We start from the raw sequence: 56,528 nt of genomic DNA on the forward strand, positions 1-56,528 counted from the left end.
TGGCAGGGACGTTGTAACCGGATTTACCCGGTGCACCCGCCATGACTTTTTCGATATTGCTGGCAATTTCGACGTCACGACCCGGGGTCTTCAGATTGAAACGTGTGATGGCGAAACGGAAGATCACGTAGTACACCGCGAACCAGATCGCCGCCACAACAGGGACCAGATACCACTTGGTTGAGAGCCCGTGCAGGATGCCGAACACCACAAAGTCAATCAGGTTACCGTCCGTGTTACCGATGGTGACGCCAAGCACCGCCATCACGGTGAAACCAAGACCGGTCAGCAGGGCGTGGATCACATACAGAACTGGGGCAACGAACAGGAATAAGAACTCAAGGGGTTCTGTTGTACCGCCGATCACGCAGGCAATGAGGCCAGAAATTAATAACCCTTTAATTTTATGACGATTTTCAGGGCGAGCACAGTGGTACATCGCGAGCGCTGCCCCCGGCAAACCACCGAGGAACGCTGGCATTTTACCCTGCGACAGGAAGCGGGTTGCGCTTTCAGAGAAACCTTGTGTTGTCGGGCAGCTCAGTTGAGCCTGGAAAATAGTCAGTGCGCCGCTTACGCTGTGACCGCAGACTTCCTGCGTGCCGCCAGCTTCGGTGAAGCGAATGAGCGCCACCAGAATATGATGCAGACCAAACGGCAGCAGCAGACGTTCACCGGTACCAAACAGCATTGGACCAAATTCACCCGCGCTGTTGATGATGTGGCCGAGCCCGTTAATGCCCATGGCGAAAACCGGCCAAACCAGGGGAATGACCAGGCCGACCAGTCCCATCACCACCGAAGAGATAATTGGCACAAAGCGGGTACCGCCGAAGAAGGCCAGTGCATCCGGCAGGCGGATGTTGTGGAAACGTTCATGCAGCATCCAGACGATGATCCCGGCAATTACAGCGCCGAGGATCCCGGTGTCGATCGACTGGATCCCCAGGATATTCTGCACGTTGTTGGCCTTCAGGATCGCGGCATCTATGGTAGGTAAGATACCTTTCGCAGTTAACCAGAAGTTGACGGCAAGGTTCATCACCGCATAACCAACAAAACCGGCAAATGCCGCTACGCCTTTGTTCTCGCGAGCCAGGCCGAGAGGTATGGCAATACAGAACATCACAGGTAAGAAGCTAAACGCAAATGAGCCTACTTTGCTCATCCAGGTAAAAATAGCCTGCAGTACCGGATTACCCAATGCCGGGATCAGCGTTAAGACATCATGACTACTTAACGAGCTGCCGATCCCTAACATGATCCCGCAGAATGAGAGCAGAGCCACGGGCAGCATAAAGGTTTTGCCCAACTGCTGGAAAAATTCCCATAACGTAATTTTTGGTGTGGTTCTCGTCGTCATCAAACGACTCCTCGTAAAAGCTAGCTGACTAATGATGGCGAGAAGATAAAACGTTTTACCTAATTTTAGTGCGGTACAAATCACATTATCGAACGATAATAGAGCGTATAAATATAAGTGATTGATAAAACGTTTTATCCGTCACGTTATCAGGGAGTTTTCCGTTTTTATGGCTATAGCCAAAAAAATAACTATCCATGATGTTGCGCTGGCCGCGGGCGTTTCGGTTAGTACCGTCTCATTGGTGCTTAGTGGAAAAGGCCGTATTTCATCAGCGACCGGCGAACGGGTGAATGCCGCTATTGAGCAACTGGGGTTTGTGCGTAATCGCCAGGCATCAGCGCTGCGTGGTGGGCAGAGCGGGGTAATTGGTTTGATCGTGCGCGACCTTTCCACCCCGTTTTACGCCGAATTGACGGCGGGTCTGACGGAAGCATTAGAAGCACAGGGGCGCATGGTATTTTTATTACATGGCGGCAAAGATGGCGAACAGCTGGCGCAGCGTTTCGCTATGCTGCTTAATCAAGGGGTTGATGGTGTGGTGATCGCCGGAGCTGCCGGCAGTAGCGACGACCTGCAACAACTTGCCGCCGATAAGGGGATTCCGGTGGTGTTTGCGTCTCGGGCCAGCTACCTGGATGACGTTGACACCGTCAGGCCTGACAACATGCAGGCAGCGCAATTGCTGGTTGAACATCTGATACGCCATGGGCATCAGCGAATCGCGTGGTTGGGGGGGCAGAGTTCTTCATTGACCCGCGCGGAGCGTGTCGGCGGCTATTGTACGACGTTGCTAAAGTATGGTTTACCGTTTCATAGCGACTGGGTGCTGGAGTGTTCATCCAGCCAAAAGCAGGCCGCAGAAGAGGTGACTGCGCTGTTACGTCGTAACCCAACGATCAGCGCAGTGGTATGCTACAACGAAACGATAGCCGTTGGTGCCTGGTTTGGCCTGATGAGAGCAGGGCGTCAGAGTGGTGAAATTGGCGTAGATCGCTACTTCGAACAGCAGATCTCGTTAGCCGGATTTGCCGATGTAGCGGAAAATGCACTGGACGATATCCCCATTATTTGGGCCTGCACGCCCGCGCGTGAAATGGGATATACCCTTGCTGAGCGCATGCTACAGCGCATTGGGCACGATGATGGTCATTCGCGTAACCTGACGCTTTCCGCCCGGCTGGTGGTGGCAAAATAAAACAGGCCCGATAAGCACACGGTTATCGGGCCTGTTATCACGCGTATTTACTGTTGCGGAATAGCCGGGGCATCCGGTTCGCCGAGAGAAGGCATACCGAACATGCCAACAAACTCATCCAGCGACATTTTTTGTCCGTTTAACGTAACCTGGCCGTTTGCGTATTGCAGGCTGGAGCCGATGACGTTGTCCTGCATCGTTGTAATACGGAACATCTGGCCCATTGCCGCCAGGCCATTCACCTGTTGTTTTGCCAGATCGGCCGCTTGTTCCTGCTGATACCCTTCAATTTTGGCAATCTGCGTCATGAACTCAGTCGCCATATCAACCGGAATCGTCAGCTTAGCATCCAGTGATTTGACCGAACGATCCACTTCCTGAGCCAGCGTTTGTGGTTCCTCAGTATTTGCTGTCGGATCTTTTAGCAGCAGTGACAAATTAAATGCGGTTTCACCTTTTGCATTTTTCCAGCTCAGCGGGGCAATGGTGATAACCGGCTCGCCTTTCATCAGAATCGGCAGTGCATTGAAGAAGGCTTCAGTGACTTTTTGCTGATAAAGCTCAGGATTTTGTACCACATCAATCTGCGCCATCAGCGCCTTGGTTTGGGCGCTATACTGCTGACTGAACTGGTGTAGTGCTTCACCGTCAATCTGGCCAACTTTCAGCGTCAGTTTACCGCTACCCATGTCCTGCCCCTGTAATTTCAGGCTGTTCAGCGTGTAATCCAGCTGGCTGTTGACAGTTTTACCCTCGTTGATCAGATCGGATTTACCATCAATACCCATGCCTTCCAGAACCGCTAACTCTTTACCTTCGACGGAAATCGACAGTTTATCGAGTGACAATTTCTGGTCGCCGATGCGCTCACCAAAGCTGGCAATACTGCTGGAACCCTCAGTTTTCAGGTTATTGAAAGTCATCTGTACTTTCTGGTCATACTCGTTGACCGCATTGACCACGCCACTTTGCGCATTGCCTGTCAGCGAGACAGCGTTACCTTCTTTGTCTGCTGTAAACTGGAATTCCCCGCCGCTGAAGGCTACTTTTTCGTCGCCTTTCTCATAGTTCAGTGGTTTGAGGGAGAGATCGGAACGGGTATCGCCGCTGTAGCCGATACGGGAGTTAATGACAAATGGCGACTCACCTTTGGCAATATCAAACAGCGGTTTGGTAACGTCGTTATTGACCAGCGTCGTTTTCACGGAGGCCATAGCCGGGATCAGATTCAGTGATTTCAGTTGAGCCAGCGGGAATGGACCGTGATCGACGGTTTCATTCAGGACGATACTTTGCCCCGGTTTTAGCCAGGAATCTGCCTGCCCGGCGATTGGTTTCACCACCAATTGCAGTTGGCTATTGAACACCCCGCGCTGGTAGTTTTGATAACTCAGTTCAATGCCCGCCTCAGGGGAGAAACGTTTTAACTGATCGTTTGCCTGTGTCACCATCTCGGCGAGATGCGTTTCAAGTTTCTTACCTGTGTACCAGGCGCCGCCCGTCCAGACGATACCCAGCGCAACCACCACACCCGCAGCTACCAGCGATTTTTTCATTTCGATATCCATAAAATAAAACCAGGCGTTTGAAGACGCCTGGAGGAGTGACATGTCTTTAACTCACTACAGCTTAGCAAGAGTTGTTAAAAATATCAGTATCTTGCTATAGCTTGTTATAAACCCGGGCTAAACGACCTGCGCCACTGATGTTAACCGGCGATTCATTCGCGCCAATAAAGGCCGATTCACCCGGTCGCAGAACCAGACGTTGCTCGCCTTTGCTCAGCACGGCTTCACCCTCGATGCAGAACAAAATGGCCGCACTTTGCTGGCTGATATCTGCGCCACTGGTAGTAAGCTCATGCAGGGAGAACGCAAAATCGTCAACCGGGATAGGGAAGTCCAGTTCACCATCAGATTCAACCGGCGTGGTCAGTAACTGGTTTGCTGGCTTGGCGACAAACTTCACGTTGGCGACCAGTTCCGGGATATCAATATATTTTGGCGTCAGTCCGGCACGCAGCACGTTGTCCGAGTTAGCCATCACCTCAAGCGCCACACCTTGCAGGTAAGCGTGCGGGGTTTCGGCAAATAAGAACATAGCCTCGCCTGGATTGAGTTTCACCACATTGAGCAGCAGCGGGGAGAAGAGCCCACTGTCGTTCGGGTAGACGTCGGCGATCAGACGGATGGTTTGCCAGGGTTCTCCCTGCTGGCTGTTCAGCGCCGATTTCAGGATCGCCAACGCATGGGATTTCTCCTTATCCTGCATATTCAGCAAGCTGGCGAAAAGATAGCTCAGACGTTCCGCACTCGGCTCTTCCAGGAAATGCGCAATAGCCGGATGTGCGGCGGAAACGGGTTGTAACAATGCAACAATTTCAGAGAACTCGCGGAATGCGTTCATCGCCAGAAAAGGCGTCAAAGCAAATACCAGTTCTGGTTTGTGATTAGGATCCTTGTAGTTGCGCTCGGCCGCATCCATCGGGATCCCCGCGGCGTTTTCTTTGGCAAATCCGATTTCAGAGTTGTGCTTGTTAGGATGAACCTGAATCGAAAGCGGTTGAGCAGCGCAGAGCACTTTAAACAGGAAGGGCAGTTCACCAAAACGTTGGGCAACGGCATCGCCCAGCAGTGCGGATTTATCGTGCTCGATAACGTCGCGCAGAGCAACCGTCTGACCGTCAGCGCCGAGAACCTGCGAACTGCTTTTCGGATGCGCCCCCATCCACAGCTCAGCCATCGGTTGCTGAGTGGGGTTGGCAATGCCATAGAGTTCCGTTAACGCCGTTTTACTTCCCCAGGCGTAGTTCTGCACTGAGTTGATGAGTTTTTGCATTATCAAGCCCTGTTTCAATGTTGAATTTTCTACGGCTATTAAACCAAGAAACCCTGAGCGAAGTAACCTGCACATGTAAAAAGTCGTACTTGTCTCAGTTTTTGTTAAAAAAATGTGTAGGATATGGTGACTCGCTTTTAATACCCTGAGTAATTCCGGTTGCAGAAAGCTCTTCCTTCTACAACCGGATCTGCGGCAGGGAAGCAGGGCAATGGAACATCTGCCCAGAGAATAACCAGACCGAGCAGTAAGTGAGAGCACAATGTCAAACAAACCCTTTCATTATCAGCATCCTTTCCCCCTCAAAAAGGATGATACCGAATACTATCTGCTGACCAGCGACTATGTCTCTGTTGCCGAATTTGAAGGGCAGGAGATTGTTAAAGTTGCACCGCAAGCCTTAACCCTGTTGGCTCGTCAGGCCTTTCATGATGCGTCGTTTATGCTGCGTCCCGCACATCAACAGCAGGTAGCCGATATTCTGCGCGACCCGGAAGCCAGCGAAAACGACAAGTATGTGGCTCTGCAATTTCTGCGTAACTCTGACATCGCGGCAAAAGGCGTTTTGCCGACCTGTCAGGACACCGGAACCGCGATTATTGTGGGTAAAAAAGGTCAGCGTGTCTGGACCGGAGGGGGCGATGAGGAGGCGCTGGCTCGTGGTGTGTATAACACCTATATCGAAGACAACCTGCGCTATTCACAAAACGCCGCGCTGGATATGTATAAAGAGGTGAACACCGGCACCAACCTGCCAGCACAAATCGATTTGTATACCGTCGACGGCGATGAATACAAATTCCTGTGTATTGCCAAAGGTGGTGGTTCGGCGAACAAAACCTATCTGTACCAGGAAACCAAAGCGCTGCTAACACCGGGCAAATTAAAAAATTACCTGGTTGAGAAAATGCGTACGTTGGGCACTGCGGCTTGTCCGCCGTATCACATCGCGTTCGTAATCGGTGGAACATCGGCAGAAGCCACGCTGAAAACGGTCAAACTGGCTTCTGCAAAATACTACGACGAACTGCCGACAGAAGGTAACGAACATGGTCAGGCATTCCGCGATGTAGAGCTGGAAAAAGAGCTGCTGATTGAGGCGCAGAATTTGGGACTGGGCGCGCAGTTTGGCGGGAAGTATTTCGCGCATGATATCCGCGTGATCCGCCTGCCGCGTCACGGCGCGTCATGTCCGGTTGGTATGGGTGTTTCTTGCTCAGCCGATCGAAATATCAAAGCCAAGATCAACCGTGAAGGTATCTGGATCGAAAAACTGGAACATAATCCTGGCAAATTTATACCGGAAGAGCTGCGCCAGGCGGGAGAGGGCGAAGCGGTACGCGTTGACCTCAATCGTCCGATGAAAGAGATCCTGGCTCAGCTTTCCCAGTATCCGGTTTCCACGCGACTGTCGCTCAACGGTACAATTATCGTTGGCCGTGATATTGCGCATGCGAAACTGAAAGAACGTCTGGATAACGGCGAAAGTTTGCCGCAGTATGTTAAAGATCACCCGATCTATTACGCAGGTCCGGCAAAAACGCCGGAAGGCTATGCTTCGGGTTCGCTGGGGCCAACCACGGCCGGGCGTATGGACTCGTATGTTGACCAGCTTCAGGCTGCTGGTGGAAGCATGATCATGCTGGCGAAAGGCAACCGCAGCCAGCAGGTGACCGATGCCTGCCATAAGCATGGCGGCTTCTATTTAGGCAGTATTGGCGGCCCCGCCGCGGTGCTGGCCCAGGGCAGTATCAAGAGTCTGGAGTGCGTGGAATACCCGGAACTCGGGATGGAAGCCATCTGGAAAATTGAAGTGGAAGATTTCCCGGCGTTTATCCTGGTGGATGACAAAGGCAACGATTTCTTCAAGCAAATTCAGACGTCGCAGTGCGCACGCTGCGTTAAGTAACGTCAGCCGCCCTTCGGGGCGGTTTTTTTTACCGCACGAACCACCAAACGACAGCTTTAACCTCGTTAATACTCATAAGACCAATGCAAATGGGCAATGTCGAAACATAACCTAATCAACTGTTAATGTAAGGAGCAGGTAATGGTAACGGTACGCCGCGAGAATGATTCAATGGGGGCGATTGATGTTCCTGCCGATAAGCTTTGGGGCGCGCAAACCCAACGTTCACTGGAGCATTTTCGTATCTCAACGGAGAAAATGCCGGTCTCGTTGATCCATGCGCTGGCGCTGACGAAACGCGCTGCGGCAAAGGTTAACCAGGATCTGGGGCTGCTGGCGGAGGATAAAGCCAGGGCTATTATGCAGGCTGCAGATGAAGTGTTGGCAGATAAACACCGCGATGAGTTTCCGCTGGCCATCTGGCAAACTGGGTCCGGCACGCAAAGCAATATGAACATGAACGAGGTGCTGGCAAACCGGGCCAGCGAGTTGCTGGGCGGTGAGCGGGGAATGGAGCGGAAAGTACACCCCAACGATGATGTCAATAAAAGCCAAAGCTCGAACGATGTCTTCCCGACGGCAATGCACGTTGCCGCACTGCTGGCGCTGCGTAAATCTTTGATCCCACAATTAAATGTGTTGACCAAAACGCTCAGTGATAAGTCCCACGCTTTCGCCGATATCGTTAAAATTGGTCGTACACATCTGCAAGATGCAACTCCACTTACGCTTGGCCAGGAGATTTCCGGCTGGGTAGCAATGCTTGAACATAACCTCAGACACATTGAAAACAGTTTACCGCATGTGGCAGAACTGGCGTTGGGGGGAACCGCGGTAGGTACAGGACTGAACACTCATCCCGAATACGCCCGCCGGGTCGCGGATGAACTGCGGGTCATTACCTGCGCGCCGTTCGTTACCGCTCCGAATAAATTTGAAGCGCTGGCCACCTGCGATGCGCTGGTTCATGCCCACGGAGCGCTAAAAGGGCTGGCAGCATCGCTGATGAAAATCGCCAACGATGTACGCTGGCTGGCATCTGGCCCGCGCTGTGGTATTGGCGAAATTTCAATTCCGGAAAACGAACCGGGCAGCTCGATCATGCCGGGTAAAGTCAATCCTACCCAGTGTGAAGCGCTGACTATGCTTTGCTGCCAGGTGATGGGCAACGATGTCGCCATCAATATGGGCGGGGCGTCAGGTAACTTTGAGCTCAACGTCTATCGACCGATGGTCATCCACAACTTCCTGCAGTCGGTACGCCTGCTGGCGGACGGTATGGAAAGCTTCAATGAACATTGTGCGACGGGAATCGAGCCCAACCGTGAACGAATAGATCAACTGCTCAATGAGTCGCTGATGCTGGTGACCGCGCTCAACACCCATATCGGTTACGATAAAGCGGCTGAAATTGCCAAAAAAGCGCATAAAGAAGGGCTGACGCTAAAAGCCTCCGCTCTGGCGCTGGGATATCTAACCGAAGCGGAGTTCGACAGCTGGGTACGTCCGGAGCTGATGGTTGGCAGCATGCGGCCAGGCAGTTAATCCGCAACGTACAGGTGCAGCCGGGGAATAATCAATCTCAACGGCTGCGCCTGAGGTTTAAAGCGATGCTGAACGTTTTCGGCATCGTAATTCAGTAACTCGCCGATATCCGGTACGGTCATACCGTTGTCGTTATTAAGCAAAGCAATCAGTGGTGTCGGGCAGGCATATTGCACCTGTTTTTGCTCTCCTTTGTACCAGACGCGGGCAATAGGCTGCACTTTTACCGGCCTTTTGATCTTCAGGCGGGCCTGCTGCGGTAAGGCGGCGATATCCTGATATTCGCGTTCAAGCTTCTGCTGCCATTCTTCACGAGTCCAGGGATGTACGCTGCGCGGTGAGGTCAGGCTTTTTTCCAGTTGCTGCAGTACTTCATCGCGTTTCAGGTTTTTAATAATGTGCTTGTTAGCCCAGCCGAACCGGAGGGTGGCAGGATCTCTGACAACGGTGAGCGTGCGATAGGCATTCAGTGTAATCAGCCCCGGCAGGTGGCGATGCACCCATTCGAAACGTGCTGCCGGCGCCAGCCCTGATTCTACTGTAACAATGCGCTCGAAGGTGGTTTTCAACTGGTTTATACGCTGGATTTGTTCTTCCAGAGCACATTGCGCCGCATTATCAACCTGGTAGCACAATACACCCGGTAGGCGGACGGCCGCTTTGCTGCTGCGGTTTTCGGACTGCTGCTGAATAAACAGGTGACGGTAATGACGCAATGCCAGCGCTTCAGCCTCTTTGCCTAAGTGCTGCTTAACATCAATGTTTTGCAGAGGGGCATGCTCTGCCTCTTTGACCACTTCCGGTAACGAGAATACGCGGGCAATAAGCAGCGTCTGCTGCAACAGGTTTTCGTTCAGAAGCGCCAGTTCTTGTTCCATCTGGCGAAAGGTGCCGTTCAGGCGGTCAACGAGATCGTAACGGGCCATAGGTTTACCATTTTAGTTACAACATACTTTTTTATAACACAACATCCATCGCCTGACCACCGAGCAGAATAGGTCAGGCAGCTGAAATTTCAGGAATGTTATGCCAGACGGGCCAACGGAAAGTAAAACGGGCACCGCCAAGTTCACTTTCACCACAGACGACCGTCCCTCCCATAGCCAACGCTATTGAGTGGACGATGGCTAACCCAAGCCCACAACCCCCGGTCGCCCGATCGCGGCTGGGATCAAGGCGTACAAACGGTTCAAAAACCTGTTCACGTGCGTCTGGTGCAATACCGGGACCGTCGTCTTCCACTACCAGCGTGGCTTGATTGCCGCTCAGCAGCAGACTGGCTTGCACTGTAGACTGGCAATAGCGTAGGGCATTGTTCAGCAAATTATCCAGGACCCGCTCCATCAGGCGCATATCCAACGCGCCGTAGTCGCCAGTTTCGAGATGACGTAATTGCACCACACGGTCAGGATTCACGCTTTGCACATCCTCCAGATGGGTGGTTAACCAAGCAGGTAGGTCCGGTACGCTGAGTTTCAGTTCATTTTGCGGGCGATCCAAGCGGGCGTAGGTCAGTAACTCTTCGATCAACGCTTCCAGTTGGCCGATATCACGATTCAGAGCCTGAGATTCCTGCTCGGTGAGGTTATCACTCATTTCCAGCCGGTAACGTAAACGTACCAGCGGGGTACGAAGCTCATGGGCAATACCATCGATGAGCTGTTTTTTACTGGCGATCAGCGCATTGATATTGTCGGCCATTTGATTAAACGCTACGCCCAGGCGCTCAAAGCTGGAACCACTGTCAAAATGAAGGCGTTCACTCAGATGTCCTTCACCAAAACGCTGTGCGGCGGATTCGAGTCTGAGCATTTCCTGCCAGTGCGGGCGCATCCAGATCAGTACCGGGAAGGCCAGTGAGATAGCAATAAACGCCATCAGCGCGATGTCCAGCAAGCGCATTTGATGAAGAAAATAGAGATAAGGAACCGGGCCGACGGCTAGCACGTAATGGCTGCGAGGAATGCGTTGAATAAAGGTGTATTGATCGTCAAGTGCCACAATATCGCCTTCGCGCAAACGCTGCATGGTTGGGGCATCCAGTGTGTACTTATTCAGCGGTTCAACGCGAAGGTCAAATGAGAGGTTTAAATCCATCTCCTTCAGCGTCTTACCCCAGTCGCGTGGCGGGATTTCGCGTAGTTCACTGCGCATCAGGTACAACGAGCTTTTCATCAAATCGTCGAGCGACTGTCTGCCAGCGCGTTCTGCGGTGAATTTGTATACCAGACCGACCAACAGGGTCATCACCAAAAAGCAGACAAACAGCAGGAGGTAAAACTGCACAAACAGTTTCTTCATAAAAAATCACCGAACGCTCAATAAGTTAGCGAGTGCACGTGTCCCTCAGGGGAAAAGTGGGCACAGCAGTATCCGCCGATGCGTGGGTTCAGAAAGGTTCTCCGATCACCATCCGGCGTGCTTGTCCACGCAGAGTACACTGTATATCTCTTTTCTGCATTCTTATGGCCCCTACGGGCGCAGAATGACCTTTCGCTGGATCACGCATTGCTTTCTATGCTGTAAGTTAATCAAAATCGGGATGGGGTTGTTCTGGCGTACGTCACGACCGCACCTAAAAGGTTACTTCGTTTCTCAACGTAGATGGTGTTGTTATATTCGTAGTTACCTTCTGGATAGCAAATTCTGATATTAGTCCCAAGGTCTGGATCGTCAACATCAGCCCCCGAACAGCTTTTCGAACTTCCTGTAGCATAGACGTATGTGGTGGTATAGGACGAGGGGACACCCGGAATGAACCAGGTTATCGCCATAACCATGATCACTGAAAACAGCACCATGGCAATGCTGATACCACCAAATAATTTTAGATAAGTTTGGAAGGGACTTTTTTTCATTATCCCATTACCTACCAGAAATAAGGTAATTAACAATGACACTGCCAGAGAAATAAGCATGAGGTATTTGGATGTGAGCGGGTAGAGAAATGTCGCTCTGTATATCGTTACCCTCCACCAATAAAAGAGAAAAATTGCGCCGAGAGATGAGACGGTAACAAAAAACAAATATGGATATGAGTATTTTCTCATCCTTGCGACTCCAGAACAATTTCTCCATTTGGGTTTAATAAATTACCATTTGTTTTGAATAATGAAAACGGCTCTCTTGTTTGAATTGTTAGGTACGCCGCAGACCAGAGAATTTGCGCTATCTTTGGGGATATAGGCATAATAATAAAAGGGATATTCTCACCCGTGGCAGGGATGACTGACCTTGCGTATAATGCGTGTCGATACTTCCTGAAAAGTGCTGTGACTGAAAATATGAATCTCAATCGCTGTTGTTATTCGCTACTCATTTTCGCAGCGGTCGGCTGCATTTTCACCGCTTATCCTCTTGTTATATGGTTTCTACTCGCCAACGTTTTGACGCTGCTGTTATACGGCGTGGACAAAATGGCGGCACGTAAGGACTGGCGCAGAGTGCCGGAATCCACATTGCTGGTGTTTGGCGTTGTGGGCGGGTGGGGCGGCGCGATAGCGGGTCAACAAATCTTTCGCCATAAAACACAAAAGCAGCCTTTCAAAACCTACTTCATTATCAGTGTGATAGTGAGTATTTCTGTGATGGGCGTGATTTATAAGTTCTATCCATTTTTACCTTCCTGAGCATGGTTGGTGAATAAATTGCCGGTTTATTTGAGGCAGTAAATATATTTTTCACCTGAACGGCGCACAATTTCATCGGCATTTTGCGTAATATTTTTTCCTTCAAATGCGCCGTAAAGTTGCTTAAATTTCACTGTTCTCAGGCGTTGGATGATGTCGCTGACGGTTGCGGCTGGCAACGGTAGCATATTGGGGTAGCTCCACATAAATGAGACTGCATGGGCACCTGGTGTAACTTGAACGATGTCGCCAGAAAGCACGACACCTTCGTCACGCGCCCAGTGCAGGACGCAGCCGCCAGCAAAGTGCCCGCCGAGACGTATCACCTTGACGTCACGGGTTAACTCAATGGTGTCGCCATCCCAGAATCTAATCCACGGGCTGTCGCGCATTACCCACCTTCTGTCGCTGGCATGAAGGTAAATCGGCGCGTTAAATTCCGCAGCCCAGTCCTGCATGGTGGTGTAGTAATGAGGATGCGAAATCGCGATAGCCTTAAGGCCGCCAAGGGACGTTATTAGCGTTTTTGTGGCATCGTCGAGCGTGGCAATGCAGTCCCACAGAATATTTCCTTCTGGGGTGCGCACAAGAAACGCGCGCTGATCAATTGCAAAATCAGGAACGGTGCGGATGCTGAGGAGAGTACTGTCGTGTTGCTTCCACTTATTTGTATGCGATGCACACAGGGTGTCAAAATCGATCCATTTCTGCCCGCTTGTGGGGACATATTGACGTTCATCCAGGCAGATATCGCAATGTTCCGGATGGGCGCCAGCTACCTCATAGGATGTTCCACAGGTTTTGCATAACGAGATCATCGTGTCCTCCTCATATACCGAACACAGTCAGCATGGCACACAGATACACAAGGATGTGCCTGTTAGTGCTCTACCCGATAAGTCAGTGATGATGGAAGTGGGGGTTGTGGCTCAACCAAAAGAAAACAGGAATAATGCCGACACGGATCCTTTGGTTACCATCTTCCAGAGAAAAATGAGGATATTGTTTGGAAAATCGTCTGTTCAACACCTGGCTCAACCGTTGGGGGCTCACTCCAGATGGTGAACCGTTTGAAACGCACACATCGCAGCTTTTGCCTGTGGTGGTGGTCAAGGACGGGCAGAAAGCCATACTAAAGATTACCGACGATGACAGTGAACGGATCGGCTGTGAACTCATGGTCTGGTGGAACGGAAATGGCGCAGCGAAAGTACTTGCTCATGCAGCAGGGGCGATTCTGCTGGAACGTGCGACAGGGACAGAGTCTTTAGCGGACATGTCCTGGACTGGCAACGATGCGCAGGCCTGTCGCATTATTTGCCATGCTGCCAGTAGACTCCATCTCTCCCGAAATGCGTCTACGCCTGCGTTAACACCTCTGCACCATTGGTTTCGCGATCTGGCTCCTGCCGCGAAAAAGCATGGCGGTATCCTGACGCGTTGTGCTGCGGTGGCAAACGTACTGCTATCTTCACCCCATGATGAAGTCGTATTACATGGCGATCTACATCACGGCAATATTCTTGATTTCGGAACGAGGGGATGGCTGGCTATCGATCCCAAAGGGCTGGTGGGCGAGCGTGGCTTTGATTACGCCAATATCTTTACTAACCCCGATCTTGCCGAACCTACCAGACCTGTCGCCATTGAGCCGGAAAGATTCACGCAAAGAGTCAACATTGTGTCTGAAATCGCCAGAATTGAACGGCAGCGTTTACTGATGTGGATTGTTGCCTGGTGTGGGTTGTCGTCCGTCTGGTTTCTGCAAGAGGGTGACAGCGCAACGGTACCTCTGCGTATTGCGGAGCTAGCGATGGCAGAACTTGCTTCAGGTGGTAATCAACTTTGATCTACGACACTGGGTTAGTAATTCTTAAGAGTTATCATTAGCCTGGTAAACGTTGTATTAATCAATCAATGAACGGCGGTGTGGTGTGTTGTTGAGCGAAAATTTGACAGGCCGGAAACAATGAACGCATTGTTTTCATTATTAAAAAAACGCCCGAATATTGTTTTGTTGATGGTCTTACTCATCGGGGCAAACATCGTAGCGTGGCTATGGGCTTTCACCGCGTTTGGCAACAACACGTCATTACTGGCACTGAGTCTGATTGCGTGGTGCTATGGTTTGCGCCATGCCGTAGATGCCGATCATATCGCCGCGATAGACAGCGCGACGCGTAAACTTATGCAGCAGAAAAAACGCGCCCTGACGACGGGAGCCTGGTTTTCTTTGGGGCACTCCACCATTGTGGTACTGGCAAGCATTGGCATTGCACTGACCACCAGCGTGTTTAAGCAACATATGGCATGGTTTCAGAATGTCGGCGGTCTGATAGGAACTACGGTCTCTGCCGTATTTTTGCTGATTCTGGCTACCATTAATCTCATTATTTTCTGCCAGGTCTGGAAGGCATTCCGCCATCTTAAACGCACCGGTGCTTACGATGGCGCCACGGAAGATATTACGGTTTCAGGCCCTCTAAACTGGCTTTTCCGCTCAGCGTTTCGGCTGGTAGGTAAAGACTGGCATATGTATTTTGTCGGTTTTCTGTTTGGTCTGGGTTTTGATACCGCCACTGAAATTTCTTTGCTGGGAATTTCTGCTTCAAGCGCGTCCAGTGGCATGTCGGTTTGGTCAATTCTCGTGTTCCCGGCGCTGTTTACCTGCGGTATGGCGTTAATTGATTGTCTCGACAGTATTCTGATGGTTGAGGCCTACGGCTGGGCGTTCAATAAGCCGCAACGCAAGCTCTATTACAATATGACCATTACCGGGACTTCCGTGATTGTTGCTCTATTTATTGGCGGGCTGGAGGCGCTGGGACTTCTCTCTGACGCGTTTTCGCTCCAGGGTGGTTTGTGGGATACCGTCAGCAATTTGAGTGACCATATGGGGAATGTCGGGTTTGCGATTATTGGCGTCTTTATCGGCTGCTGGATTATCTCCGCCGTAAACTACCGTTGGAAAAAATACGACGGACTGACGTTTAGCTGACACAAAAGCAAGCCTTCCAGGAACAGGAAGGCTTTGATCTTTTTAGAACTGACTAATTCGCGTTCACGGGTTGTGGTTTTTCAGCACTCTTTTTCAGGAGCCTGTTAGCCAGCACGCCAGACATCATCGAACCGTTCACGTTTAATGCCGTTCTGGCCATATCGATGACAGGCTCGATAGCAATGAAAATCCCCACCAGCGCGACCGGGAAGTTCAGCGTTGAAAGGACGATCAGTGCAGCAAATGTTCCGCCACCGCCTACACCCGCCACCCCAATAGAACCCAGCGCAATCGCAGGTAGCATGGCGAGCAAAAAATGTACTGATAGCGGATCAATCCCAATTGTTGGAGCAATCATCGCCACCATAATAGCCGGGTAGATCCCGGCGCAGCCGTTTTGCCCCATGCTGGAGCCGAATGAAGCCGCAATATTAGCAATGGTGTTTTGCACGCCAAATTTTTCCTGTGCGGAAATAGCCAGTGGAATAGATGCTGCACTGCTGCGTGAAACAAATGCAAAAGTTAATACTGGCCAGACAGTTTTAAAATAGTGAACGGGATTATTTCCGCTCAGAACCAGTATCAGTGCGTGGACGATAAACATCATCAGAATCGCAAGGTAACAGGCAGCAATAAAGCCTAACAAACTGGCAAATTGTTCAAATCGATATGCGGAAAATACGCCTGCCATTAATGCCATCACACCATAAGGAGTGAGGGCAATAACGATGCGCACCATTTTCATCACCCAAATCTGGATAGCGTTAATACCAGCACTTAATTTTTCACCTTCTTGCGGGGCGTCTTGTTTGACCTTTAATAATGCCACGCCGGCAAGCAGGGTGAAGATAACAATGCCAATGACGGAAACGCTTCTGGCTCCTGTTAGGTCGAGGAAGATATTCGTGGGGATCAGAGATGTAACCAGTTTAGGTAGTGAAATGGCGGCAGTTTTACTCACATCGTCTGCAGTCAGTGTGGACTGCATATGAACAAACGCACTGGCGTCCAGACCTAATACATGCGCAGTCAACAGCCCAATAAAACCGGCAATCATTACCAGACAGAGCATGCATCCGACAATGGTTAACGACATTTTCCCAATGCCAGCGCTGTTTTCGAGCTTATTAATGGCTGAGAGAATAGAGATGAAAATCAGCGGAACCGCAACCAGTTTCAGTAAATTAACATAACCGTTGCCGATAACATTATACCAGTCGATAACTGTTTTACTTTCGTCAGCAGCAATGAGATGCAGGGATAAGCCGATAACGGCACCCATAAAAATAGCGATGAAGACGCTTTTTGAAAGAGAGTGACTTTTTTGGTTGATTCTAAAAATTGCCCATGAACAAACCAAAAAGAACGCGATATACGCAAGTGTTACGAACATATTGTAGCCTCTTGCCTCATTCAGCACCTGAAATGCCGGAAAGAGTTTTGTTAGTGCGAAAAAAACCTATGAACCATAAGGGTTCAGGACCGCGACGGATTATAGGGAGGGGGGTGGGCTACAGCCACACAAAAAGTGTGGAACGGCTTCGGATGGCGTTTATATGCCTGTTCTGTAGACGATTGCACGTGACAGTGTAACGTATTGCGAATAATCCAGCCGACCAATGAGATCGGCCCGGTGGCATTACTTCTGCGGCTCGTCGTCCCAGGCGTGCGGTGCGAACAGATAACCTTTGTTGCGTACCGTTTTGATTCGATAGGGTTCAGTCGCGTTATCGAGAAGTTTTTTGCGTAAGCGGGAAATCGCGACATCGACGCTGCGATCCATACCGTCATAACTTACGCCACGCAGGTTCTTTAGCAACGCATCACGGTCCATAATCTGCCCTGCATGGGTTGCCAACTCCCACAGTAATTCAAAATCAGCGGTGGAAAGAGAGATTTGCTCGCCGCCGAGCAGCACGGAGCGGTTGGTGGGATCGATAGTGAGTGTGCCAAAGCGCAGCGTTGTGTGCGGTGTGATGGTTGCCGCCTGAATGCCTTTAGACTGTGCTGAGTGTTCATTCTGGCGCAGGTGCAGGCGCAGGCGAGCCAGCAGCACAGCTGGCGGCGTTGTCTTCAGGATGTAGTCACAGGCGCCCATTTCCAGCGCAAGGATATGGTTCATGTCGCTGTCCAGCGAGGTGAGCAGGACAATCGGGCCTTGCCAGCGCCCGCGTAAATCGCGGCAGATAGTCATCCCGTCTTTGCCCGGCAGCATGATATCTAATAACACCAGATCGGGTTGAACGTGCAGGATTTTCTCCTCGGCCAAATCACCACGAGGTTCAAGGATAACCTCAATATCATGCCGGGCCAGATAGGCTGCAATCAGTGAGCCAACTTCGGGATCATCTTCAACAAATACGATGGTGTTCATATCATTCATTTTGAATATAAAACGCCAACATACACCGCCCCGGTTTTTCCTTCCATTAATCTTTTCTAAACAAGAACGCTTCCGTTATGCTAGAGGCTGATGTTATTGATGTGTTAAGGCAGAGTGATGGGACTCGTTATAAAAGCGGCGCTTGGTGCGCTGGTGGTGGTGTTGATTGGTTTGCTGGCGAAAACAAAGAATTACTATATTGCTGGATTAATTCCACTGTTCCCGACGTTTGCGTTGATTGCACACTACATCGTGGCCAGTGAGCGTGGGATCGAGGCGTTACGTACAACCATTGTATTCAGTATGTGGTCGATTATTCCCTATTTTGTCTACCTTGTTTCACTGTGGTATTTCACCGGGTTTATGCGCTTACCCGTCGCGCTCGGCGGTGCAGTAGTGTGCTGGAGCTTGAGCGCGTGGTTGCTGATCTTTTGTTGGATCAAACTGCACTAACGCAGATGACGCCCGCCATCAAGGGCAAAACTACGTCCGGTGACAAAACAACTGGTTAGTAGGTAGTCAATTAAATCTATGACCTCTTTTTCACCAGGCGCAGTTTTCATCAGTGATTTGTTCAGTGCCTGTTGGCGATACTCTGCATCGTCACCCTCGTTAAACAGGATAAGTGAGGGGGCAATCGCGTTCACTTTCACTTCCGGTGCCAGTTTGCGCGAGAACGAGCGGGTCATATTGTCCAGTGCCGCTTTGCTGGCAGCATAAGCAATGTGCTTGTCGCTGCCGCGCTCCACAACATAATCCGTAAAATGGATGATGTCGCTGGCTGCGTGCCCATGACCGCGTAGCAATCCTTCCAGCGCGTGGTTGAGCAGGTAGGGCGTATTGACATGAATCTGCATCATTGCTGACAGCACGTCAGTCAGCGGCGTACCGGGCTTTTCTGCAAGCCAGGCGCTGGCATTATGCACAATGGCGCGCAAGCCATCGGTCTGTGCTTTGACCTCATCAGCAAAGGCCAGCACGCCTTCATCCGTGGAAAAGTCAGCAGGGATACAAATCGCGCCAGCTTCTCGCAGGCCGTCAATGGCAGGATAGTGTGTACGGTAGCTGACGATAACTGGCTGTTTTTGGTTCAGAAAGTGCCATGCGACGGCGAGGCCGATACGACGACCACCTCCGGTGATAAGAATTGGCAAAGGAGGTTTTTTACCCATTGTTATACTCAGGCTCCATTAAAAACAGCATCTTACAAGATAAAGGGTGTAAGTGGTGTATGAAACATTGATGAGTGGTGCAAACTCATTTGTACACAGTAGCACACAGGAAAAAAGTTGTTGGGGGTTTGTTACAGCATCCTGATTTAGCGGCGAGCACAGAGCTTGTTAAATCCCGCTTTTATAGTCGGGCTTTAGTCGCAGGAGTAATAGAGAGAGAGGGATTAACAATGATTAGTCAATAAAAAAGGGAACCAGAAAACAGGCTCCCCATTTTAACTAGGTCTTCCTAAGCTCTCTCAGCTTATCCATTATTTTATTAAATTCTTCTGTAAACTTTCTGTGATCTCTTTCTTCTGCTTCTTGCAGAATACGCTCTGCTTCAATCCTTCTTGCTTCAATCAATCTCTGTTCTCGTTCTTTGATCTGAATCTTCAATCTCTGTTCAAATTCTGTTATGTCGATGGAAGCAACAATCACCGGATTCTCTAATAGTTGGTAGAGTGGGGAAAATAAATCTGAATACTGATCTACAGCGTCTTCTGGCGGGGGTGAACGATAGAAGGTTAAACCTTTTCTCCATCGTGATAGTTGTGCATAGTTCAGCTTAGGTTTCTTGCCTGTACCTTCATACGCCTCTTTCACAGCATCTAACACAGCGGCAGGTTTTACGTCCTTGCTTATCTTTAACGCTTCTTTCATTCGGCGTTCTTGTGGCTGTGTGCTGTCTCCGAGTAAGATCAGATTTACGTTCTTCATTGTCTACCCTTAAATGATTAAGGAAGCATGATAATACACACAGCCTATTGTGTTCAATCTGATGGCTTCCAATTAGGAAAGATAGCTATCATCATATCTATTGCTTTCTGTTTTGCCTGTGTTGCTGCTTTCTCTGCAAAGGCTTTTAGTTCAGCTTGTGATTCTTCTTCGATACGTTCGACGATACCCGCAAAAATGGCTTTCTGATTGTCTTCTGAAGCGATAGACGCAATAACCTGATTCTGTTCTTGTGATGCTCTTAGTTGCTCTGTAAGACGAGCAACTTCTTCCTTTAGCTTTTCCTCTGTGCTCTTACTAGTGTGTTGCTGTGATCGTACGGGAAATTCTCTGAGGTCATCGGTAAAAAACTTGTTTAACCATCGTTCTTGTAAGCGGCAACCAGCTGCAGCATTTAACCATTTGAGGAAAAAACGGAGGTTTACATGACCTTCTTTTACAGCATGACGTAGTTTTTCTAACTCAATACTTCGTTGAACCGAAACTCCTGTTTCATTGTTAGGCTTCTTAAATGGTTCAAGATCAATAAGTTCTAAAAAATCTGCTGCTGTTAAATCTGACATAATTATTTCCTCTAAAAAAGGCTGGATTAGTCCAGCCTTATTATTTTTAAAGGTACAAAACTGTACTCTTTCTTAGGCATTCCAATACAAGGTGACGCTATCGCCGTGTCCATCGCGGTACACAGTGGTCGTTGGTGTTACATCAGAAGATGGTGTAACAGGGGTTACGATTGATGCTGGGACAACATGAACAACTACCGCAGGGGTAACATGAATTACCACTGGAGTGGGTTGTGGTGCTGGTTGATAGTTGGTGATCGTTTTCACTTCACCTGTTTTCAGGTTAGCCGCTTTTTCTCCGTAATAAGTGGGTCCAAAGTTACCGATTGTTGCAATCCCAAGACTATTAACTGAATGCTCAAAACCGTATTGGCCATCTCGAGTGATGCCTTTGTTCCAACCAAATCCAACATCTTCGTTACCAATATAACCCGCAGTGTGAACGTGAGTATAATCGCCATCTTTCACAGCTACAGTGTGAGAGCGTTGGGTTGGAGAAACAACGTTGTAGCCAATACGCGTAAGCTCGTCATTATGAATGACGTGGGCGGAGTAGGCTGCATTAGCTACGTCATTGTAAGCATGAACGCTGCCATAGGTGTTTACACCATCATTGTAAGCATGAACATTCAGACCACCAACACCTTCATCATAGCTATGAATCGACATTGCTGTTTCGGTGCCATTGGTTACAGCTACGCTATGAGAGCGCATATCAGCAGACACAACAGTTGATGCTTCTTTTGTCACTCCATCACGATTCACTGTGGAGGTACGCATTGCACCATCCTTGCTGATTGTCGTTGTCGCGGAATATTGTTCATTAACACCGTTATAGGCAATGTTTTTAGTGACGACACCATCTTTCACACTGATGGAACGTGTCGTGTTGTCAGCGATGGGGTGATCGCTCATATTGATGGAGCCTTTAGAGAATCCTGTGAATCCACTACCTGCATTCATGCGCTCCGCAAAGTGACCACCAAACGAATGACCACTAAAAGCATGACCAATGTTACCAGCATGACCATGACCACCAAAATTGTGACCGCCCATACCGCCATGGCCACCGTGACCATGAGCAAAAGCAGATATTGGAAGAACCATTAATACTGCAACCACTGATTTCTTAAACATTTTAATACTCCATTTAGGATTAATAGGGAGGTGTCATCATTAATTCTTTATTTATCATTTTGTTTGCCCCTCAATGACTGAATGCTGCCGATTACATAATTAATCGATGCAGTAACAGCTATTAATAAACCTATTTAATTTCCGACATAATTGACGAGGAGGGGGAGCTGGTGGGACCAGCGCACGGGTTTCATTATCATCAAACATAAATATCAACACAACGCCAAGATCAATGCAACACAAGATAAAGCACAAATAGTTAATTGTATGATGATTAATTGTTCTTTTCCTTATGCGTATCTTATGCATGTATTATGCTTTGTATGTGTTCGCTAAGTGTTTCGCCTTTATCTTTTACAAATATGAAAAGTGAACAAAAAATTGAGAAAGTAATGATGTGTTTCAGTGTGTTATGTTGTGATTCATAAGAAGATAAGGCAGATGATCGTGACTGATCGTTATGTCGTAAAGCAGTCTGCGATTGTGAAGTGTAGAAAGAATGACTCGGACTCAATAGAGGTGATCATCGGCATGCGATGATTCATCATTTGAGGAACCGCGCAAAGCGTTTCGCACGCAGCAACAAATAATGTGGGGGTAAGAAGGGAGAGTGAGAACTATTATTTTCGATTAATAAGCGTTAACCATGATATCCCGATAATCCTTTATCAGGATATTCATAGTCCGATATTTTCCGATGCCAGCGACGGGTATAACGTTACCCCATCAGCATCCAGGTAGCCGGCACAGCAGCAACAAGCAGCAGGCCGATCAGCGCCATCTCCTGGCGTTTTAATACGTTTTCATGCGTGTGCGTTTTACGGGCATAAAGGAAAACCAACAGCCCTGGCGCATACAACACCACAGACAACAACAGATGCATCGGACCTGACGCATACAATAACCATATGCCATAAATACTCGCGCCGATACCGACAGCCTTATGAATTGGACGGGTGGCAATTTTTAACAGAAATGCGCCGACCAGCAAATAGGGCACCAGAATCATCTCTGAGGCGATAGTCAGTAACGTATTGTAGTCTGAGCCTGTGAGCCAGATTAGCACAAGGCAGATTTGTACACAGATGTTGGTTAGCCACAGCGATGCCGATGGCGCACCCTGTGCATTCTGTCGCGCAAAAATACGCGGAAACGCTTTGTGCGTGGAGGCGAGGAACGGCACTTCCGCCGCCATAATCGTCCAGCTTAAATAGGCCCCGCACACGGAAACAATCAGACCGGCAGCAATAATAATTTCGCCCCATGGCCCCATCATTTTAACCATCAGACCGGCCATTGATGGATTGCGGATCTCCGCCAGTTCTGGCCGTGCGACAACCCCGAGAGATAGCAGGGTGACTAACAGGTAAACGCCCAGTGCGGCGAGTACAGCCAACAGCGTGGCGCGACCTACATCGCGTTTATTTCTGGCGCGGGCAGATACCACCACCGCGCCTTCCACACCGATGAAAACCCACAGGGTGATGAGCATGGTATTTTTGACCTGCTCCCAGACAGGCACGCCCAACGCGACGCCGGTAAAATCGAGAGTAAAGGTGTCGAGCTTGAACAGCATGAACGCCAGCACGATAAACAGGCCTAGCGGCAGTAGTTTTGCCAGAGTAGCAACCAGGTTAATGCTGGCCGCGGTTTGTACTCCCCGCAACACCAGAAAATGGACTATCCATAACAGTACCGATGCGCCGACAATCGACTGCCAGGTATTACCGTCGCCGAACAGACGTAATTCCGGTGTGTCGGTAAAGAAACTGAGCGCAGAGAAGACGATGACCAGATACGAAACGTTAGCGATAACAGCGCACAGCCAGTATCCCCACGCAGAGCAGAAGCCAATCAACTCGCCGAAACCTTCGCGTGCATAGGTGAAGATGCCGCCGTCCAGTTCAGGACGGATACGCGTCAGGATCAGCATAGCAAAGGCGAGCAAAAGAATACCCGCACCGGTAATCGCCCAACCAATCAGTAACGCAGCCGGACTGGCTACTGCCGCCATATTTTGTGGCAGGCTGAAAACGCCAGCGCCGAGCATTGAGCTTAAAACCAGCGCGGTCAGTGCGCTCAGACCCAATTTCTTTTCCATTTGTATCCAGTTACAAAAACGAGAGTGAGAGAATAATTATTTTGGCAAACCGCATAAAAATGGTGAAAGCCACTAAGGCGCGGGATTTTACGGAGAGAAGAGAACGCATGCAATGGGGATAGAGAGATTTGTGACTAATAGTGTGAAAAGTTGTCTTAATACTGCTGTTTTTGTTTTGTCTGGAAACAGAACTGCGCGAAATTATCAGGTCTACAAGGACTGTAGACCTGATAAGGCATTGGGTATTACTTATACAGATCGGCGCTGATCGTCACGTTGTTACCACGTTCTGACCACTGGCGGGTAATGTGATAGTACTTCGCGCCTTTCTTCGCTGCGCGTTTTGCTACCTGATAAGAGACTTCCGTCATGTTGCCGTAGTTACCGGTGAACTTGATGCTGTCGAACGGTACCATCATGGCGGCGGTCGCTTTGTTCAGCTCTTCAACTTTGGTTCCATCCGGCAGCGTGACAGTGTAACGTCCGCCTTTGGTGGATTGCGTTTCGAAGAAGCGGCCGACTTCAGCACTCGGAGAAGCGGTAGTTGCTACGCCCGGGATCTCAACTTTCTTCGCGGCTTCGCCACCTGCTGCTAATGCGGCACGACCAGCATCTGAATCTGCTGGGATCGCATCAGGGCTTTGTACAATGCGTTTTTTCGCATCAGCTTTATAGATGAATGCAGTAATACGCTGGTTGCCGCCCTGGTTGGCATCGACCTGACGCACGATATAGAAGGAGTAAGCACCTTTCTCTTTCGCTGCTTTGGTGATGGCATCGTTTACTTCCGGCTGGCTACGGTAGAAACCTTGCACTGTAACGGTGTCGTAAGGTTCTATCAGAACGGCCTGATCTTTTGGCAATTCCATAACGCCGTTAATGACACGGTTTTTTGACGCTTCCGCTTTTTCAGCGTCGGCTTTATAGACGTCGGCAACAACGCGCCAGTTACCGCCGCTGCCAAAATCTGAGGTATCAACAACATAAAAGGAGGCTGCACCGTCTTTATCTGCACGGCGCGAAACGGCAGCAACCGCATCACCGATAGCATTAAAACGACCGGTGACCACAATGCGGTCATAGGGTTTCAGGGCAGCCGCTTGCTCCGGCGTCAATTCTGTCGCTGCATTTACAGAAAAAGCAGTCGCAGAAATTAGTGCGGACGCCAGGAGAGTGTTCTTAAGCTTCATAAAAATAATCCTTCGCCTTGCGCAAACCAGGTACTGGTATTGTTATTGACTAGAAACGTCGCTGATTATTGCATTTAAATTGTGTCAGTGTCTGCGTCATTTTTCACTCATCGTGTCACGTTAGGTAACAACAGCGATAACATTTTGTGATATGCCGAAAATTTCGGCGTTTGGTGACCAAAACTGATAAAGCAGTTGAATTTCATAAGTTAATTTAATGTTAATCAATTGTTTTTGACAGGTAGGTAATCATGTTTTGCCGCTTCGCTTGAGCGAATTATCAGCCTTTGTGGGCTATTTTTAGGGCATTTTATCTGTCTGAGGTTCGATTCATCTCTATTTCGCGAATTTCATAATAAATACTGTTTTTTGGCGCTAGATCACAGGCGTCATTTTCAGTAGGTTATACAGAGTTTGTTACTGTTTTATTTTATTGAGGTAACACTGACCTCTCTCGAGAGTGCGCGCATGCCTCGTGCGAACATTGATAAACCATCATCATAATTACAGATGGAAGGGAACATTATGCGAATTGGCATACCAAGAGAACGGTTAACCAATGAAACCCGCGTTGCAGCCACGCCGAAGACGGTTGAGCAGCTGCTTAAACTGGGTTTCAGCGTCGCGGTTGAAAGCGGTGCAGGTCAACTGGCGAGTTTTGACGATAAGGCGTTTGTTCAAGCAGGCGCAGAAATTGTTGATGAAAATGCAGTCTGGCAGTCAGAGATCATCCTGAAGGTCAATGCGCCGGAGGAGGCGGAAATTCCGTTACTTAATCCGGGCACGACGCTGGTGAGTTTTCTTTGGCCCGCGCAAAACCCTGAGCTGCTGCAAAAACTTGCAGAGCGCAACGTGACCGTTATGGCGATGGACTCCGTGCCGCGTATTTCACGCGCACAGTCGCTGGATGCCTTAAGCTCGATGGCGAACATCGCCGGGTATCGCGCTATTGTTGAAGCTGCACATGAATTCGGTCGCTTCTTCACCGGCCAGATCACCGCCGCAGGCAAGGTTCCACCTGCCAAGGTCATGGTGATTGGTGCGGGGGTGGCTGGTCTTGCGGCGATCGGTGCGGCAAACAGCCTGGGCGCTATCGTGCGTGCTTTTGATACCCGTCCGGAAGTGAAGGAACAGGTGCAGAGTATGGGCGCAGAGTTCCTTGAACTGGACTTTAAAGAAGAAGCGGGCAGCGGCGATGGCTATGCCAAAGTGATGTCCGAAGCGTTCATCAAAGCCGAAATGGAACTCTTCGCCGCGCAGGCGAAAGACGTCGACATTATCGTTACCACTGCGCTGATCCCGGGCAAACCGGCCCCGAAACTGATCACCCGTGAAATGGTCGATTCGATGAAAGCGGGCAGCGTAATTGTCGATCTTGCCGCGCAAAACGGCGGTAACTGCGAATATACCGTACCTAATCAGGTGACCACCACCGAGAACGGGGTGAAGGTTATCGGCTATACCGATCTGCCTGGCCGTTTGCCAACGCAATCTTCCCAGTTGTACGGCACGAACCTCGTCAACCTGCTCAAACTGTTGTGCAAAGAGAAAGACGGCAATATCACTGTCGATTTTGACGACGTGGTTGTGCGTGGTGTCACGGTGGTTCGCGAGGGTGAAATCACCTGGCCTGCGCCGCCGATCCAGGTTTCTGCTCAGCCGCAGGCAGCGCCAAAAGCCGCACCTGCGCCGAAAGAAGAGAAAAAACCTGTCTCTCCGTGGCGCAAATATGCGCTGATGGCGCTGGTAGTGATTTTGTTTGGCTGGCTCGCCGACGTCGCGCCGAAAGAGTTCCTTGGTCACTTTACGGTGTTCGCGCTTTCCTGCGTGGTGGGTTACTACGTGGTCTGGAATGTGTCACATGCGTTGCATACTCCGCTGATGTCTGTGACTAACGCCATCTCGGGGATTATCGTGGTTGGGGCGTTATTGCAAATTGGCCAGGGTGGCTGGGTGAGTTTCCTGAGCTTTATCGCGGTGCTTATTGCCAGCATTAATATTTTCGGTGGCTTCACCGTGACTCAGCGCATGCTGAAAATGTTCCGGAAAAACTAAGGGGTAACATATGTCTGGAGGATTAGTTACAGCTGCATACATTGTTGCCGCGATCCTGTTTATTTTTAGTCTGGCGGGGCTTTCGAAACACGAAACCTCTCAGCAGGGTAACAACTACGGCATCGCCGGGATGGCGATTGCGCTGATTGCTACGATTTTTGGTCCGGATACCGGCAACGTTGCGTGGATCCTGGTGGCGATGATCATTGGCGGCGCGATTGGTATTCGTCTGGCGAAGAAAGTCGAAATGACCGAGATGCCGGAGCTGGTGGCGATTCTGCACAGCTTCGTCGGTCTGGCTGCGGTACTGGTGGGTTTCAACAGCTACCTGTATCACGATACGGGCCTGGAACCGATTCTGGTGAACATTCACCTGACGGAAGTGTTCCTGGGTATCTTCATCGGTGCGGTAACCTTTACCGGTTCTGTGGTGGCCTTTGGCAAACTGCGCGGCAAGATTTCCTCTAAACCGCTGATGCTGCCGAATCGTCACAAAATGAACCTGGCGGCGCTGGTTATTTCTTTCCTGCTGCTGGTGGTGTTTGTTCGTACCGAAAGCGTGGGCCTGCAGGTTCTGGCACTGTTGGTGATGACCATTATTGCACTGGCCTTTGGCTGGCATCTGGTGGCCTCCATCGGCGGTGCGGATATGCCGGTTGTCGTGTCAATGCTTAACTCCTATTCAGGATGGGCGGCGGCGGCAGCGGGCTTCATGCTGAGCAACGATCTGCTGATCGTTACCGGTGCGCTGGTCGGTTCTTCTGGTGCGATCCTGTCTTACATTATGTGTAAGGCGATGAACCGTTCATTCTTCAGCGTTATTGCGGGTGGCTTTGGTTCTGACGGTTCTTCTACCGGGTCTGATGAAGAAGTGGGTGAACATCGTGAGATTACTGCGGAAGACACAGCAGAAATGCTGAAGAACTCGCACTCCGTGATCATCACCCCGGGCTACGGCATGGCAGTGGCTCAGGCACAGTATCCGGTCGCGGAAATCACTGAGAAACTGCGCGCGCGCGGCATCAAAGTGCGTTTTGGTATTCACCCGGTAGCAGGGCGCTTGCCAGGTCATATGAACGTGCTGCTGGCGGAAGCCAAAGTACCTTATGACATCGTGCTGGAAATGGATGAGATCAACGATGATTTCGCCGATACCGATACCGTACTGGTTATTGGTGCCAACGACACGGTAAACCCGGCGGCGCAGGATGACCCACGCAGCCCAATCGCCGGCATGCCGGTACTGGAAGTGTGGAAAGCGCAGAACGTCATCGTGTTCAAACGTTCGATGAACACTGGCTATGCAGGTGTGCAGAACCCGCTGTTCTTTAAAGATAACACCCATATGCTGTTTGGTGATGCCAAAGCTAGCGTGGATGCGATCCTGAAAGCGCTGTAATTGCCAGTAAAAGTAAGACGGCCTCTGCGGAGGCCGTTTTTTTAAACATCCAGTTTACGCTGGGTGATCCATTCCACACGAGCCGGATCGCGATGCGAGAAGAACGCGCTGGTTCCGCTGTCCATCGCGGCAATTTGCGTCATCTCTTCCGCCGTTAGGGCAAAGTCCAGCACCTGAATATTCTCGGCCATCCGCGCTTTACGCACGGTTTTCGCCAGCGAAATAATCCCACGTTGATAAATCCAGCGCAGCACGACTTGACCAACGCTTTTGCCATATTTTTCACCAATAGCCGATAAGACTGGGTTCTGAAACAGGTCATTGCGTCCTTCAGCGAACGGTGCCCAGGCTTGCGGTTGAATATTCCGGCTCTGCATCCAGGCTACTGCATGCGGCTGCTGATGAAAAGGATTCACCTCAATTTGGTTAACGGCTGGGATAATGCGATTGAAAGCGATTAAATCCGCCAGACGATCCGGATGAAAGTTACTCACGCCAATCGCGCGGATTTTCCCTTCTTCATATAATTCTTCCATCGCACGCCAGGCACCGTGCACATCGCCATAGGGCTGATGAATCAAATAAAGGTCAATATAATCCAGTTGAAGCCGTTGCAGAGAACGTGCGAATTGCGCCTTTGCGCCTGCATAGTTGGTATCCTGTAACCACAGTTTTGTAGTCACAAAAAGCGCCTCGCGGGGGACTCCGCTTTGCTTAAGTGCGTTGCCGACCTGAGTTTCATTCTGGTAGGAGGCAGCGGTATCAATCAGGCGATATCCTGTATCAATGGCATCCCGTACGGCTTGCTCACATTCGCTGGCATCGGTCATTTGATAAACGCCAAATCCGAGCCGGGGCATCTCAACACCGTTATTCAAAACTGTTGTATTCATTGGGTTCTCCTGAGCATCATCGTTGCATTGGCTGCAGATTAGCAAATCTGTGTTGATACGATTAGTCTGTGAAATTCGCATGGACCTATGAGTAGAATTCATTTCTGAAAGGTAATTGTTGGAAGTCAGTCACAAAATATGACGCCAATGATTTCACCATTCATGATTTCAGTTCATAAACTCATGCGGTTTTAACCGTCTAATCACGGCAATACGTTGTCTATATACTGCGACCTGACTTTTTAGAACATGACAGGGCACTATGCGTACACGTGAACATGCCTCACCGGTAACTACCGCAAGCCAGACCGGTCTTACTTTTATTCTGATCCTCAGTGGCCTGATGGCCTTTACATCGCTTTCTACCGATATTTATCTTCCAGCAATGCCGACGATGGCCGAGGATTTACATGGCAATGTTGAGCTGACGATTACTGGTTTCTTAATTGGTTTTACTATCGCACAGTTGATTTGGGGGCCGATTAGCGATCATATGGGGCGGCGTAAGCCGCTGTTTATCGGCATGGTGCTATTTATCATTGGTTCCGCAGGGTGTGCGCTGTCTACAAGCATCACGCAAATTGTTTTCTGGCGGGTATTTCAGGCGCTTGGAGCCTGTACCGGGCCTATGCTGGCGCGAGCGATGATCCGCGATCTCTTTGCACGTACTCGTGCGGCGCAAATGCTCTCAACCCTGGTGTTGGTTATGGCGATTGCGCCAATCGCCGGACCGTTGATTGGCGGGCAAATTATTCGCCTGAGCACCTGGCACTCTATTTTTTGGCTGCTGGTGGTGATTGGTGCGCTGATGTTTATCTCCCTAAACTGGCTGCCCGAAACATTGCCGGAAGATAAACGGGTGAAAGCCTCTTTGGCTGGCGCATTTCGTAATTACCGTTCGTTGTTAACGAATGGGCGTTTTATGCGCTATACCCTGAGCCTGACGTTTTATTACGTCGGTGCGTACGCGTTTATTACCGGGTCACCGTTTGTTTATATTAGCTATTACCATGTTGATCCACAGCATTACGGCTGGTTGTTTGCGCTAAACATTATCGGTGTTATGGCGATGAGCGTGGTTAACCGCCGTCTGGTGCAACGGCACGCTCTGGAACAGCTGCTGAAATATGCGACGCTGCTGGCGGCGCTGGCTGCGGTTGTGCTTGCGCTGCTGGTTAAGCTGGAATCAGGTGGCGTCGTTGCCATTATCATCACTGTTTTTCTGTTTTTCTCGATGAATGGCATTATTGCTGCAACGTCGACTGCTGCGGCGTTGGATGCGGTACCGAACATTGCGGGTTCAGCTTCGGCGCTGATTGGCGCGTTGCAATATGGCAGCGGTATTATCTCATCGTTGCTGCTGGCCGCCTTCAGTGATGGCACGCCCTGGACCATGGCGTGGATAATAGCGTTATTTACGCTGTTAAGCGCCGTTTTGGCTTTTCGCGCGAAACGATAAAGGAAATGCCCCGCGATGGCGGGGCGAAAACTCATTCTTTGTTCAGATCGCTAAGCAGAACGGCAATGCTTTGACCGCCATTGGTTTGTTCAAGCGCGATTTTCACGATGATGGTCAGCGGCATAGAAAGTAGCATCCCCACAGGACCGAGCAACCAGCCCCAGAAGATCAACGACAAAAATACCACTAGCGTAGACAGCCCCAGCCCGCGGCCCATGATCCGCGGCTCGAGGATATTTCCGAATACCAGGTTGATGACCAGATAGCCTGCCAGAACCACCAGCGCATCGTAAAGGCCGCTGAATGCCAGCACCTGAGCAATAGGGGGAATGGCCGCCAATACCGAACCGATATTAGGGATGTAGTTCAGGGCGAAGGCCAGTAATCCCCAGACAAAGGCAAAGCGCACATCCAATGCAGCAAGCATGCCCCAGGCGACCAACCCGGTCACAATGCTGATTGCCGTTTTAAGCACCAGATAGTGGGAGACGCTGTCGATGGCGCGTTGAATCGCCGCCATACCTTCAATGGGGCGACTCATCATTTGTTTGAGTTTGTTGGGCAGTTGCGGTACTTCCAGCAGCATAAAAACTACCGTCAGTAGCAGTAAAAATATCGATGACATAGCATTTGAAAGCTGCGCCAGTAAATTGGTCACCAGCGTCATTGCCGCGTTCGGATCGATATATTTGACGAGTTCGTCCACGGAAACGCCGATCCCTGCGCGTTGTAACCATGGTTCAAGATTTTTCAGTGGGATAACCAGTGAAGAGCGATATTGCGGTAGCGTTCGCGCAAGTTCATTTAAGGATGTACCTAAATACGCCAACAGCAGCACCATTAACATTACAATAATAACGATAAGCAATGACACCGCAATTACGCGCGGTATGCGAAGCTTGACCATCCGCTGCACAACGGGATTGAGCACAACGGCTATAAATAACGCCAGAATAAAGGGGACGATGATATCTGCGGCAAAGCGAATACCGCTCAGGATGATAACCAGCATGCCCAGCATAATGACTATTTTTAGACCGTTAAGCGTGATGATCGGTTTCGCCATGTGTATTCCCGCATTTTTCATTTTTGAATCTGCATAATAATGTGATTTGCGTCGAGCCGTTATAACAAAAATCAAACGGGGCAGGTAAAGAAGTGAAAAGACTTTGAGTTCGTCTTGAAGCTATGATACAAATCATCTGTGTTTAACTACCGAGGACAATTATCATCCGCGATGATGAGAAGCAACACTGCGGATAATTGTAATATTATGGACAATATGTTCAGGATGTTTTTGCGTTTACCTACACTTCTTCGTACCTCCTCCACTTTCTTGCTTGCGGGTGAGCAACACTGGCGCAACGCGCTTTAGTCCCTTCTTCTGCCTGAGCTGGCGCTGTGCGCTTAGCTAACTAATTTTATTTTTTGGTTTACTGCATGCAGTAGGCCTAAAGGACTATATTCTCAAGCAGGAGAAGCATCATGTTTTACTGGATATTATTAGGTCTGGCCATCGCGGCTGAAATTACTGGCACGCTGTCAATGAAATGGGCAAGCGTCGGTCATGGTAATTCGGGCTTTATTTTAATGCTGGTAATGATCGCCTTATCGTATATTTTTCTCAGTTTCGCCGTTAAAAAAATTGCCCTTGGTGTGGCCTATGCCTTGTGGGAAGGTATCGGTATTTTATTTATTACGCTGTTTAGTGTGTTGTTATTTGACGAAACCTTGTCCACGATGAAAGTGGCTGGACTGGTCTCGCTGGTATTAGGCATTGTGCTGATCAAGTCTGGTACTCGAAAACCTGCCAAAACGAGCAAAGAGGTGATCCATGCAGCAGTTTGAGTGGGTTCATGGTGCCTGGCTTGGCATGGCCATCGTGCTGGAAATAGTCGCTAACGTCTTTTTGAAGTTTTCAGATGGATTTCGCCGCAAGATTTATGGCGTGCTGTCGCTGGCTGCCGTGTTAGCGGCCTTTAGCGCGCTGTCGCAGGCGGTAAAAGGTATTGACCTTTCTGTTGCCTACGCCTTGTGGGGCGGGTTTGGGATTGCCGCGACGTTAGCGGCTGGTTGGGTGTTGTTTGGTCAGCGCCTGAATAACAAAGGCTGGATTGGCGTGGCGCTGTTGCTGGCCGGAATGGTGATGATTAAACTTGCCTGATATCCGTGCTGCCCGTTAATGCGGGCAGCATGTGTTACTCCTTCGCCAACGCTTCCAGCTTATCGTGAAAACCGGTCACGGATATGGCGCGATTATCGGCTCGCCAGCGATCTTTCGCCGCTGGAGCGGAGCTTTGTACGCCAATCAACTGCCAGCCTGAATCTGTCTTCAGCATCAACGGTGAACCGCTGTCGCCCGGGAGCGTGTCGCACTGGTGTGACAAGACGGTATTCTGCGCCCAGCCGGTCACTACACAATCCTGATGGGTGTACAAATCGTCCAGATGATCTTCCGGATAGCCCGACTGTGTGACTTTGCGATCGGCGGTTTTCAACGCCGCGGTTAACGCCGCTTTATCACCTTCAAATAATGGTAGGGGCGTGATTCCGGAAGGCGGGTAACGCAGCACCACCAGACCAAAATCCCACGGGGCTGCTGATGGCGGCACAATCCATCCATCTCCATCGGCTTTTAAACGTTTACCAAGTGAGGGATCAACCCGTCCTTCGATTCCATGGATTTCATAGCGCCAGACACCCTTTTTCGACACAAAGCGTAACGCGACGGCTTTATCGGGTTTGCCTTTCGGTGGAGCGAGCAAGCAGTGTCCTGCAGTCAGGGCCAGATGCGGTGAAATGAGCGTGGCGGTACACAGATTACCGCTGGCGGTTTCCAGTTGCCCAATAGCGTCCCATGGTGATTGCGTTGGATCAGTCACTTTTGTGCGATCGTCATGACCAAAAAACAGCGTTTTTATGTTTTCTGCTTCAGCGGTGGTCGTTGCTGGCTGATCCGCATGCGCAACAACGGGAAAAAAACAAATTGAGCCCAGTAATACAGCAATGGTTTTATGCATATCACACTCTGGTGGGGAATTATGATTATAAACAGCAAACCCTCAGTTAATACTATAGACGGGACGGCGAGAAAGTGGGAGTAAAATCAGATAACTACACTCAGGAAAGATAAAAATGCATGGCGATGAGGGCGCAAATTATCAGAGTAATAAGAATGAACTCAAAGCGGTAATGTGACACCATTTTACCCTCCGAAAGGCGGCGCTACATCAGGTCGATCTAGCGCCGTATGCTATGGCGTGGGGGACGCCATAGTGACTACAAATGCGTTATGCTGCAGGTTGAGCTGCTGGTTTAGCGGTGTCGTGTTTTACGGCTTTTTTGGTGTGTTTTTTAGCGGCCTGAGCTTTCTGCTCTGGTGCTTTTTGTTCTGCTGCTGGCTTGGTTGCCGCTTTTTTGGTGTGTTTTTTAGCAGCCTGAGCTTTTTGCTCTGGCGCTTTTTGTTCTACAGCCGGTTTAGTGGTGGATTTTTTAGCGTGTTTCTTGGCAGCCTGCGCTTTCTGCGGCGCTGCTTTGTGCTGTTTTTTATGATGCGTGGTTTTTGCCGGCGCTGCTTTGGTGGTTGCAGCAGCAGTCGGAGCGGTAGTAGCAGTTGTCTCAGCAGCAAACGCGGCAGAAGACAGACCCATAGCAGCGGCAACAACCAGAGCTAATACTTTTTTCATTCTCATACCCTCGATTTGGTTTTTCATTCAACCCCACTGCGGGGCCGTTGAAATAACTATATCGCTGTAATCAGAGGGCTTCCGTGAGTCATTGGTTTCGGCGTGTAACGATATGTACAATGACTCACGGTATGAGATTACAAATAGCGGGTTTCCAGATGAGCGCGGAAATAACGGCTGCTGAGCGGTTCGCCGGTGGCCTGGGTAATAAGCTGTTCAGTGGTAAAACGGCTGCCATGCTGCCAGATGTTCTGACGTAGCCAGTCAAACAGGGGACCAAACTCACCTTGTGCAATAGACTGATTCAAATCAGGCAATGCGCGGTTAGCGGCACTGAACAACTGCGCCGCATACATGGCGCCCAGGGTGTAGGAAGGGAAGTAGCCAAAGCCGCCATCGGTCCAGTGAATATCCTGCATACAGCCGTTACGATAGTTTCCGATCGTTGACAGCCCCAACCAGGACTGCATTTTTTCGTTCCACAATGCCGGGATATCATCCACTTCAATATCGCCATTAATAAGCGCACGTTCGATTTCATAACGCAGGATCACGTGAGCGGGATAGCTTACCTCGTCGGCATCAACACGGATAAACCCGGGCTTGACCTGCTGGATCCAGGCGATGAAATTGCTTTCTTCAAACGCTGCCTGATCGCCAAAGTGGCGCGTTACAGTCGGAATCAACCGCATCAGAAAGGCTTTACTGCGTCCCAGCTGCATCTCAAAGAACAGACTCTGGGACTCATGAATGGCGGTTGAGCGTGCCAGAGCAATAGGTTGCCCAGACCAGCTGCGTGGCAGGTTTTGCTCGTAGCGCGCGTGACCGGTTTCATGGATCACGCCAAACAGCGCGCTGAGTAATTCGTTTTCATCATAGCGGGTGGTAATGCGAACATCTTCTGGTACGCCGCCACAGAAAGGATGTGCACTGATATCCAGCCGACCAGCGGTAAAGTCGAAACCGAGTTGTGCCATCGTTTCAAGGCCCAGCTTCCGCTGGATTGCGGTTGGGAAAGGACCCACCGGGGCGATGAGCGACAGCTGAGACTGCTTTGCCACCACCTTGTTCAGCAGATCGGGCAGCCAGCTTTTAACGTCTGCGAAAAGGACATCCAACTGAGCGCTGGTCATTCCTGGTTCAAAGATGTCCAGTAGCGCGTCATACGGCGAACAACCTTTAGCTTCTGCGCGCAGTCGGGCTTCTTCGCGGCTGTACTTCACAACCTCTTTCAGGTTATCGGAAAATCCTTCCCAGTCATTAGCTGGTCGCTGGCTACGCCAGGCATGTTCACAGCGACTTCCCGCAAGAGATTTTGCTTCTACCAACGATTCGGGCAACAAGGATGCCTGGTGATGCAATCGCGACATTTCGCGCAGGTTCGCCTGTTCTACATCGTTGAGGTCTTCCTGTTGCGCTGCGGCGATCCACGTTGCCACTTTCGGGTCAGTTAACAGTTGGTGTTCAAGCACGCTCAGCTCGGCCAACGCTTCGCCTCGGGCTTTACTGCCTCCTGGCGGCATCATGGTAAACATGTCCCAACTGGCGATTGCCGAGAGGTGGGAGAAGCGAGAGAGCCGCTGGAACGTGCGGGTGAGCTGATGGTAATTATCATTGTTACTCATTTTTTGTTCTCGTTCTGTTTAGGTGTGGTTAAGAAGTTTACCGTGATTCACTCACTTTTCATAAACACACCTTTGTACCCGGTTTTCCGTAACAGCTTTTTATAGCGAAAAGCCAGCAGAACCACAAAACAGATGGCGTAGATAATAGGGAGCGGTGATAACACTTTTACCGACCACAGATAATGCAGCGGTAGCAAAATGGCTGCCAGGTAGACGTAGTTGTGCAATGTTTGCCAGCGTTTGCCCATTTTACGCTGAGCGGCTTGTGTCGAGGTCAACGTCAACAGGAATAAGATAATCCAACCGGCCATACCCAGCATTAGCCATGGGCGTGAAACCAGTTCACGACCCAACAATCCCAGGTTTTGTATACCCAGTTCCAGCAGAGCATAGCTGGTTATATGCAGTGTGGCCCATGCAAAGCACCATAAACCTAACAACCGCCGGGTACGAAACAACAAAGGCTGCTTTGCATAGCGAGCAAGCGGCGATACCAGCAGGGTAGCCAGCAAAAACTTCAGCGCGGTAATGCCCGTAAAGTGCTGGATATCTTTTCCCGGGTCGGCGCCTAACCCGCCATGCTGCGCGGCCCAGAAGAGCCATAGCAGGGGTAAAAAACCGGCGAGATGCAGCGGCACTTTCAGACCGGTTATCTGTTTTGCAGTCAACCTCACTTAAAAATACTCCCGAAGATCCATGCCCTGATATAACGATGCCACCTCATCGGCATAACCATTAAAAGGTAACGTGGGCTGTCGCTGTACATCGAGAATGCCACCCGAACCGATAAAACGCTCAGTAGCCTGAGACCAGCGAGGATGATCGACCTGCGGATTTACGTTGGCGTAAAATCCGTATTCATTCGGTGCTGACATATTCCAGGTCGTCGGTGGCTGCTCACGCGTCAGCTTGATACTGACTATCGATTTAATGCCCTTGAAGCCGTATTTCCAGGGCACGGTCAGGCGTATCGGCGCCCCGTTTTGCGGCGGCAATGCTTTGCCATATACGCCTACGGTGAGAAGTGTGAGTGGGTGCATAGCCTCATCCAACCGCAGACCTTCGACATAGGGATATTTCAACCCACCGCCAATAAAGCGGTCTTTCTGACCCGGCATTTCATCAGGGGCGTAGCGTGTTTCAAAAGCGACGTATTTGGCGTGACTGGTTGGCTCAACCAGCGCCAGTAATTTATGCAACGGAAAACCCACCCACGGCACAACCATCGACCAGGCCTCAACGCAACGCATCCGATAAATACGCTCTTCTAATGGAAAGCGTGTGGTCAGCGCATCATGATCCAAGGTTAAAGGTTTGTTGACCTCACCGCTGATGGTTAACGTCCAGGGATCGGTTTTCAGGCTACCGGCATTGGCGGCAGGATCGGCTTTATCCAGACCAAATTCGTAGAAATTGTTGTAGCCCGTCACCTTGTCTTCTGGCGTCAGTGACAGGCTGTTTTGCCAGCGCTCGGGCTTTGTGAACTCAAGCGCTTTGCCTGCGGGGGCCGGTGGACGATCGTTGCCTTTAAACCAATCCAGCAAATTAGCCTGTGTGGGGGAGGACAGCGTGGCCGCAGCAGCACCTATCCCAAGTGCTTTGAGGATCTGTCGTCGTTGCATAAAAAATACTGACTCGGCTGTAACATCTGCTTCCCGAAGTGGACGTTTTTTTAGCATGACTTATCCTTCTTATTTTCATGTTAAGGAAAACAAGCGACGTTTCCCTGTTGATGTCTGACGTGTCTATAACGACATACTGCGCGTATGCGTATCCCTGGATCCTCACGAAAAGTTAAAAATTTTGTGATAACTTCCGCCCCTTGCCTGAGGTAAGCTTTCAGCACGACGAGAGGGGGATGACACTGATGGCAGGCGCGAAAAAGATATTTTTGGTGGAAGATGACAGCGATATTGCCTCACTTTTGCAGCTTAGCCTGAAGGATGAGGGTTACGAAATTGTTCATGAGGCAGACGGAGCTCGTGCGCTTGAACAACTGGAGAAACACGTCTGGGATGCCGTTATCCTCGATCTGATGCTGCCGGGTGTCGACGGGCTGGAGATTTGTCGTCGCATTCGCCAAATGAGTTTTTATTTGCCCGTCATTATCATCAGCGCCCGCACCAGCGAAACGCACCGTGTATTGGGGCTGGAAATGGGTGCCGATGATTATCTGGCCAAACCTTTCTCGGTGCTGGAGTTGATGGCCCGGGTAAAGGCGTTGTTTCGCCGTCAGGAAGCGATGAGTCAGAACTTACGTATGGAGGCGGGGATTATCACCGTTCATGGCGTAGAAATTGACCCATTAGCGCGGGAAGTCCGGCTGCATGGTAAATCGCTCGATTTAACGCCGCGCGAATTCGATCTGCTCTATTTTTTCGCCCGTCATCCAGGCGAGGTCTTTTCGCGTCAGGCGCTGTTAGATCAGGTGTGGGGCTACCAGCATGAAGGGTATGAGCATACGGTGAACAGTCATATTAATCGCCTGCGGACCAAAATTGAAAAGGATGCTGCGGAGCCGGAAATTATTCTCACGGTTTGGGGACGAGGCTATAAGCTTGCTGCGGTTAACGCGGAGCATCAGCCATGATTTATCGCCTGTCGCTGAGCCAGCGTCTGACCCTCGTCTTTACCTCCATTATGCTGATTTGTGCGGTTACCGTCAGTGTTGTCCAGATCCGCAGCAGTAAACAGTATGGTGACGCCATGGTGCAAAGGCTCTCGCTGGAGCTGGCGAGCAAGATTGTCAAAAGTGAGTCGCTTATTGATACCAGCGGGCAGATTAATCGCCAGACCTTAAAAGGATTGTTTAATCACCTGATGACGCTCAACCCCAGCGTGGAGCTGTATCTGATTTCACCATCAGGTGAAATACTTGCTGATGCTGCACCGCCCGGGCATATCCAGCGGCAGAAAATTAGCGTGCAGCCGATCCAGGATTTCCTTAACTCAGATGCGTTGCCCGTCTATGGCAACGATCCGCGTAGCAGCCAGCAAAAGGTATTCAGCGCAGCGCCGGTTTTATATAACGGTGAGCTACATGGCTATTTGTACATTATTCTGCAGGGTGAAGACCTGAATATGCTGGCGAATACCGCCTGGCAAAAAACGCTCTGGAATACCGTGGCCTGGACGTTAATACTGGTTTTATTAGCTGGTGCAATCGCTGGATTCCTGGTGTGGCGATCGGTGACGAATCCAGTGAAAAGGCTGACTGGGCAGGTGGTCAAACTGGAACAGGACAGCATTAGCGTCATCAAACAGCTGGCGCAAAAAAATCCCGAACCGGTACCGGAGAATGAAATAGCGCTGCTGAACAATGCGTTTATCGAGTTAGCGCAGAAAATTGCCCAGCAGTGGGATTTATTAGCAGACAGCGATCGTCAGCGCAGAGAGTTTATTGCCAATATTTCGCACGATTTACGCACGCCGTTGACTTCACTGTTGGGGTATCTGGAAATGCTATCGCTGAAAGCCGATACGATGACGCCTGAGGAAAATCGGCATTATCTTAGCATCGCGCTGCGCCAGGGGCATAAAGTTCGCCATCTGTCACAACAGCTGTTTGAGCTGGCAAGGCTGGAGCATGGCGGTATAAAACCGCAGCGTGAACGTTTTGCTATTGGTGAATTGATCCAGGACGTGGCACAGAAATTTGATCTCCCTGTTGCCACGCGTCATTTGCAGTTGCACCTTGACGTAACGGGGCCGTTACCGCTGGTGAATGCCGATTTATCGATGATAGAAAGAGTCGTGACGAATTTGCTGGATAATGCTATCCGTCATACGCCTGACGGAGGCGAAGTACGGCTAAAAGTCTGGCGTGATGAAGACCGTTTATTAGCCGAAGTGCAGGACAGTGGGCCAGGGGTAGAAGAAGCTGTGCGAGAAGTATTGTTTCAGCGCCCGACCGCGTTAATTCCCCGTGAGCAGCGGGCTGAGCGCGGCGGTCTGGGCTTACTGATCGTGCGTAGAATGCTCGAGCTGCATGGAGGGGATATCCATCTGGTTAGCTCAACGGCAGGGGCTTGCTTCCGTTTCTCGTTGCCGCTGGCGGATTCTCCTCTGAGTAGCTGACGGTGAAATTCCGGAGTAAAGAGGGTTTTGGCGTTGTACCCATGGGCATTGCGTAAAAGTTGGTAGGTTGTCAGTGATAATGAGAATTTTTATCATGCATAGATAATTCATCAACTTATCTTCGATGAGCGCAAGGAGATCGTATGTCACAGGATGCCGACAACCTGTATATCGCCAGGACCAAAGCAGTTGCTGGCTGCTTTTCAATGTTTTTACTGATGTTTGGCCTCACGTTTACCCCGTTGTTTTTCCCCGCGAGTCAGGACCTGCTTGCCAAAGGGTTACTTTTTCCGCTGCTGTTTGCGCTGGAATTTGTTGTGCTGGTTCCGCTGTATTATTTCTTCTTTAGAAAAAGAGAGGGACTGGGCAAAGGCATTTTCAACGCCAGGTGGTTTGCCATTTTGTTCGCGGCGCTGCTGTTTATTCAGCTTATCCTGCCATTGATTTTGGGTCTCAGACAAACTGAAGCGTGGGTGACCAGCCAAATATCCTTAAGTAGTTATGCGTTGTGGTTATCTACGTTGACCCTGATATTTATCGCGCCAGTTTATGAAGAAATTGTTTTCAGAGGCTGTTTATTCAACGCGTTCCAGTACTGGTTCAATAATAAAACCTGGCTGTCGTCAGTGGTGGTATCGGTCATTTTTGCCATCATGCATACGCAGTATGTGGATCTACGCACGTTGCTGATGTTGTTTCTTGTGTCGCAGGTGTTGATCCTGGCCAGACTGAAAAGCAACGGTCTGTTGATGCCAATTTTGCTGCATATAGTGATGAACGGGACGGTTGTTGCTCTGCAGATGGCGGCTCAGACGTTACAGCCAGGGTGATGAAGGTGATGCCCGGAACCCGGGCATCGTGGATTATACGTGCAGACGATGGTGCAAACGCGCACCGACCAGCAACGCCAACACCAGCATCAGGGCGATAAATCCGCCCACGCCGTTCCAGCCATAGCTGTGCCAGAACACACCGCCCAGCGTACCGGCAATACTGGATCCGAGATAATAGCTGAACAGATACAGGGAAGAAGCCTGGCCTTTAGCGCGTTTTGCTCGTGGTCCAATCCAACTGCTTGCTACGGAGTGCGCGGCAAAGAACCCGGCTGAAAAGAGCAGCATCCCGGCGAAGATCAGCCATAGCGATGTGAACAGGGTCATTAACAGTCCAACCAGCATCACGCCTGTTGAAAAGAGCATTACCGGGCCACGGCCATAACGAGTGGTCATAGAACCCGCCTTTGGCGAACTCCAGGTCCCAGTCAGATACGCCACAGATAACAAACCTACAACCGCCTGGCTGAGCTCCCACGGGGAGAGCATCAGGCGGTAGCCGATGTAATTAAACAGCGTGACAAACGACCCCATCAACAAAAAACCTTCCGCAAACAGCAGCGGCAAACCTTTGTCGCGCCAGTGCAAGCGGAAGTTGATAAACAACGTTTTCGGGCGCAGCGACGTAGGTCTGAAATGACGGGATTCCGGTAAGATTTTCCAGAACATCAGTGCAGAGGCAAGGGCAAAACAGCCGATCGCCGCCAGCGCGATACGCCAGTTAAAAAAGTCGGTAAACACGCCGCTAATTAAGCGACCACTCATTCCGCCAATTGAGTTACCGCTGATATACAGGCCCATTGAGAAGGCGACGAAACTGGGATGAATTTCTTCACTCAGATAGGTCATCCCTACCGCCGCGACGCCGCTCAGTGAAAGTCCTATCAGAGCACGCATGATTAAAATACCGTGCCAGCTGGTCATCATCGTTGAAAGCAGCGTACAACAAGAGGCGAGCAGCAGCGCGGTAACCATCACCGGCTTGCGGCCAATAGCATCTGAAAGTGGGCCGGTAAACAGCAACCCTATCGCCAGCATCGCCGTTGATATGGAAAGCGAAATACTGCTGCTGGCGGGAGATACCCCAAACTCGTGCGAAAGCACTGGCAGTATAGGTTGTACGCAATAGAGGAGGGCAAAAGTCGCCAGCCCGGCGGAAAACAGCGCCAGCGTGACGCGCATAAATGGGGATGTTCCGCGTTTGATAAAACCATCCGGCGGGGGAACTATCTGTTCATCAACATCGCTTGTTGGCGCGGTATCGACAGTTGTTGTACGGCTCACTTGAAATCCTTGCTCATTCAATTACGTCTACAGGACCAGCCGTAAGAGTATGAAAATCACAATATTCTGTCTAATATATTAATAATCTCAAATAATATTTTAAAAATATGAATATCGAACTGCGTCATTTACGTTACTTTGTGGCCGTTGCCGAAGAGCTGCATTTTGGTCGGGCGGCGGCGCGGTTAAACATTTCGCAACCGCCGCTAAGCCAGCAGATCCAGATCCTTGAACAGCAGGTTGGCGCCCGGTTACTTGCCCGAACTAACCGTAGCGTGGCGCTGACCTCTGCCGGAAAGCAGTTTCTGGCGGACAGTCGGCAGATCCTCGGGCTGGTTAATGAAGCCGCCGCCAGGGCTGAGCGTTTGCATCTGGGAGAAGCAGGGGAATTGCGTATTGGCTTTACGTCGTCCGCGCCGTTTATCAAAGCGGTTTCAGATACGTTATCTCTGTTTCGCCAAAGCTACCCGGCAGTGCATATGCAAACCCGTGAAATGAACACACGTGAGCAAATTGCCCCGCTCAATGAAGGAACGCTGGATTTGGGACTTCTGCGCAATACGCAGCTACCGGATACGCTGGAGCGTGAAATCATTCTGCATGAACCACTGATGGCAATGATCCCACGTGCGCATCCGTTGGCGCAAAAACCCGTGGTTACGTTGGCCGAACTGGCGAATGAGCCATTTGTCTTTTTTGACCCCCATGTGGGGACAGGGTTGTATGACGATATTCTGGGCCTGATGCGTCGCTATGGACTGAAACCGACGATTGCGCAGGAGGTTGGTGAGGCGATGACTATCATTGGGCTGGTGGCCGCAGGATTAGGGGTTTCTATACTTCCTGCTTCTTTTAAACGGGTGCAGCTGTATGAAATGTGTTGGATCCCGATAGCGGAAGAAGATGCTGTCTCGGAAATGTGGTTAGTGTGGCCAAAGCATCATGAGCAAAGTCACGCCGCGCAACGCTTTCGTGAGCAGTTGCTGGCGGCCGTTCAGGGCGGTTAATTTAGTTTAAAAATGGGCGAAAATGTGCAGTAAATCACAAGGCTAAGTAAAAAGTTGACGGAAGCCATTGAAGTGCTTCACCATAGCCCGCAGATTATTTCGGAGCGCGAAAATAAAGGGAGTAAGTGGTGGTTGCTGATAGTCAGCCTGGGCATATCGATCAAATTAAGCAGACCAATGCGGGCGCGGTTTATCGCCTGATTGATCAGCTGGGTCCGGTATCGCGTATTGATCTCTCTCGCCTGGCACAATTGGCGCCTGCCAGCATTACCAAAATTGTCCGCGAAATGCTCGAAGCGCATCTGGTGCAAGAGCTGGAAATCAAGGAAGCGGGTAGCCGTGGTCGTCCGGCCGTTGGGCTGGTTGTCGAAACGGAAGCCTGGCACTACTTATCCATTCGTATCAGTCGCGGCGAGATTTTTCTGGCGCTACGCGATCTGAGCAGCAAACTGGTGGTTGAAGATTGTCTTGAAATGGCGCTGGTCAGCGAAACACCGTTGCTGGATCGCGTGATTACGCAGGTCGATCAGTTTTTCATCCGCCACCAGCAAAAGCTGGAGCGCTTAACCTCCATTGCCATCACCTTACCCGGCATTATTGATACTGAAAACGGTATCGTTCATCGCATGCCATTTTACGAAGATGTCAAAGAGATGCCGTTGGGCGAAGCGCTTGAGAACCATACCGGTGTGCCGGTGTATATTCAGCACGATATCAGCGCCTGGACGATGGCCGAGGCGCTTTTTGGCGCATCGCGTGGTGCTCGCGACGTCATTCAGGTGGTGATCGATCATAACGTGGGTGCAGGGGTGATCACTGACGGGCATTTGCTGCATGCAGGCAGCAGTAGCCTGGTGGAGATTGGCCATACGCAGGTCGATCCCTACGGTAAACGCTGCTACTGCGGCAACCATGGTTGTCTGGAAACAATCGCCAGCGTCGACAGCGTGCTCGAATTGGCGCAGGTGCGGCTGAAGCAGTCAATGAGTTCTTCTCTACACGGACAACCGTTAACGGTAGACGCGCTGTGTCTGGCGGCCATGCAGGGTGATTTATTGGCGAAAGATATCATTAGCGGCGTCGGGACCCACGTCGGTCGAATTCTTGCCATCATGGTGAATTTGTTCAACCCGCAAAAGATATTGATTGGCTCTCCGCTCAGTAAAGCGGCAGATATCTTGTTCCCAACCATCGCTGACAGCATTCGTCAGCAGGCGCTTCCGGCTTACAGTCAGCATATAGTCGTTGAAAGTACCCAGTTTACCAATCAGGGGACGATGGCAGGGGCGGCACTCGTGAAGGACGCGATGTATAACGGTTCTTTGTTGATTCGTCTATTACAGGGTTAACATTTTTTAACTGTTGTACGAAAAATTGCGCTATCTCAAGCTGATCCTGGTCGTCATACCTTAGACTTTCTCCACTGTTTTATTTTCCTGACTTATATTTTCAAAGCATAACGGTGGAGTTAGTGATGCTGAAGCGTTTCTTTATTACAGGTACAGACACTTCTGTTGGGAAGACCGTGGTTTCCCGCGCATTACTACAAGCGTTAGCGTCAGGGGGTAAAAGCGTTGCAGGTTACAAACCTGTGGCCAAAGGCAGCAAAGAGACGCCTGAAGGTCTGCGCAACAAAGATGCACTGGTACTGCAAAGTGTGTCATCTATCGAGCTGCCCTATGAGGCAATTAACCCAATTGCGTTGAGCGAAGATGAAAGTAGCGTGGCGCATAGTGGTCCGGTCAATTACACCCTGTTATCCAACGGTCTCGCAAGCCTCAGCGAAAAAGTCGAACACGTTGTCGTGGAAGGCACCGGAGGCTGGCGGAGCTTGATGAACGATCTGCGTCCGTTATCGGAGTGGGTGGTGCAGGAACAACTGCCAGTGCTGATGGTAGTGGGTATCCAGGAAGGCTGTATTAATCATGCGATCCTCACCGCGCAGGCGATAGCCAGCGACGGACTGCCGTTGATTGGCTGGGTTGCGAATCGCATTAACCCTGGGCTGGCGCATTATGCGGAAATCATTGATGTGCTGGGTAAAAAATTACCTGCACCGCTGATCGGTGAACTGCCTTATCTGCCTCGTGCAGAGCAGCGTGAACTGTCGCAGTACATCCGCCTGTCAATGCTCGGCAGCGTTCTGTCGGTAGATAGAGTCGTGGCGTAACGTACGCGACAGCACCGACGCCAGGACACAGGCGATCAGTAATCCGGGGAGCAGGCGATACTCCCCGGTCATTTCACAAACCATCAACGTCGACATTATTGGTGCATGCGTGGTAGCCGCCAGCAGCGTGGCCATCCCCGTTAATCCCAGCAAAATGGCAATTTCATCCGAGCCTGGAAGCCATAATCCCCATACCTGACCCAGCAACATGCCCACCGACAAGCCGACAAACAGCGTTGGCGTAAACACGCCACCTGGCGCACCGGATCCACTGCTGGCAAGCACCGCCAGTAATTTGCAGATAAAAATCCCGCTAACCACGGCCAGCAGCGGTGGTGAACGTAAATATGACTGCACCACGCTGTAGCCATTACCCCAGACCGCTGGCGTGAGCAATGAAAGCAGGCCAACGATCAGCCCGCCAAGCGCCAGTTGCCACGGCGGTGAGAGTTTTAAGCGCAAAAAAACATTATGGCTGGCGGTCATCAACCACATGAAGAGCGGTCCGCAGATGCCAGCAGCCAGACCGGTGCTGACAATCATAACGTATTCCAGAGCATGTAATTCCCGCGACAGGTGCACGGTATACAGCAGCGCATTGCTGTCGCTAAGCAGATTGGTGGTGAGTAATGCGACTACGGCGGATACCACTACCGGTCCCAGTGAGGCGAGGATCAGCGTGCCAAACAATACTTCGGCAATAAATAAACTGCCCGCCAGCGGGGCATGATAGGCTCCAGCCATACCTGCAGCGGCGCCGCAGGCAATCCATAACTTCCATTCTGTACGCGGGGTAAAGCGTTGAGCAAAGCAGGAGGCCGCCAGGGCCGCCAGTAAAATCATGGCACCTTCACGTCCGATGGCGCTCCCGCTGGCGACGACCAGTAACGATGCCAGCGATTTCACCAGGCTTGCACTGACGTCAAATTGTCCGTCGGTTTGCAGGGCTTCCATATAATCAGTGGGAGCCTGCGGACGTAAACGGTTAAATTTTTGCCAACCCCACAGTAGTAATCCAGCCGCCAGACCGCCGAGTGCAGGTGTCAGCATACGCCTTAAAGGCGAAAGGTTTGTCGCTGCGTTGACCAGACTTCCCGTGTTGTTGCTCAGAAACAACCATTCGAGAAGCAGCATGGCATGACGAAATCCTGCGACGGCCAGCGCAGCAAGGACGCCAATCAACGCGGCGATCAGCAGGCGGCGGAACATGGCACGCAGGTCAGGGTAAGCATGTAAATGATGCATGAGTGGCCAGACTGGAAAATTCAGACGCTCTATTTTGCGGCTATTAGGCAACAGAAGCAAAAGCTCAGCGTGCGCAACAGGATGATGCACCACAGGCAGGACAATTCCTGCCTGTGACGAAATTAACGGAACAAAGGCTTATCGGCTACCGGGATCAGTAACTGTGATTGCCACTGTGCCAGCGTCAGACGCGCCAGCTCACCCAGCGCCTGGTAGAACGGGTGGTCGGCTTTTTCGATAAACACATTAAGAAAGCGTGATGACCATGGGAAGAGATGCCAGGCCAGCAGTTGCTCGCACTCGGTGTGGCGTTCGTTCTCGGCAAGCCAGGCCGTCAGCAACAGCAGCGAACCAAAGTGATCTTCTGGCTCATTTTGCTGCATCGCAAACTGGATGCCGTTGTCCCGCATCCACTGACGTAATGCCAGCGTGGAGTCGCCAAACAACACGTTTTCACGATCCAGCCAGACGGATCCCCATGGCGGAGAAGGGAGCGCATAAGGACCAACAAACAGACGTTGCCAGGCCTGCGGGAGAGACTCATCGGCCTCAGCCTGAAACTGAGCGGCTAACGGCGAAAGCGTTGTCTTTTCAAGCGGCCACTGCGCCTGCCAGCCATCGGTTCTTAACGCACTGACCAGTGCCGAAGCTTCGGCACTGTCTGGGGCATAGTAAAACAGCGCGCCGAGCACACGCGCTGCAGTAGAAAAGTTGTCTCGTTGTGAAAAATGGGTCATGCAAACAATCCTGAACAGTGCGGGTTGCCCCGCACCCGAAAGTTAACCTGCGACAGTCATTCCGACTGTCATATGTAAACCGTAAAACAATCCGCGGCCAATGATTTCACCGACAAGCACCAGAATTAATCCGAGTGCCAACCCGCCAACGGACGGTCCTTTGCAACGGATCAACGGACATATCCAGCAACCCAGACCCGCAGCCAGCAGCAGGACTCGCCAGACCTGTAAACTGCCGTAGTCGGGAACCAGCGCGCTGGCGGATTGTACCGAACTGTGGATCTCGCCGAGTGACACTCCCTGCAGCACAATAACCGCCACGGTCACCAGCAGGGCCAGCACGCTGATACCGGCGAATCTGGCGGCGTTAAAAGAAACACCTGCAGCACGCAGCAGCAGAGCGGCAAAAAGCGGTCCACTGAGCAGCATCGTCATGAAAAATGCCAGTGTAGTATAGCCGTTATACCAGGTTGGGACGGTGTCTATCTGGTAGACGTTGGTCATCGCAAAGACAAATACTAGGCCCAGCAGCATGCTCAACAGCAGCCAGATTTTACCTAACGCTGCGGGCATTTTACCGAGAAACGCCACCAGCCACCACAAGCCCCCGACGGCGAAAAACAGTGAACCACCGGCGATTTCGTTACTCAGCGCCGATGCGCCAATTCTGTTCAGTGAGTTAAACGCGCGCAGCGGCGAACCTAAATGCATGATCGAGGCGAGAAAGGCGATGCCCATCACCAGCCAGAGAAAAAACATACTGCGAACGATACGTCGTTTTACCAGCCCATCCTTAGCGGTCAGCCAGCCGTAACCACTTACGATCAGCGCCCCGGCTACGCACTGTCCCAGCACCGTGAACAGTACCAGCGGCCATTCATGCCATCCATTTCCCATTTTACACCTCCTTTGGATTAGCCAGAAAACCCGTGGTATCCCCGGTCGGGCGGCAATTGGCGTTTGGTTTGATCACAATATTTGGTTTGGTGAAGTGCGCACCCGGCAGCGGGGCGACGGCAGCCAGTTCACCATGTTTTTTGCGCAGTTCGTCGATGGGGCCAAAATCCAGCGCACGCAGCGGACAGGACTCGACGCAGATGGGCTTTTTGCCGTCTGCCGCGCGTTCATGGCAGCCATCACACTTGGTCATATGTCCTTTCGCAGCATTGTACTGTGGCGCACCGTACGGGCAGGCCATATGACAGTAGCGACAGCCAATGCACACGTCTTCATCGACCACCACAAAACCATCCTCACGCTTATGCATCGCACCACTTGGACAAACCTTGGTGCAGGCCGGATCCTCGCAGTGGTTACATGAGATGGAGAGATAGTAGGCAAAAACGTTCTGGTGCCAGACGCCGTTGTCTTCCTGCCAGTCACCACCTGCGTATTCGTAAATCCGCCGGAAACTGACGTCAGGAGTGAGGTCTTTGTAGTCTTTGCAGGCCAGCTCGCAGGTTTTGCACCCGGTGCAACGACTGGAATCAATAAAAAATCCATACTGAGTTGTCATGGGTTAGTCCTTAAACCTTCTCGATCTCGACCAGATTAGTATGCTGTGGGTTACCTTTTGCCAGCGGTGAAGGGCGCTGTGTTGTCAGCGTATTGACGCAGGCGCCATGGTCAATCTTGTCGCCGGCCATATCTGCATCGTGCCATGCACCCTGGCCCATTGCGCTGACGCCAGGCAGGATCCGTGGCGTCACTTTGGCCGGAATACGTACTTCCCCGCGATCGTTAAAGACCCGCACCATATCGCCATTTGCAATACCACGCTTTTGGGCATCGACGGGATTGATCCACACTTCCTGACGACAGGACGCCTGCAGAACATCGATATTGCCGTAGCTGGAGTGCGTACGGGATTTGTAATGAAAGCCAAACAACTGCAGCGGAAATGCGCTGCGTTTGGGATCGTCCCACCCTTCAAAAGTGGAGGCGTAGACGGGAAGCGGGCTAATTACTTCGTCCTTTTGCAACTCCCAGGTGTTGGCAATTTTCGCCAGTCGGCTGGAGTAAATTTCAATCTTTCCAGAGGGTGTTTTGAGCGGATTGGCCTGCGGATCGTCGCGGAATTTTTTATAAGCGACAAAATGCCCGTTAGGATCTTTGCGTTTATAGATCCCCATTTTTTTCAGCTCGTCATAAGAAGGGAGCGCGGGGTCCTTGGCCAGCATTTTTGCATACAGATACTGGAGCCACTGTTCCTGAGTACGGCCTTCCGTAAACCGTTGATAGATATCATTGCCAAGGCGTTTGGCGACTTCGCTCATTATCCAGTAGATCGGTTTGCGTTCGAACTTCGGTGACGTCGCGGGTTGAATAAAAATGAGGTATCCCATGTTGCCTGCATAGTCGTTAGGAATGATGTCTTCCTGTTCGACGGTCATTAGGTCCGGCAGCAGAATATCGGCATATTTCGCCGAAGATGTCATGAAATTTTCGATGACCACTATCATTTCGCATTTCGTATCATCCTGAAGGATCTCATGCGTTTTATTGATATCTGAGTGCTGATTAGTAATGGTGTTGCCCGCGTAGTTCCAGATAAATTTAATCGGTACATCGAGCTTATCCTTCCCGCGCACGCCATCGCGGGTTGCGGTCATTTCCGGACCCCGGGCGATGGCGTCGGTCCAGCTAAAGCAGGATATCTGGGTCTTGATGGGATTATCCGGCAGCGGCATACGTTCAATCGTGATGGTGTAGGTTGATTCTCGCGCACCGCTATTGCCGCCGTTGATGCCAACGTTGCCGGTCAGGATTGGCAGCATTGCGATCGCGCGCGAAGTCAGTTCGCCGTTAGCCTGACGTTGTGGACCCCAACCCTGACAAATATACGCCGGTTTTGTACTACCGATTTCCCGTGCCAGTTTAATGATGCGCTCGGCCGGGATCCCTGTGACATGCGAGGCCCATTGGGGCGTTTTAGCGACACCGTCATCGCCATTGCCAAGTATATAGGCCTTGTAATGTCCGTTAGCGGGAGCGTCAGCGGGTAGGGTTTTCTCGTCATAACCGACGCAATATGTGTCGAGGAACGCCTGGTCGACGAGATCTTCGTTAATCAGGACCCAGGCGATTCCCGCCACCAGTGCGGCATCGGTTCCCGGACGGATAGGGATCCACTCATCTTCACGACCCGCAGCGGTATCGGTATAACGCGGGTCGATGACGATCATGCGGGCGTTAGAACGCTCCCGGGCCTGCTCAAGGAAGTATGTTATGCCACCGCCGCTCATGCGCGTTTCGGCAGGGTTATTGCCGAACATCACCACCAGCTTCGTGTTTTCAATGTCGGATGTACTGTTGCCGTCATTTGAGCCGTAGGTGTAAGGCATTGCCGCCGCGATTTGTGCGGTACTGTATGTGCCGTAATGGCTCAGGAATCCGCCATAACAGTTCATCAATCGAGCGACCAGCGAGGCATAAGGGGAGGAGCGAGTAATATTGCCGCCGACAATGCCAGAGGTGTAGTTGATATACACGGCCTCATTACCGTATTTCTGTACGGTATTTTTTAAACTGGTGCTGATGGTATCCAGTGCTTCCTGCCAGGTTATGCGTTCGAATTTACCCTCACCGCGTTTGCCCACGCGCTTCATAGGATAATTGAGGCGATCCGGATGATTGATCCGTCGACGGATTGAGCGTCCACGCAAACAGGCGCGCACCTGGTGCTGACCATAAATATCGTCTCCGGTCGTATCAGACTCCACCCATACGACTTCGTCATCTTTGACGTGGAGTTGCAGGGCACAACGACTTCCGCAGTTCACGGAACAAGCACCCCAAACCACTTTCTCTTCAGCCGGTTGTATCGCCTGTTGTACCGCAGCAGCAGCTGCGGTGCGCATCCCAAAAGGTAACGATAACCCGCCAGCGGCAAGCGCCAGCGAACCTATAGCCGAGGATTTCACTAACATCCTGCGGCTAATACCTCCATATTGCTCAGTATCAGACATAACTCACTCCATTATAGTTATCGCTATATATTAATATCTATAGCGAAATTAATAGCATGCTAATAATAGAGTGAGTTTACCCATTTATGAGTATGGCATTTTAATGCATATCAAACTGGAGTAACCCTCCGCGTACGGAGGGTATGATTTATTGCGGTTCGGCGACGTGCCCGTCCTGTGCAGGCGAGCTGTTGGCAGGGGCGTTTCCACTGTTAGTCCGGGTGTAGAGAATTTTGTGCGTATCGTTTGCACAATGTCCTACCACCAGTGAATCAGGTTGATCGGCCTGATCGTTGGGGACAATGTTCAGCGTAAAGCTGGACTCTGCGACGCCATTATTGATGATGCGCTGCTCGATATCGCTTTTCACGCGTTCACATGACGCAGGTGCCGCCAGAACCTGTGGGGATGCAACTGCCAGTAAGATCGCGGCAATTCCTGTTACGTATTTCATCATCAGCTCCTTTATGATCGACATAGACTAAGATTAGCATTTCTGGTGTAAATAACTGTATTTGCTAATATGATTGAGAATTATCTTCTTATCCCGGTGAAAAATGTGAAGAAACAGACCCTGTTAGGTTTCCTGTGTGTCGTGCTGGTTGGGTGTGATAATGCCAAAGGGCTGGTTTCCTTTACGCCGGAAATGGCCAGTTTTTCCAATGAATTTGATTTCGATCCGCTGCGCGGGCCGGTGAAAGATTTCAGTCAGACGCTGCTCAACGACAAAGGTGAGGTCACCAAGCGCGTCGCTGGTACCCTGTCACAGGAAGGGTGTTTCGATACACTTGAACTGCACGATATCGAAAACAATACCGGTATGGCGCTGGTCCTGGATGCTAACTACTATCGGGATGCCGAAACGCTGGAAAAACGGATCCGTTTACAGGGCAAATGCCAACTGGCGGAACTGCCTGCTGCAGGTGTGGTGTGGGATACCGACGATAACGGTTTTGTCGTTTCTGCAACGGGGAAAGAGATGAAGGTGCAGTATCGATATGATGCCGAAGGCTACCCGCTGGGTAAAACAACCGTCAGTAAGGACAATACCTTACAGGTTGATGCCAAACCGTCGGTCGACCCGTTGAAGAAGCTGGATTACACCGCGGTGAGCCTGCTCAACAATCATCCGTTAGGCAATGTCAAACAAACGTGCAAATACGATGAATACGCAAATCCGGTCAACTGCCAGCTCGTTATCGTTGACGAGAGCGTGAAGCCGGCAGTTGAACATCATTACTCGATTGAAAACACTATCGATTACTACTAATCGCCTTTACTGAGCGGTAGGTTGCAACAGGTTAGGGCCTGCCGTTTTGTGTTCTGCCAGATACTGCTGCTGGAAGATGCACATGCGGATAGTGTTGCGGTATTGGCCGTTGATAAAGAATTCATGAATCAGCTCGCCTTCCACCATAAAACCGAGTTTACGGTAAATGTGGATAGCCTTTTCGTTCTCTTTATCGACGATCAGATACAGCTTATAGAGGTTGAGCACGGTAAAGCCGTAATCCATCGCAAGCTTAGCCGCCCGTGAGGCCAGACCCTTCCCCTGATATTCCGGCGAAATAATAATCTGGAATTCGGCCCGGCGGTGCACATGGTTAATTTCAACCAACTCCACCAGCCCGGCTTTTTCACCGTCGCACTCCACCACGAAGCGGCGTTCGCTTTGGTCGTGGATGTGTTTGTCATACAGGTCTGACAGCTCAACAAACGCTTCGTAAGGCTCTTCGAACCAGTAGCGCATTACGCTGGCATTATTATCAAGCTGATGGACGAATCGTAAATCTTCACGCTCCAGCGGGCGCAACTTAACACTGAGGGCGCTAGTCATATCGTATCCTTTCAATATCCTTCAAAGTGCAATGATTATGGGGCAACGGTGCGGCCAGTACGGCGGTCGAGGCAGCGCAGGGTGTTAGGTTCCCAGTATGCATTAATATTAGCGCTCTGCTCGCACTTATCACGGCTATCAAAGGCCGTATCGGCTTTGTCCCATTCTTTCTCTGCACGTTTATTGACTTTCTGGCGAAGCTGGCGCGTATCGTTCCATTGTTCCTTTTCCATTGCGGCTTGTTGACGACTTTGCGCACTGTCTCCGGATTCAATGACCAGTTTACTGGTTTCAGCAAATGCGGAAGAGGTGTACACAGCCGCAGCCAGCGTCAGCATAGCCGTCAGGCACAGGCGTTTGGTCAGTGTAATTTTCATGGTGAATTCCTTTTATGGGAAAGGGTAAAAACGATAAAACAGGGTTAAATTCTACACTATTCCAGTTTGCGGGCATACCCACCCGGTAGATATGGATACGCTAACGAGATTCTGTCGTATCATGGTTAAACCGAAGGTAACTGAATAACATCAATGCTTAAGACCACATTTCTTTTTTTCGTCACCGCGTTATGCGAAATCATTGGCTGCTTTTTACCCTGGCTCTGGCTTAAGCGAGGGGCTACAGCCTGGTTGCTGATACCCGCCGGGGTATCACTGGCTGTATTCGTCTGGTTGCTGACGCTGCATCCGGCAGCCAGCGGGCGTGTATACGCAGCCTATGGCGGTGTTTACGTGGTGACCGCGCTGCTATGGCTACGCATTGTCGATGGTGTAAAACTCAGTTTATATGACTGGTCTGGCGCGCTGGTGGCATTGTGCGGCATGTTGATCATTGTGGCTGGATGGGGGCGCGCATAGCGCCTTTTTTGTGATCAAACAGCGTTTTTTTGATCTTTATACTTGTATGGTAGTAGCTCAGTTGAGTAAATTTCCTGCATCACAAGAACAGATGTAGGGAATAAGAAATGAAGATTGTTGGGGCTGAAGTGTTTGTCACCTGTCCTGGGCGTAATTTTGTAACGTTGAAAATTACGACAGAAGATGGGATCACCGGGCTGGGAGATGCCACGTTAAATGGACGCGAGTTGTCCGTGGCGTCGTATCTGAAAGATCACGTGTGTCCGCAGCTTATTGGTCGCGATGCGCATCGTATTGAGGACATCTGGCAGTTTTTCTACAAAGGTGCGTACTGGCGTCGTGGTCCGGTCACCATGTCGGCGATTTCTGCGGTGGATATGGCTCTCTGGGACATCAAAGCGAAAGCGGCGAATATGCCGTTGTACCAGTTGCTCGGCGGTGCTTCTCGTGAAGGGGTTATGGTCTACTGTCACACCACAGGCCATACCGTTGATGACGTACTCGAAGATTATACGCGTCATAAAGAAATGGGCTTTAAAGCTATTCGCGTGCAGTGCGGCGTGCCGGGTATGAAAACCACTTACGGTATGTCTAAAGGCAAAGGACTGGCCTACGAACCCGCCACCAAAGGGCAATGGCCGGAAGAGCAGTTGTGGTCAACGGAGAAATACCTGGATTTCACACCAAAATTGTTTGCTGCCGTGCGTGACAAGTTTGGTTTCAACGAACATCTCCTGCACGATATGCACCACCGTCTGACGCCAATTGAAGCGGCCCGTTTTGGCAAAAGCATTGAACAGTACCGTTTGTTCTGGATGGAAGACCCAACGCCAGCTGAAAACCAGGAGTGCTTCCGCCTAATCCGCCAGCATACGGTCACGCCGATTGCGGTAGGGGAAGTGTTCAACAGTATCTGGGACTGTAAACAGCTTATTGAAGAACAACTGATCGACTATATCCGCACCACCATCACCCATGCGGGTGGTATCACCGGTATGCGCCGGATTGCCGATTTCGCGTCGCTGTATCAGGTTCGTACCGGTTCACATGGACCTTCCGATCTGTCGCCTGTGTGCATGGCCGCCGCGCTGCATTTTGATCTGTGGGTGCCGAACTTCGGCGTACAGGAATATATGGGCTATTCCGAGCAAATGCTGGAAGTGTTCCCACATAACTGGACCTTTGATAACGGCTATATGCACCCAGGAGACAAACCTGGTCTTGGGATCGAGTTTGACGAAAAACTGGCGGCGAAATATCCGTATGACCCTGCATATCTGCCCGTTGCTCGCCTGGAAGATGGCACGCTGTGGAACTGGTAAGGAGTGATTTGCTATGAAAAGTATCGTAATTGAAAAACCGAATACGCTGATTATCGCCGAACGACCGGTGCCAGAACCCTTAGCAGGTGAGGTGAGGGTAAAGGTAAAACTGGCGGGAATTTGTGGCTCCGACAGTCATATTTATCGCGGTCATAATCCATTTGCACAATACCCGCGCGTGATTGGCCACGAGTTTTATGGCGTGATAGAGGCGGTAGGTGATGGCGTTGACCATTCGCGAATAGGTGAGCGGGTGTCCGTTGATCCGGTCATCAGCTGCGGACATTGTTATCCCTGTTCAATTGGTAAACCTAACGTTTGTACATCGCTGGTGGTGCTGGGCGTGCATCGCGATGGTGGTTTCAGTGAGTACGCTGTTGTGCCAGCGAAAAATGCCTGGACGATCCCCGATACAGTGCCTGATGAGCATGCCGTTATGGTGGAACCTTTCACTATCGCCGCAAACGTGACCGGGCAAATTAAACCAACAGAAAACGATATTGCGCTGATTTATGGCGCAGGGCCTATGGGACTGACCACTGTACAGGCGCTTAAGCGTGTCTATAAGGTCAAAACCGTAGTGATTGCTGACAGAATCGATGAGCGCCTGGCCCTGGCGAAGCAGTGCGGTGCAGACTGGACAATCAATAATAGTCAGCACTCGTTGCAAGAGTTCCTTGCGGAAAACGGACTAAAACCGACCATTATCGTGGATGCAGCTTGCCATCCATCCATTTTACAGGAGGCAATCACGCTGGCATCGCCGGCCGCGCGAATTGTTCTGATGGGCTTCTCCAGCGATCCTTGTCAGATTATTCAACAAGGCATTACCGGGAAAGAACTGTCCATTTATTTCTCAAGATTAAATGCGAACAAATTCCCGATTGTGATTGATTGGTTGGTCAACGGACTTATCGATCCGGTGATGCTGCCAACTTACTGATTTAGTGTATGATGGTGTTTTTGAGGTGCTCCAGTGGCTTCTGTTTCTATCAGCTGTCCCTCCTGTTCAGCTACTGACGGGGTGGTGCGTAACGGCAAAAGCACTGCCGGACATCAGCGCTATCTCTGCTCTCACTGCCGTAAAACATGGCAACTGCAGTTCACTTACACCGCTTCTCAACCCGGTACGCACCAGAAAATCATTGATATGGCCATGAATGGCGTTGGATGCCGGGCAACTGCCCGCATTATGGGCGTTGGCCTCAACACGATTTTACGTCACTTAAAAAACTCAGGCCGCAGTCGGTAACCTCGCGCATACAGCCGGG

The 56,528-nt window shown here is 50.7% G+C and carries 54 protein-coding genes and 2 pseudogenes (1 of these 56 only partly in view); 24 read left to right on the forward strand and 32 right to left on the reverse strand.

Features of this window, described 5'->3' with window-relative positions:
- Positions 1-1,363, reverse strand: partial view of a maltose/glucose-specific PTS transporter subunit IIBC gene (malX, locus tag OGX92_RS11765; RefSeq protein WP_286586580.1) — the 5' portion only. Its footprint begins 230 nt before the window's first position; the window shows 1,363 of its 1,593 coding nt (coding positions 1-1,363); it begins with the start codon at positions 1,361-1,363; its stop codon lies beyond the left edge, outside the window.
- 169 nt (positions 1,364-1,532) lie between these two features.
- Between malX and OGX92_RS11770 the strand changes: the two genes are divergently transcribed.
- The gene (locus tag OGX92_RS11770) at positions 1,533-2,561 is read left to right on the forward strand and encodes a Mal regulon transcriptional regulator MalI (protein WP_126956316.1); all 1,029 of its coding nucleotides are present in this window, start codon (positions 1,533-1,535) and stop codon (positions 2,559-2,561) included.
- A gap of 47 nt (positions 2,562-2,608) precedes the next feature.
- Here OGX92_RS11770 and OGX92_RS11775 read toward each other — a convergent pair whose 3' ends face one another.
- A complete protein-coding gene (locus OGX92_RS11775; protein ID WP_032934567.1) occupies positions 2,609-4,117 on the reverse strand; it encodes a YdgA family protein in 1,509 nt (502 codons plus the stop codon).
- A 106-nt stretch (positions 4,118-4,223) separates the two neighbouring features.
- Positions 4,224-5,399, reverse strand: coding sequence for a mannose-6-phosphate isomerase (gene manA / locus OGX92_RS11780; protein ID WP_286586581.1), 1,176 nt, complete (start codon positions 5,397-5,399; stop codon positions 4,224-4,226).
- Positions 5,400-5,661: 262 nt separating this feature from the next.
- On the opposite strand from manA, the gene fumB reads away from it, so the two are divergent.
- The gene (fumB, locus tag OGX92_RS11785; protein WP_063941558.1) at positions 5,662-7,308 is read left to right on the forward strand and encodes a class I fumarate hydratase; all 1,647 of its coding nucleotides are present in this window, start codon (positions 5,662-5,664) and stop codon (positions 7,306-7,308) included.
- A gap of 141 nt (positions 7,309-7,449) precedes the next feature.
- Positions 7,450-8,853, forward strand: coding sequence for a class II fumarate hydratase (gene fumC / locus OGX92_RS11790; RefSeq protein WP_003832824.1), 1,404 nt, complete (start codon positions 7,450-7,452; stop codon positions 8,851-8,853).
- Here the strand turns inward: fumC and tus are convergent.
- From tus to OGX92_RS23465, 3 genes are all read right to left on the reverse strand, one after another.
- The gene (gene tus / locus OGX92_RS11795; RefSeq protein ID WP_003832827.1) at positions 8,850-9,779 is read right to left on the reverse strand and encodes a DNA replication terminus site-binding protein; all 930 of its coding nucleotides are present in this window, start codon (positions 9,777-9,779) and stop codon (positions 8,850-8,852) included. The two genes, fumC and tus, sit on opposite strands and share 4 nt — an antisense overlap.
- A gap of 73 nt (positions 9,780-9,852) precedes the next feature.
- On the reverse strand, positions 9,853-11,154 hold the full coding sequence (gene rstB / locus OGX92_RS11800; protein WP_003832829.1) for a two-component system sensor histidine kinase RstB: 1,302 nt from the start codon (positions 11,152-11,154) through the stop codon (positions 9,853-9,855).
- Between the two features lie 230 nt (positions 11,155-11,384).
- On the reverse strand, positions 11,385-11,903 hold the full coding sequence (locus OGX92_RS23465; RefSeq protein ID WP_126318184.1) for a hypothetical protein: 519 nt from the start codon (positions 11,901-11,903) through the stop codon (positions 11,385-11,387).
- Positions 11,904-12,137: 234 nt separating this feature from the next.
- On the opposite strand from OGX92_RS23465, the gene OGX92_RS11805 reads away from it, so the two are divergent.
- Positions 12,138-12,482, forward strand: a complete 345-nt coding sequence (locus OGX92_RS11805) for a DUF1294 domain-containing protein (RefSeq protein WP_032934568.1) — start codon at positions 12,138-12,140, stop codon at positions 12,480-12,482.
- A gap of 26 nt (positions 12,483-12,508) precedes the next feature.
- On the opposite strand, the gene OGX92_RS11810 is transcribed toward OGX92_RS11805, so the two are convergent.
- Positions 12,509-13,300, reverse strand: coding sequence for an MBL fold metallo-hydrolase (locus tag OGX92_RS11810; RefSeq protein ID WP_197385007.1), 792 nt, complete (start codon positions 13,298-13,300; stop codon positions 12,509-12,511).
- 188 nt (positions 13,301-13,488) lie between these two features.
- Here OGX92_RS11810 and OGX92_RS11815 point away from each other — a divergent pair, with 188 nt between their 5' ends.
- Complete coding sequence (locus OGX92_RS11815; protein WP_003832836.1) at positions 13,489-14,331, forward strand: aminoglycoside phosphotransferase family protein; 843 nt, start codon at positions 13,489-13,491, stop codon at positions 14,329-14,331.
- Positions 14,332-14,451: 120 nt separating this feature from the next.
- A complete protein-coding gene (locus OGX92_RS11820; RefSeq protein ID WP_063941561.1) occupies positions 14,452-15,480 on the forward strand; it encodes a HoxN/HupN/NixA family nickel/cobalt transporter in 1,029 nt (342 codons plus the stop codon).
- A 52-nt stretch (positions 15,481-15,532) separates the two neighbouring features.
- On the opposite strand, the gene OGX92_RS11825 is transcribed toward OGX92_RS11820, so the two are convergent.
- Positions 15,533-16,873, reverse strand: a complete 1,341-nt coding sequence (locus tag OGX92_RS11825; protein ID WP_286586590.1) for an L-cystine transporter — start codon at positions 16,871-16,873, stop codon at positions 15,533-15,535.
- Between the two features lie 246 nt (positions 16,874-17,119).
- The gene (gene rstA / locus OGX92_RS11830) at positions 17,120-17,863 is read right to left on the reverse strand and encodes a two-component system response regulator RstA (RefSeq protein ID WP_003832842.1); all 744 of its coding nucleotides are present in this window, start codon (positions 17,861-17,863) and stop codon (positions 17,120-17,122) included.
- Between the two features lie 117 nt (positions 17,864-17,980).
- Between rstA and OGX92_RS11835 the strand changes: the two genes are divergently transcribed.
- On the forward strand, positions 17,981-18,316 hold the full coding sequence (locus OGX92_RS11835; RefSeq protein ID WP_003832844.1) for a GlpM family protein: 336 nt from the start codon (positions 17,981-17,983) through the stop codon (positions 18,314-18,316).
- Here the strand turns inward: OGX92_RS11835 and folM are convergent.
- The 6 genes from folM to ydgH all read right to left on the reverse strand — a co-directional run bounded on the left by folM (position 18,313) and on the right by ydgH (position 24,803).
- The gene (gene folM / locus OGX92_RS11840; RefSeq protein ID WP_003832846.1) at positions 18,313-19,035 is read right to left on the reverse strand and encodes a dihydromonapterin reductase; all 723 of its coding nucleotides are present in this window, start codon (positions 19,033-19,035) and stop codon (positions 18,313-18,315) included. The genes OGX92_RS11835 and folM overlap by 4 nt on opposite strands.
- Positions 19,036-19,314: 279 nt before the next feature.
- Positions 19,315-19,794: a hypothetical protein gene (locus OGX92_RS11845; protein WP_003832848.1), complete on the reverse strand. Its 480-nt coding sequence runs from the start codon at positions 19,792-19,794 to the stop codon at positions 19,315-19,317.
- A 53-nt stretch (positions 19,795-19,847) separates the two neighbouring features.
- Positions 19,848-20,375: a hypothetical protein gene (locus OGX92_RS11850; RefSeq protein WP_003832852.1), complete on the reverse strand. Its 528-nt coding sequence runs from the start codon at positions 20,373-20,375 to the stop codon at positions 19,848-19,850.
- A 72-nt stretch (positions 20,376-20,447) separates the two neighbouring features.
- Complete coding sequence (locus OGX92_RS11855; RefSeq protein WP_234662448.1) at positions 20,448-21,512, reverse strand: hypothetical protein; 1,065 nt, start codon at positions 21,510-21,512, stop codon at positions 20,448-20,450.
- 718 nt (positions 21,513-22,230) lie between these two features.
- Positions 22,231-23,613, reverse strand: coding sequence for an amino acid permease (locus tag OGX92_RS11860; protein WP_126957135.1), 1,383 nt, complete (start codon positions 23,611-23,613; stop codon positions 22,231-22,233).
- A 245-nt stretch (positions 23,614-23,858) separates the two neighbouring features.
- Positions 23,859-24,803 carry a DUF1471 family protein YdgH gene (ydgH, locus tag OGX92_RS11865; protein WP_003832856.1) on the reverse strand — a complete coding sequence of 315 codons (945 nt, stop codon included), beginning with the start codon at positions 24,801-24,803 and terminating at the stop codon, positions 23,859-23,861.
- A gap of 525 nt (positions 24,804-25,328) precedes the next feature.
- On the opposite strand from ydgH, the gene pntA reads away from it, so the two are divergent.
- Both pntA and pntB read left to right on the forward strand, forming a co-directional pair.
- Positions 25,329-26,858: a Re/Si-specific NAD(P)(+) transhydrogenase subunit alpha gene (gene pntA, locus OGX92_RS11870; RefSeq protein ID WP_003832858.1), complete on the forward strand. Its 1,530-nt coding sequence runs from the start codon at positions 25,329-25,331 to the stop codon at positions 26,856-26,858.
- Positions 26,859-26,868: 10 nt separating this feature from the next.
- On the forward strand, positions 26,869-28,257 hold the full coding sequence (gene pntB, locus OGX92_RS11875; RefSeq protein ID WP_126318168.1) for a Re/Si-specific NAD(P)(+) transhydrogenase subunit beta: 1,389 nt from the start codon (positions 26,869-26,871) through the stop codon (positions 28,255-28,257).
- A gap of 41 nt (positions 28,258-28,298) precedes the next feature.
- On the opposite strand, the gene OGX92_RS11880 is transcribed toward pntB, so the two are convergent.
- On the reverse strand, positions 28,299-29,150 hold the full coding sequence (locus OGX92_RS11880; protein WP_286586582.1) for an aldo/keto reductase: 852 nt from the start codon (positions 29,148-29,150) through the stop codon (positions 28,299-28,301).
- Positions 29,151-29,412: 262 nt separating this feature from the next.
- On the opposite strand from OGX92_RS11880, the gene OGX92_RS11885 reads away from it, so the two are divergent.
- A complete protein-coding gene (locus OGX92_RS11885; protein ID WP_126957137.1) occupies positions 29,413-30,609 on the forward strand; it encodes a multidrug effflux MFS transporter in 1,197 nt (398 codons plus the stop codon).
- Between the two features lie 31 nt (positions 30,610-30,640).
- On the opposite strand, the gene OGX92_RS11890 is transcribed toward OGX92_RS11885, so the two are convergent.
- Positions 30,641-31,675: an AI-2E family transporter gene (locus tag OGX92_RS11890; protein ID WP_286586583.1), complete on the reverse strand. Its 1,035-nt coding sequence runs from the start codon at positions 31,673-31,675 to the stop codon at positions 30,641-30,643.
- Between the two features lie 138 nt (positions 31,676-31,813).
- Between OGX92_RS11890 and OGX92_RS23585 the strand changes: the two genes are divergently transcribed.
- The 3 genes from OGX92_RS23585 (at position 31,814) to mdtI (ending at position 32,773) form a co-directional block, all read left to right on the forward strand.
- The gene (locus OGX92_RS23585) at positions 31,814-31,984 is read left to right on the forward strand and encodes a protein YdgV (RefSeq protein WP_087050578.1); all 171 of its coding nucleotides are present in this window, start codon (positions 31,814-31,816) and stop codon (positions 31,982-31,984) included.
- A 107-nt stretch (positions 31,985-32,091) separates the two neighbouring features.
- Positions 32,092-32,457 carry a multidrug/spermidine efflux SMR transporter subunit MdtJ gene (gene mdtJ / locus OGX92_RS11895; protein ID WP_164084800.1) on the forward strand — a complete coding sequence of 122 codons (366 nt, stop codon included), beginning with the start codon at positions 32,092-32,094 and terminating at the stop codon, positions 32,455-32,457.
- Positions 32,444-32,773, forward strand: coding sequence for a multidrug/spermidine efflux SMR transporter subunit MdtI (mdtI, locus tag OGX92_RS11900; protein WP_003832870.1), 330 nt, complete (start codon positions 32,444-32,446; stop codon positions 32,771-32,773). Before mdtJ ends, mdtI begins: the two co-directional genes overlap by 14 nt.
- Before the next feature lie 34 nt (positions 32,774-32,807).
- Here the strand turns inward: mdtI and OGX92_RS11905 are convergent, their stop codons facing one another.
- The 6 genes from OGX92_RS11905 to msrP all read right to left on the reverse strand — a co-directional run bounded on the left by OGX92_RS11905 (position 32,808) and on the right by msrP (position 37,599).
- Positions 32,808-33,629 carry a trypsin-like serine peptidase gene (locus OGX92_RS11905; protein WP_206159522.1) on the reverse strand — a complete coding sequence of 274 codons (822 nt, stop codon included), beginning with the start codon at positions 33,627-33,629 and terminating at the stop codon, positions 32,808-32,810.
- 100 nt (positions 33,630-33,729) lie between these two features.
- Entirely contained in the window at positions 33,730-33,813 is an 84-nt protein-coding gene (ydgU, locus tag OGX92_RS23590; protein WP_049259791.1) for a small membrane protein YdgU, read from the reverse strand.
- A gap of 86 nt (positions 33,814-33,899) precedes the next feature.
- Positions 33,900-34,295 carry an acid resistance repetitive basic protein Asr gene (asr, locus tag OGX92_RS11910; protein WP_048214236.1) on the reverse strand — a complete coding sequence of 132 codons (396 nt, stop codon included), beginning with the start codon at positions 34,293-34,295 and terminating at the stop codon, positions 33,900-33,902.
- Between the two features lie 137 nt (positions 34,296-34,432).
- Positions 34,433-35,920: a carboxypeptidase M32 gene (locus OGX92_RS11915; RefSeq protein ID WP_286586584.1), complete on the reverse strand. Its 1,488-nt coding sequence runs from the start codon at positions 35,918-35,920 to the stop codon at positions 34,433-34,435.
- Between the two features lie 47 nt (positions 35,921-35,967).
- Positions 35,968-36,594 carry a protein-methionine-sulfoxide reductase heme-binding subunit MsrQ gene (gene msrQ / locus OGX92_RS11920; RefSeq protein WP_149335349.1) on the reverse strand — a complete coding sequence of 209 codons (627 nt, stop codon included), beginning with the start codon at positions 36,592-36,594 and terminating at the stop codon, positions 35,968-35,970.
- Positions 36,595-37,599: a protein-methionine-sulfoxide reductase catalytic subunit MsrP gene (gene msrP / locus OGX92_RS11925; RefSeq protein WP_003832879.1), complete on the reverse strand. Its 1,005-nt coding sequence runs from the start codon at positions 37,597-37,599 to the stop codon at positions 36,595-36,597.
- A 188-nt stretch (positions 37,600-37,787) separates the two neighbouring features.
- On the opposite strand from msrP, the gene OGX92_RS11930 reads away from it, so the two are divergent.
- From OGX92_RS11930 to OGX92_RS11940, 3 genes are all read left to right on the forward strand, one after another.
- A complete protein-coding gene (locus OGX92_RS11930) occupies positions 37,788-38,510 on the forward strand; it encodes a winged helix-turn-helix domain-containing protein (RefSeq protein ID WP_008784719.1) in 723 nt (240 codons plus the stop codon).
- Positions 38,507-39,997: a sensor histidine kinase gene (locus OGX92_RS11935; protein ID WP_286586585.1), complete on the forward strand. Its 1,491-nt coding sequence runs from the start codon at positions 38,507-38,509 to the stop codon at positions 39,995-39,997. The genes OGX92_RS11930 and OGX92_RS11935 overlap by 4 nt, the downstream gene beginning before the upstream one ends.
- 143 nt (positions 39,998-40,140) lie before the next feature.
- Entirely contained in the window at positions 40,141-40,827 is a 687-nt protein-coding gene (locus tag OGX92_RS11940; protein ID WP_003832885.1) for a CPBP family intramembrane glutamic endopeptidase, read from the forward strand.
- Between the two features lie 33 nt (positions 40,828-40,860).
- On the opposite strand, the gene ynfM is transcribed toward OGX92_RS11940, so the two are convergent.
- Positions 40,861-42,114, reverse strand: a complete 1,254-nt coding sequence (gene ynfM, locus OGX92_RS11945) for a multidrug efflux MFS transporter YnfM/SxtP(Kp) (RefSeq protein ID WP_286586586.1) — start codon at positions 42,112-42,114, stop codon at positions 40,861-40,863.
- 107 nt (positions 42,115-42,221) lie between these two features.
- Between ynfM and ynfL the strand changes: the two genes are divergently transcribed.
- The 3 genes from ynfL to bioD all read left to right on the forward strand — a co-directional run bounded on the left by ynfL (position 42,222) and on the right by bioD (position 45,291).
- A complete protein-coding gene (gene ynfL / locus OGX92_RS11950; RefSeq protein WP_003832887.1) occupies positions 42,222-43,121 on the forward strand; it encodes a multidrug efflux transcriptional activator YnfL/SxtR(Kp) in 900 nt (299 codons plus the stop codon).
- 128 nt (positions 43,122-43,249) lie between these two features.
- Positions 43,250-44,470, forward strand: a complete 1,221-nt coding sequence (mlc, locus tag OGX92_RS11955; protein WP_003832888.1) for a sugar metabolism global transcriptional regulator Mlc — start codon at positions 43,250-43,252, stop codon at positions 44,468-44,470.
- Between the two features lie 125 nt (positions 44,471-44,595).
- The gene (gene bioD / locus OGX92_RS11960; RefSeq protein WP_003832889.1) at positions 44,596-45,291 is read left to right on the forward strand and encodes a dethiobiotin synthase; all 696 of its coding nucleotides are present in this window, start codon (positions 44,596-44,598) and stop codon (positions 45,289-45,291) included.
- Here bioD and clcB read toward each other — a convergent pair.
- The 6 genes from clcB to OGX92_RS11990 all read right to left on the reverse strand — a co-directional run bounded on the left by clcB (position 45,247) and on the right by OGX92_RS11990 (position 51,698).
- Positions 45,247-46,536, reverse strand: coding sequence for a voltage-gated ClC-type chloride channel ClcB (clcB, locus tag OGX92_RS11965; protein ID WP_286586587.1), 1,290 nt, complete (start codon positions 46,534-46,536; stop codon positions 45,247-45,249). The genes bioD and clcB overlap by 45 nt on opposite strands.
- A gap of 122 nt (positions 46,537-46,658) precedes the next feature.
- Positions 46,659-47,273 carry a Tat proofreading chaperone DmsD gene (gene dmsD / locus OGX92_RS11970; RefSeq protein ID WP_063941575.1) on the reverse strand — a complete coding sequence of 205 codons (615 nt, stop codon included), beginning with the start codon at positions 47,271-47,273 and terminating at the stop codon, positions 46,659-46,661.
- Positions 47,274-47,315: 42 nt separating this feature from the next.
- Positions 47,316-48,170 (reverse strand): dimethyl sulfoxide reductase anchor subunit family protein, encoded by an 855-nt coding sequence (locus tag OGX92_RS11975; RefSeq protein ID WP_286586588.1) that lies wholly within the window; start codon positions 48,168-48,170, stop codon positions 47,316-47,318.
- A 1-nt stretch (position 48,171) separates the two neighbouring features.
- Positions 48,172-48,789: a DMSO/selenate family reductase complex B subunit gene (locus OGX92_RS11980; RefSeq protein ID WP_126957146.1), complete on the reverse strand. Its 618-nt coding sequence runs from the start codon at positions 48,787-48,789 to the stop codon at positions 48,172-48,174.
- 10 nt (positions 48,790-48,799) lie between these two features.
- Complete coding sequence (gene ynfE / locus OGX92_RS11985) at positions 48,800-51,241, reverse strand: selenate/tellurate reductase subunit YnfE (RefSeq protein WP_149280923.1); 2,442 nt, start codon at positions 51,239-51,241, stop codon at positions 48,800-48,802.
- Positions 51,242-51,389: 148 nt separating this feature from the next.
- On the reverse strand, positions 51,390-51,698 hold the full coding sequence (locus OGX92_RS11990) for a DUF1161 domain-containing protein (RefSeq protein WP_008784729.1): 309 nt from the start codon (positions 51,696-51,698) through the stop codon (positions 51,390-51,392).
- A gap of 102 nt (positions 51,699-51,800) precedes the next feature.
- Here OGX92_RS11990 and OGX92_RS11995 point away from each other — a divergent pair, with 102 nt between their 5' ends.
- Positions 51,801-52,511, forward strand: a complete 711-nt coding sequence (locus OGX92_RS11995) for a YnfC family lipoprotein (protein WP_080470568.1) — start codon at positions 51,801-51,803, stop codon at positions 52,509-52,511.
- Positions 52,512-52,517: 6 nt separating this feature from the next.
- Here the strand turns inward: OGX92_RS11995 and speG are convergent, their stop codons facing one another.
- Positions 52,518-53,078, reverse strand: coding sequence for a spermidine N1-acetyltransferase (speG, locus tag OGX92_RS12000; RefSeq protein ID WP_003832900.1), 561 nt, complete (start codon positions 53,076-53,078; stop codon positions 52,518-52,520).
- A gap of 35 nt (positions 53,079-53,113) precedes the next feature.
- Entirely contained in the window at positions 53,114-53,455 is a 342-nt protein-coding gene (locus OGX92_RS12005; protein ID WP_003032382.1) for a DUF1283 family protein, read from the reverse strand.
- 153 nt (positions 53,456-53,608) lie between these two features.
- On the opposite strand from OGX92_RS12005, the gene OGX92_RS12010 reads away from it, so the two are divergent.
- From OGX92_RS12010 to OGX92_RS12025, 4 genes and pseudogenes are all read left to right on the forward strand, one after another.
- Positions 53,609-53,935, forward strand: a complete 327-nt coding sequence (locus tag OGX92_RS12010; protein ID WP_003832904.1) for a YnfA family protein — start codon at positions 53,609-53,611, stop codon at positions 53,933-53,935.
- Positions 53,936-54,042: 107 nt separating this feature from the next.
- Positions 54,043-55,257: a starvation-sensing protein RspA gene (rspA, locus tag OGX92_RS12015; RefSeq protein ID WP_218667436.1), complete on the forward strand. Its 1,215-nt coding sequence runs from the start codon at positions 54,043-54,045 to the stop codon at positions 55,255-55,257.
- A 13-nt stretch (positions 55,258-55,270) separates the two neighbouring features.
- Positions 55,271-56,197, forward strand: a pseudogene (locus OGX92_RS12020) (Zn-dependent oxidoreductase); the annotation flags it as partial.
- Between the two features lie 36 nt (positions 56,198-56,233).
- Positions 56,234-56,528, forward strand: a pseudogene (locus tag OGX92_RS12025) (IS1-like element IS1A family transposase); the annotation flags it as partial.

The sequence above is a fragment of the Citrobacter sp. Cpo089 genome, assembly GCF_030332695.1.
Taxonomy (GTDB): domain Bacteria; phylum Pseudomonadota; class Gammaproteobacteria; order Enterobacterales; family Enterobacteriaceae; genus Citrobacter; species Citrobacter portucalensis.

Coding starts and splice junctions, on each gene's coding strand:
- OGX92_RS11770 (WP_126956316.1), top strand. CDS start 1,533: ATGGCTATAGCCAAAAAAATAACTATCCATGATGTTGCGCTGGCCGCG.
- OGX92_RS11775 (WP_032934567.1), bottom strand. CDS start 4,117: ATGAAAAAATCGCTGGTAGCTGCGGGTGTGGTGGTTGCGCTGGGTATC.
- manA (WP_286586581.1), bottom strand. CDS start 5,399: ATGCAAAAACTCATCAACTCAGTGCAGAACTACGCCTGGGGAAGTAAA.
- fumB (WP_063941558.1), top strand. CDS start 5,662: ATGTCAAACAAACCCTTTCATTATCAGCATCCTTTCCCCCTCAAAAAG.
- fumC (WP_003832824.1), top strand. CDS start 7,450: ATGGTAACGGTACGCCGCGAGAATGATTCAATGGGGGCGATTGATGTT.
- tus (WP_003832827.1), bottom strand. CDS start 9,779: ATGGCCCGTTACGATCTCGTTGACCGCCTGAACGGCACCTTTCGCCAG.
- rstB (WP_003832829.1), bottom strand. CDS start 11,154: ATGAAGAAACTGTTTGTGCAGTTTTACCTCCTGCTGTTTGTCTGCTTT.
- OGX92_RS23465 (WP_126318184.1), bottom strand. CDS start 11,903: ATGAGAAAATACTCATATCCATATTTGTTTTTTGTTACCGTCTCATCT.
- OGX92_RS11805 (WP_032934568.1), top strand. CDS start 12,138: ATGAATCTCAATCGCTGTTGTTATTCGCTACTCATTTTCGCAGCGGTC.
- OGX92_RS11810 (WP_197385007.1), bottom strand. CDS start 13,300: ATGATCTCGTTATGCAAAACCTGTGGAACATCCTATGAGGTAGCTGGC.
- OGX92_RS11820 (WP_063941561.1), top strand. CDS start 14,452: ATGAACGCATTGTTTTCATTATTAAAAAAACGCCCGAATATTGTTTTG.
- OGX92_RS11825 (WP_286586590.1), bottom strand. CDS start 16,873: ATGTTCGTAACACTTGCGTATATCGCGTTCTTTTTGGTTTGTTCATGG.
- rstA (WP_003832842.1), bottom strand. CDS start 17,863: ATGAATGATATGAACACCATCGTATTTGTTGAAGATGATCCCGAAGTT.
- OGX92_RS11835 (WP_003832844.1), top strand. CDS start 17,981: ATGGGACTCGTTATAAAAGCGGCGCTTGGTGCGCTGGTGGTGGTGTTG.
- folM (WP_003832846.1), bottom strand. CDS start 19,035: ATGGGTAAAAAACCTCCTTTGCCAATTCTTATCACCGGAGGTGGTCGT.
- OGX92_RS11845 (WP_003832848.1), bottom strand. CDS start 19,794: ATGAAGAACGTAAATCTGATCTTACTCGGAGACAGCACACAGCCACAA.
- OGX92_RS11850 (WP_003832852.1), bottom strand. CDS start 20,375: ATGTCAGATTTAACAGCAGCAGATTTTTTAGAACTTATTGATCTTGAA.
- OGX92_RS11855 (WP_234662448.1), bottom strand. CDS start 21,512: ATGTTTAAGAAATCAGTGGTTGCAGTATTAATGGTTCTTCCAATATCT.
- OGX92_RS11860 (WP_126957135.1), bottom strand. CDS start 23,613: ATGGAAAAGAAATTGGGTCTGAGCGCACTGACCGCGCTGGTTTTAAGC.
- ydgH (WP_003832856.1), bottom strand. CDS start 24,803: ATGAAGCTTAAGAACACTCTCCTGGCGTCCGCACTAATTTCTGCGACT.
- pntA (WP_003832858.1), top strand. CDS start 25,329: ATGCGAATTGGCATACCAAGAGAACGGTTAACCAATGAAACCCGCGTT.
- pntB (WP_126318168.1), top strand. CDS start 26,869: ATGTCTGGAGGATTAGTTACAGCTGCATACATTGTTGCCGCGATCCTG.
- OGX92_RS11880 (WP_286586582.1), bottom strand. CDS start 29,150: ATGAATACAACAGTTTTGAATAACGGTGTTGAGATGCCCCGGCTCGGA.
- OGX92_RS11885 (WP_126957137.1), top strand. CDS start 29,413: ATGCGTACACGTGAACATGCCTCACCGGTAACTACCGCAAGCCAGACC.
- OGX92_RS11890 (WP_286586583.1), bottom strand. CDS start 31,675: ATGGCGAAACCGATCATCACGCTTAACGGTCTAAAAATAGTCATTATG.
- mdtI (WP_003832870.1), top strand. CDS start 32,444: ATGCAGCAGTTTGAGTGGGTTCATGGTGCCTGGCTTGGCATGGCCATC.
- OGX92_RS11905 (WP_206159522.1), bottom strand. CDS start 33,629: ATGCATAAAACCATTGCTGTATTACTGGGCTCAATTTGTTTTTTTCCC.
- ydgU (WP_049259791.1), bottom strand. CDS start 33,813: ATGGTGTCACATTACCGCTTTGAGTTCATTCTTATTACTCTGATAATT.
- asr (WP_048214236.1), bottom strand. CDS start 34,295: ATGAAAAAAGTATTAGCTCTGGTTGTTGCCGCTGCTATGGGTCTGTCT.
- OGX92_RS11915 (WP_286586584.1), bottom strand. CDS start 35,920: ATGAGTAACAATGATAATTACCATCAGCTCACCCGCACGTTCCAGCGG.
- msrP (WP_003832879.1), bottom strand. CDS start 37,599: ATGCTAAAAAAACGTCCACTTCGGGAAGCAGATGTTACAGCCGAGTCA.
- OGX92_RS11930 (WP_008784719.1), top strand. CDS start 37,788: ATGGCAGGCGCGAAAAAGATATTTTTGGTGGAAGATGACAGCGATATT.
- OGX92_RS11935 (WP_286586585.1), top strand. CDS start 38,507: ATGATTTATCGCCTGTCGCTGAGCCAGCGTCTGACCCTCGTCTTTACC.
- OGX92_RS11940 (WP_003832885.1), top strand. CDS start 40,141: ATGTCACAGGATGCCGACAACCTGTATATCGCCAGGACCAAAGCAGTT.
- ynfL (WP_003832887.1), top strand. CDS start 42,222: ATGAATATCGAACTGCGTCATTTACGTTACTTTGTGGCCGTTGCCGAA.
- bioD (WP_003832889.1), top strand. CDS start 44,596: ATGCTGAAGCGTTTCTTTATTACAGGTACAGACACTTCTGTTGGGAAG.
- clcB (WP_286586587.1), bottom strand. CDS start 46,536: ATGCATCATTTACATGCTTACCCTGACCTGCGTGCCATGTTCCGCCGC.
- dmsD (WP_063941575.1), bottom strand. CDS start 47,273: ATGACCCATTTTTCACAACGAGACAACTTTTCTACTGCAGCGCGTGTG.
- OGX92_RS11975 (WP_286586588.1), bottom strand. CDS start 48,170: ATGGGAAATGGATGGCATGAATGGCCGCTGGTACTGTTCACGGTGCTG.
- OGX92_RS11980 (WP_126957146.1), bottom strand. CDS start 48,789: ATGACAACTCAGTATGGATTTTTTATTGATTCCAGTCGTTGCACCGGG.
- ynfE (WP_149280923.1), bottom strand. CDS start 51,241: ATGTCTGATACTGAGCAATATGGAGGTATTAGCCGCAGGATGTTAGTG.
- OGX92_RS11990 (WP_008784729.1), bottom strand. CDS start 51,698: ATGATGAAATACGTAACAGGAATTGCCGCGATCTTACTGGCAGTTGCA.
- speG (WP_003832900.1), bottom strand. CDS start 53,078: ATGACTAGCGCCCTCAGTGTTAAGTTGCGCCCGCTGGAGCGTGAAGAT.
- OGX92_RS12005 (WP_003032382.1), bottom strand. CDS start 53,455: ATGAAAATTACACTGACCAAACGCCTGTGCCTGACGGCTATGCTGACG.
- OGX92_RS12010 (WP_003832904.1), top strand. CDS start 53,609: ATGCTTAAGACCACATTTCTTTTTTTCGTCACCGCGTTATGCGAAATC.
- rspA (WP_218667436.1), top strand. CDS start 54,043: ATGAAGATTGTTGGGGCTGAAGTGTTTGTCACCTGTCCTGGGCGTAAT.